Here is a 56,704-nt window from a genome sequence, read left to right as displayed (position 1 = left end):
TAAAATAAGAGTAATCGATGGGCGTTAGTTCGAGATGTTTCCTGAGAATTTTTATAAGCACACAGATTTTGAGACCATGCTTTTTCCATTTCCCGATCTGTAAAAGGTATTGCCATTAAGGTATTTTTACTTCGCTGAAATACAAATTTACTTAGATATATTATGTCAAAATAGCCCCACCCATCAATCGCTCATACCGATATTTCAATTCTTCTTTCATCAAATACCAGCGCTCTAAAGTAACATCCATCTCTATTATTTTTTCTGCTGCTTGCCGCGCTAAAAGCAAAACTTCTTCATCCTCAACCAAACTCGCTAAGGTAAAATCTGGCACTCCTGATTGACGAGTTCCCAGTACTTGCCCTGGCCCACGAAAACGCATATCCATCTCAGAAATGAAAAAACCATCCTGAGATTGTTCCAATACCTTCAACCGTTGTTGAGCATCAGGACTTCTAGAACTGCTCATCAATAAACAGTAAGATTGAGCCGCGCCACGACCGACACGCCCGCGCAGTTGATGCAGTTGTGATAAGCCAAATCGCTCCGCATTTTCAATGAGCATCACTGTAGCATTAGATACATCTACGCCCACCTCAACAACGGTAGTAGAAACCAAAACCTGTGTTTGGTTATCGCGGAATTTGGTTATTGCTTCATCCTTATCTGCTGAACTCATACGACCGTGCAGCAGCCCGACTTGAAAATCGGGAAAAACGCTTTCTTGTAACTTTTGATGCTCCTCAGTTGCCGATCGCAGATCCAGTTTTTCTGATTCTTCTACCAAAGGCAAAACCACATAAACTTGTCTACCTTGGGCAATTTCTCGGCGGATGAGGTCGTAAGCATGGTTGCGTTGCTGACCTGACAATACTGTTGTCTGAATCTTTTGTCGTCCTGGCGGTAACTCATCAATCTGGCTCACATCCAAATCCCCGTGTATCGTCAGTGCTAAGGTTCTGGGAATCGGAGTAGCTGTCATAGTTAACACATGGGGTTGCTCACCTTTTTGCTGCAAACGCGCCCGTTGTTCTACCCCAAAACGATGCTGCTCATCAATCACCACTAACCCAAGTTGATGAAAATTTACGGGGTCTTGAATTAAGGCATGGGTTCCCACTAACAGAGGTAATTCACCAGTTCCTAACTGAGAATGTATTTGTCTTCGTTTAACAGTTTTAGTAGAACCTGTCAGTAATTCCACTGGTAAATGTAAGAGGTTAAACCAACTAACTAACTTGCGATAATGTTGTTCTGCCAAAACTTCTGTGGGAGCCATCAGCGCCGCTTGATAGCCAGATTGAATTGCTGCGAGGATAGCTAGCACGGCAACAACTGTTTTACCAGAACCGACATCACCTTGTACCAAACGATTCATTGGTACAGGTTTTTGCAAGTCGTTGAGGATATCGTTGAGAACTCGTTGTTGTGCGCCAGTGAGTTGAAAAGGCAGTATTTCGTGGAATTTTTCTACAAGTTGACCGCGTGGAACTAGTATGGCGCTGGTTTGAATCGCCCTTGCTTGCTGCTGACGTTGCAGTAACCCAAGTTGTAGGTAGAAAAATTCGTCAAAAACTAGGCGACGACGGGCAACTTGTAAGGCGGCGCTATCACTGGGAAAGTGGATGTTAGCGATCGCATCTTTCAATTCCATCAAACCATACTTTTGTCGTAAACCACTTGGCAAAGGGTCTTTCAAGTTGGCAGCAGCAGGTAAAGCAGCTATTACCGCCTGTCGTACTGTATTTGCCACCACCCCTTCTGTCAGTCCATAAATTGGCACTACCCGCCCAATATTTAGCGACTCAATCGAATCTCCTGGATTTGCCAAAACCTCTAGTTCTGGATTATCAAGCGTCAAGCCGTATTTACTTTCTTTCACCAACCCACACGCCGCTAAAATACTACCAACTGGATAACGGCGTTTTAAACTTTCTTGCCAAGCGCGACTGCTAAAACGTGTACCTGCGTAAAAACGACCAATTTTGATTTGACCACTGTTATCTTTTACTACCAGTTCTAAAATTGATAATTTTTGATTTTTAGGGCTAGTAAAGCAGTTACAACGCTTCACTGTAGCCACTATTGTCACCGTCTCACCCGCTTGTAACTCGCGGATATTCACCTGACGCGCATAATCAATATGGTCACGAGGATAGTAAAAAAGCAAATCGCGGACGGTATGTAAACCAAGCCGTGCCAAATTATCAGCTTTTTTGAAACCTATTTCTGGTAAATCGCTGAGTTTTTGCTCAATGTTCGGTGCAAGCCTCCGACTCACCTCAGTGATAATTTTAGATTTTGGGTCGCGCCTTTGGTGCGCTGGAAGCGCAACTTGGATTTTGGATTGATAAGTTCTCCCTTGCTCCCCTGCTCCTCTGCTCCTCTGCTCCCCCTGCTCCCCTTCCTCTTCTTTCTGTAATTGGGAGAGATATCTACGAGTCTCTGCTACTAAATGTTGTCTTTCTTCCAGTGCTAGATGTGGATAACTAGCAAATTGCACCGCTAGTCCTTGCCAACGACGGCGTTCAGTTTGGGGTAAGCCTGCTGGGAATTTGCCCAAAGTTAGGCTAAGAAATTCACTAAAGCGGTATTCTCTGCCCATCAAGTCTGTAAAGCCGCGTTCAGCTTCTATTCCCAAGGCTTTGTGCAATCTTATCCAATCTGGTTTTTCATTAGTCATTGGTCATTAGTCATTAGTCATTAGTCATTAGTCATGGTCATTGGTCATTTGACTCTGGACAAAGGACAAAGGACAAATGACTAATCCTCAAACCAACTAGCACGCCATGCAGCTTCAGCTTCAGCGATCGCTCTTTCTCGATGTTTCTTTTGATACTCTCGTCCTAGCTTGTTTAGCTGAACTAAAATACTGCGGATTTGCCTGCGCTCAGAGGAGAGTGCCACATCAGCAAATTCAATTTCTCCTAGTCGCAGGTTAATAGCCATAACTTGCGTCAGTCCAGAATCTTCTGATTGCTGCTCATTTTCAATTTCAATTACTAAGTTTAATAAGTTGGGTGGCCCTGGCATTACCTCACCAGACGCTTCTGATGCAGCCGCAGCCGCAGCTGCTAAAATCGGTTCTGGTAATTTTTTAGGTAATACGCCAGATTTTTGTATTAAAACATTAGCATCATGCGACAGTTTTTTCAGTATCTCTTGCGTAACCTCTTCTAAGTTCTGTTGCCATTTTACTAGTTCTATAGGATTAGAAGTGTCGGCGCTGAAAGACTGAGAATTAGAGGTATCCATAAGTCCAGAAGATAAAGAGGATGTTACTCCCTCATGCCCCTCATCCCCCTCATCTACCCCAACTTCCTCACTTTGAATACAAGCAAGCAATTTCTCCCCTGCCACTTGCCCCAACTTGCGGATGGCTTGTTGCAATTGCTGACGCTGATTCAATGACAAATTCAGAAAATTTTCAGGATAGCCCTGAGTACAAAGGTGGTAACTCGCCAGAATCAACTGTTTTCGTACAGCTAGCCCCAAGGTGTTTAGATAACTAGCATAAGCGTTTTGTAATTCTACTGCGATCGCCCGAATCGCTTCTTTTATTCCTGCAATATCCCGTTCAATTCGCTCGATTGCTCTTGCCATATCTTTTCGTTCTTGCCCATGTGAACTATTACATAGTACAAATGTACGAATTTATTTTAGGATAACTTTCCAGAGGATTTTATATTTTAAATTAAATACGATATTTCGCGTCTTTACTAATAAAATACAGGTCAGGCTATTTGCTTGACCTGTCCTTTAAGCAGTTAGGAGTTAAGAATTATGAGTTATAAATTATCTTATAGAGACGCGATTAATCGCGTCTCTACTCCTAACTCTTGTACAGACGCAATTAATCGCGTCTCTAATATTACTTAGTACCCATTTGTGCTGCGACTTCATCAGCAAAGCTAATTTCTTGCTTTTCAATGCCTTCGCCCAGTATATAGCGGACAAAGCGGGTCACTTGAATCTCTTCGCCTAATTGCCCCTTCACTTGCTTCACCAAGTCTTCCACAGAAATACTCTGATCCCGAATGTAAGGTTGATCGAGCAAAGTCAATTCTTTCAGGCGTTTTTCAATCCGTCCCTGAACAATCTTTTCTTTGATGTTATCTGGCTTGTTTGCCAAATCATCCTTGCCCATTTCAATATCTTTTTCCTTTTGGGCAACTTCGGCAGGGATTTGGTCTACGCTCACATACTCGACATTTGGACAAGCCGCAACTTGCATTGCAGTATTCCGTGCCAAGCTTTGGAACTCTTGATTGGTAGCCACTGACTCACTTTGAGAAGCCAGTTCTACCAATACACCAACTCTACCGCCAGTGTGAATATAGCTGTCTACTACACCTTGTGTGCCTTCTGCTAGGGCAAAATTGATAAAGCGACGCACTTGGATGTTTTCACCGAGCGTAGCAATAGTTTGCTTGATGAATTCTTCTACAGTTGCACTTTCATTTTCAATATACTGTTGAGCCAACAAAGACTCAACACTATTAGCAGTCGCTGCTTGCTTTGCTAGGTTTTTAACTAAAGCTTTAAAAGCCTCGTTACGAGCAACAAAATCGGTTTGGCAGTTGACTTCTATGAGTACACCTACCCGACCACCGGGCTGAATGTAAGTTTCTACTAGCCCTTCTGCCGCAACGCGATCGCTTTTTGCGCCCGCCTTAGAGATGCCCTTTTTCCGTAGCCAGTCTATGGCTTCTTCTACGTTACCATCAGTCTCTATCAGCGCCTTTTTGCAGTCCATCATGCCGGCACCAGTTTTTTGGCGTAGCTCTTGGACGAGTTTTGCAGATATTTCCGCCATGTTGCCTCAATTCCTAACTTGACCTCGAGTTGTAATCGCTCACGGGTGTTGAGTATTTCTATCTTACTCAGGGCTGGGGTAGAAAAAATAATGAAGTTATGTGAGGTATGAGTTTTTTCGCCTCTACCTTAACCTACGATTTGCCGCAGGCTAGGGCGGCTTGCTGCTACTCTTCAGCCACCGCCCTCCTTCGGACAATTCACCCCTGCTTTACTTATTCCTCTGTTGCTTCCTCGTCGGGAATTACGGCGTCAGTATATTCGGTTTCTTCGTAGTCATCGTCATACTCACTGCCGTCGTAATCTTCGTAATCATCTTCAGCCTCAAGCTGACCGTGACGACCTTCATAAATGGCATCCGCCAATTTTCCAACTATTAGCTTAATTGACCTGATAGCATCGTCGTTTGCTGGAATGGGGATATCTACTACATCTGGGTCACAGTTTGTATCCAGCATGGACACAATAGGAATACTTAGCTTTTGGCATTCTTGAACTGCGTTATATTCCCGGCGTTGGTCTACAATCACCACGATATCGGGTACTTTCCGCATTGTTTTAATGCCGCCCAAGTATTTTTGGAGCTTCGTCATTTCCCGACGTAGCATTGATGCTTCTTTTTTCGGTAATAAATCTAGTGCGCCAGTTTCTTCACGGCGTTCTAAATCTTTCAGACGGTCTACCCGTGTTTTGATGGTTGCCCAGTTGGTCAACATTCCGCCCAACCAGCGTTGGTTAATATAGTGGGAACCACAACGGGTAGCTTCTTGGGCAATAATTCCAGCTGCTTGGCGCTTGGTGCCGACAAAAAGAAATTTCTTCCCTTGTTCTGCGTGCGATCGCATGTAGTTGTAAGCATTATCCATCAACTGGGCAGTTTGCACCAAGTCGATGATATGCACACCATTGCGGGAAGTATAAATGTAAGGAGACATTTTTGGGTTCCAACGCCGGGTCTGATGCCCAAAGTGAACCCCTGACTCCATCATTTGAGCCAATGAAACTACTGGCATATATTTTCTAACTCCGATTCGGGTTAAACCTCCATCCAAGTGCATTTCCCAACTGGGAAACACCCGAATTCTCAGATGTGCGAGATTAGTTAACTTTACTAGGTTAGCATATTCTGAATAGTTCTAGTTGGTTGACCAAGTGAGTCCAAGAAAATAGCGCTGCCTACTCAACAATTTGGCAGAACTATTAATGAGGATTATTACTCATCAATAAATTGGAAAAAGGTGGTCGTAGGTTTCTGCTACTGGTTGACCATCAGCACTGGGGTAGAAGATTTCTGATTCGACACTAACAGGTACAGTAGCCGTCATGGTTGTAAAATCAGTGCTACGAGATTATTGTAGAACAACTCTACTTCTGGCTAACTTGGGATGTGCAATCTTTTCAAAATATAACTAGATAACTCACAAAATCCTTCGCCTTCGGCAGCGTTAGTAATATAAGCAGGGTGATATTTCAATTGATTCACATATTCCAGCACGTTTGCCACGCCTACAGAAACAGGAAAATAACGCCGATCAAATAAGCTTTCATCATTGGGGCTATCGCCAACAGTGACAATTTGTTCTGGTGAGTACTGGGGCAAATATTCGCGCAATACTTGCAATAATCCTACAGCTTTATCTTGCCCTTGAGGTTTAATGTGACACTGCACGTTGCTATAGGTAAATCCCCAACCCATTTGTTGACAAAGATTCTCTAAGGTTTGTAGTTCCTCTTGATGCAAACCAGCTACATCAAAAGTCCAATCGGTGATGCGAAAGCGATTATCAGCAGATTCTTGGATTTGGGGAAATTTAGTTTGTAAATTCTCAAAAGTCGTAGCCAAGTGCTGGCGATGTTTAACTAAATCGAGAATGGGTGTTAAGACTACTGGTTTCTGGTTTCCAGGCGGAAAGTACAAACCACCATTTTCTGCCATAGCACCTGCCACTGGCATAATCGCACTCAATCCACTCACCCACCCAGCAGAACGTCCTGTGACAATCATTACCTTAATGTCAGCTGCCGCTAAATCCTCTAGAGCTTGCAGCAGTGCAGGAGTAAATTTTCCTCGTCTAGTCAAAGTGCCATCCATATCTGTGGCTATCAGACGAATATTGCTAAAGCTTGTAGATGAAAACTCAGACAGGGCAGGGATACTCTGGTGTCTGGACATAGGTGGTTTGTAAAAGGCTGTAAAAAATATTAATCATACAGCAAGATGACATTGAAGATTTGGGCATCCTAAACATCAGGAGTTAAGTTTTTCAGTTTCCAACCATGTCCACTTCGATATTTCTTGCCCAAACCCCAGGAAAGCCTAAAAAAGCATCCCAGGAAGTGCCAGCAAGTAATCCTCAAATACCAGTATTATTTCTGGCAACTTTTGGAGGGCTGGCTTTAGCGGTGATTGCTTTGATTGTGTATAGTAAGCTCCAGAAGGATAAGCTGGAGAAAAAACTTAAGTTTGAACAATTTCGTGCGCGAGAATTAGAGAAAAAATTTAAGCTGGCGCTGGAAACGATTCGCAAAATGGAAACTAATCCCGATTTGGTCAACTCACGGGACTTTAACCTGGATTATCTGCGAATGCGGATGGCAGAAGAGGTGTTTCATTTTGCAATCCTTAATCAAGTAAAGATTCAGATCAAAGAAAAAGTTACTCAAGCCCTGCGTCCAAATCAAGCACAACTCGGATCAGTTGGAATTGCTAATAGCGCTGGACGGCAAGTAGATGAAGTTTTTGATGTAGAGTATGAAACTGGTACTCCACCGAACACTGCTAAAAAAGTACTATTTCGGATTCAAATCCGGTTAATGAAGTTACCAACGCAGGCGACTTCTGCAACTATTAGTCAAATTATTGACTGTATAGAAACTTACCTAAGCCCCATAGAAAATGATGATAGTTGGCAACCAACAATTCAAGGTCGGATTGCTACTATGCATTGGGATCAGAAGGCTAAACCTACGCCTCTACTGGTGCTAGAACAATCAAATGAAGGCGTGAATGTGACTTTTCGTACTAGTCGTCAACCAAATGCTCCAACTCCGCCAAACCAACCTGGAATGAAAAAATCAGGCTCGGCTAGATAATAAATTATGGTTGTTATTAGTCATTGGTCATTGGTCATTAGTCATTTACAAAGGACAAATGACTAATGACTAAAATCATGGCTGAATAACTACATTGGGGGAATTGCGGGTTAAAAGACCATCTTCCATTTCTACGATGCGATCGGCTATATCTAAAATGCGGTTATCGTGTGTCACTAATAAGATAGTAGTTCCTTGATTTTTGGCTAAACTCTGCATTATTTCTACGACATCGCGTCCTGATTGTTTGTCTAATGCTGCTGTCGGTTCGTCTGCTAGCACCAGTGGGGGACGATTCACTAAGGCGCGAGCGATCGCAATTCTTTGTTTCTGTCCACCAGAAAGATTATCTGGGTAGTAATCAACTCGTTCTTCTAGACCAACAGACCCCAGCATGGCTTTTGATTTAGCTACTGCTTCTGTTTTAGAAATATTATCATTCAATTCTACAGCCATTTGCACATTTTGCTTTGCTGTCAAGAACCCTAGCAAATTGTGAGCTTGGAAAATATAACCAATGTTGCGCCGCATCTGCACCAGTTTGTTTTGATTGACGCCAAAGAGTTCTTCACCTAAAAATTTTAAACTTCCTTCTTGTACAGACCGCAAACCACCAATTAAACTCAGTAATGTTGTTTTACCTGAACCTGATGGCCCGGTCATAATTACAATTTCACCTGGATAAATTTCTAGATTGATGTCAAATAATATCTGTTTTCTCAGTGACCCTTTGCCATAGTAGTGGTTGAGATTTTTAATGGCAATTACAGGTTCTTTTTCTATCATATTCTTATTAGTTACAAGTTAACAGTTTTGAAACGTAACTGTAGCGCTTATCAAAAATCAAGCTTTCTTAATTATTGATTATAAACTATAGTTATCAATAATTTATTTTAATTAATATTGACTTAATTAAAATATATCTGCTGGATCGGCAGAACTTAATTTGCGGACTGCGATCGCACCAGAAATAATGCACATTAACATAGTCAATATCAACACCATTACTGCCCGATCAAAGCTCATAAAAACTGGTAAAAGTGTTGCATTTCGGGCGCTATTATACATAAATAAAGTAAAAATTATTCCAGGAAAGTATCCTAAAACTGCTAACAACAAAGCCTCTTGAAGAATGACTGTCAATAAATAGTTTTGTGTGTAGCCTATTGCCTTGAGAGTAGCGTACTCAGCTAAATGATCTGCAACTTCTGTATAAAGGATTTGATAAACAATCACAGTCCCTACAATGAAACCCATGACAGTCCCTAATGTGAAAATAAATCCAATTGCTGTACTATTTGCCCAATAATTCCGCTCAAAATCAATAAATTCTTGCTTAGTTAAAACATTTACCTCTTTAGGTAAATACTTTCGTAGCTGTTGGGCAACAACATTAGTATCTGCTCCTGGCTTTAATCTAATCAGTCCGATATCAATTAATCCTGGTTGACGATTGCTGAATATTCGCAGAAAGTTAATATCACTTGTAATTAAATTTCCATCTGCACCAAATGATGCACCTAATGTAAATAGTCCTTCTACTTTAATTCGCCGCCTTCGTACTTCTGCTGTTACAGTCTTTCCTTGTTCATAATTAGTAACAATTGGGCCATATTCTAGCCGAGAAGAACGATCAAATAAAACTACATCAGGTAATTTAAGTTTATCTAAATTCTCTTGAACACCAGGTAAATTAACTAGGTTACTTTCTGGGTTCATTCCAAATATTAAGATACTACGAGGACGGCCTGTTACAGGATTTTTCCAGATTGTAAAGTCCAAATATATCGGATATACTGATTGGACTGCGGGTAATTCTAAAGCTTTATATAAACGTCGTTGAGAAAAACCCCTCATCGCCAGGATAGCGCTAGATTGACTGTTAATTAAAACAATATCGCCTTGCAAGCTGTTATGGAATCGAACGTTACTATAGTAAAGAGCATCCCGGAAGCCAAGTTGCATAAACATCAAAATATCAGCAAAAGCAATTCCTGCTAAAGCTACAGCTAGGCGAGTTTTTTCTCTTGTCAGTTGTAGCCACGACAGAGGTATTTTTTGACTCATCTTATAGATATCCAAGCATAGTTAAAATAATTCGTAATACTCGCCATTCGCGTAGCGTCTCGTAGAGAAGGCGAGAAGCAAGCTACGTAATTCGTAATGACGATGGAATCGAATTTATAGAATGCTGAAAATTCATTAGGCAGCTTAATTCAGAGTATTTAAATCCAAAATATCAAATCATAAACTGATATTAATGCTCACCTATAACTTAATTATTTACTAATTTCGACAACTACCTTAGCGTAAGTTAAACCAGAAACTTTCTGGCTATCTTCTGGAGTTAGAGCAATTTTCACTTCTACGACTCTGGCATCCACATCTGCTGCTGGATCTGTATTCAGTACATCTTTTTTACCAATTTTTCTACCAATTTCAGTAACAGTTCCTTTTAATTCGCCGCTAAATGCTTCATTGTCGCTGGTGATAGTGGCATTTTGACCAATACGCACTTTACCAATAGTATCTTCAGGGACTTCAGCAATCACAAACATTTGGCTAGTTTGACCAATTTCAGCAATGCCATTTGCACCGATCGCTTCGCCTGATTTGGTGTAAACTTTTAAAATCTCTCCAGCGATTGGTGCTTGAACGTAGCTTAACTTTAGTTCTGCTTCGGCTTTTCTAATATTTGCGATCGCATTACTAACTTGGGCTTGCGCTACTTGCACATCGGTAGGACTAACGTCTAAAATTCTGCTCAGTTTGGCCTTTTCTTCATCGATTTGTCTTTGCAAAGTTGCTACGGTTTTATCACGGTTAACTTTGGCTTCGATTAGCTGCTGTTGCAAAGTTGCTAAATTTTGTATTTGGGTAGCTCTGGCTTCGGCAAGTTGCTGTCGTAGAGTTGCTAATGTTTGCTTTAGCGTAGCTTGACTTTCGGCCACCTGTTGATTAGAAGTTACTGCACTCAAGCGTCTTCTATCCCGCTCTTGCTGAGAAATAGCACCTTCTTTGTATAAATAATCATACCGTCCGGCATCGACTTGAGCATTGCGCTGTTCAGCTTGAGTACGTGTAAGCGTTGCTCTGAGAGCATCTCTTTGCCCACTGAGTTCAGCTTCTAAGCGATTCACGGTTGCTTGTTGGACAAGTTTATCACCACTTAACTGGGCTGCAACCCGTGCGATCGTTGCTTGCCCTCCATTCCTTTCCCCAATTAACTGCGCTTGTAGGCGAGCAATAACTGCTCTTTGGGCTTGAATATCTCTTGGAGATCCAGCTTTGACTTGCGCTAGATTCGCACGGGCTTCTTGCACTTTGGCTTTTGCCTCTTGTAGTCCGGCTATTTGGGTATCGCGGTTATCTAAAATTGCCACAATTTGGCCTTGCTTTACCTGTTCACCCTCTCTCACCAGAAGTTGCTGAATTCGTGACGATGGTGCTAATCCTGATGATGGGGCGGACAATTTAACAACTTCGCCTCGCGGTTCCAAACGCCCTACAGCACTAATGCTATTGCTAGATGGCATTACGGGAGCAGATGTAGTTAATTTTCTTAACTGCTCGATTTTAGCTGTACCTAGTATCCCAGCAGCGATTACTATTGGTACGGCTACAGCGATGCCCCACCAAATCTTAGGTTGTTCTTGATTAAATGCCTGCTCACTTGGCTTTGGCTTTTCAGTCACCCTTGACATAGTATGTTGCCCATTTACCTGAATTGTGCTGATGGAAGTAAAAATAAAAGGGGTTTTTAATCAACAGCCAGCCGCTTAGGACAAACAATAGTAGTTTAAAGCTGGGTATCGCTTAAAATCCATTGCGTGATGAATGCTCAACACTATGGCTTTATAAAATGGTGTTTTCTATAGTGCTTCTCGTTTGTATGCAATACATTTTGGTCTCACTTCCATTCCTCTCTCCTAAAAGGAGAGAGGCTCTGAGGCTTACTCCCCAACGCTAGCTCTTAAGAGACGCTGTTCTTGTTAAGTCTGTGTTGATACTGAGAAACGCTATAGTAGCTGACTATTCAATAACTCTGAGTATTATTGAGGCATGAGTGCAATGGACGTTAGCAAAATTCACAAGCAGTATGAATCTAGATGTAGAGACGCAATGTATCGTATCTCTACACAAAATCCCAAATTGGTATGATGCGGTATACTGCTACATCCACTACGGCTATAGTTAGTCACAAAATTGAAAAGAAACGTCAAAAATAGATTGTTGCCTTTGCTGGATACAATCTTGGTACAAAAGTTAGTCTTCCTTAAGTGAATCAAGGATTAATTAACTAAAAAATATCTGTCAACTTGAGCATTTCTAACATTAGAGTTTCCTTAACTTTCTGGTCAATGACTTAGCTCTCTCTAGTTGCTTGCACTACCTACCAAGACAACAAACCATTTTGTGATATTTGCTTCAAAGACCTTACTATTCTCCCTGTTGTTGTTTTGGAACTCCATTAAACTCTCGTTGAATAAATTCTACATTTATCCATTACGTGAAAACGTAACAGAGCCTACAGATGAGGGAGATGAGGAGGATAAGGGGATGATTAAGTAGGGAGATCGAATAAAACTGTGGTCATGTAATTTTCTGCCCAAGCTGAACCAAAGGCTTTTTCTAGTACACGGCGGGTTTTATCGTTTTGCTGCTGTTTGGTGCAGTAGTTGTGTTGTCCGGCGAGATTTTGTGTAACTTGTTCAGATGAAACTGGATGTGAAGCGATCGCTTGGGTGCAGTGAATATCTAAAAATTCTCGCACCCGCGAGATAAATATTGTTTCTTCTTCTGGGGAACTGGGGCGCACAAAGATGCAAAAATCCGAAAAAATATCTCCCCATTCAGGTAATTCACGGGGTTGGGAAAAGTTAAGCACTGTTAGCTGTGTCAGCGCAGAAGTATAAGATTCTGGTAAGGTTCGCCCTAATTGGATGGGAGAAAGGTCTGCGATCGCTGCACTAATTTGCCCTCTACCCCCAACTAAATCGCAACCAAACATCGGCAGGTTGTATTCTGGACGGGGAAACATGACGCAGTGCAAAATATCCAGCATGTTTCCGATTTTTGCCAGTTCCAAGTGCATTTTTCGGAACTGTGGCGTTTGATAGCAACGGTTTTCAATCGTCAGTTTTTCCCCTTCTAGTCTACCTTCCACATACCCCAAGTCATCAGGCAAATGGTATGGCGATATATCCAAGTGCTGATGCCAAGCTGCCTCAATACAATCAGCTAGCTGACGAATTAGGGGATGTTGTTGCTCACGCAGCGAGGGTATAGAAGTAAATGACATATTCTAGTTGGGAATGCGATCTAGTGGCCAGTCTACAACCTGTTGTGCCATACCTGTTGTGGTCTGCAATATAAGCAAACACTTGCACCCAGCCAACGTAAATTTATAAGACAGATGCTTTTCAGAAGGATTATTTATTTTGTAGTCTAGGTTACAGAAATAATTTTAGATTAGCCCATTCGTTAAGGCTAATAGAAAGCTATGAAACTAGATTCTCGTAGACCAGATTTTGCTATGCAACCAAGAAGGGAGAATCTGGAAGCTTTACAGCAGTTAAGAGCTTCTACTTGGGTGAAGCTTTTGCAACTTCCCAACCCCTTTAGTTTTGACGAAGCACTTTTATTGTGTCCGGTTTCAGCAGATGAGTGGCTAGCCTGGATTCCAGATCATGGAGAGGCAATACTCAATATTAGTCATTTGTCATTGGTTAATAATTTTAGACAAAAGACTATTGCCAGAAATCAGTGACATCGTATCCCAGTTCCTCTAGCATGTGCCGTAGCAGGGGTAAACTGAGTCCAATTACATTGGTGTGACAGCCTTCAATTTTTTCGACGAAGAAACTACCAAAACCTTCAATTGCAAAGGCTCCAGCACACTTCAGGGGTTCACCTGTGGCAACATAAGCTTGAATGGCGCGATCGGTCATTTGGCCAAAGTAAACTTTTGTGACTTGAGACTTGACTATAGTACGGTTTTGAAATGTATCAATTAAGGCATGACCTGTATACAAATCGCCAAAGTTACCTTGCATTATCTGCCAACGAGCGATCGCTTCAGAAGTATCTGGTGGTTTGCCGTAAATTTCACCATTCATGAACAAAACCGAATCACAACCCATAATCAAAGCCGATTCAAACTGTGGGGCTACAGTTTCCGCCTTATATTGGGCAAGAGTTTTAACCAATTCTGCTGGTTCACTTAATTCAATCTGCGACTCATCAAAATCACTTGCTCGAACTATCGGTTCAATACCAACAGTTTGCAGCAAGCGGTGTCGGGCTGGGGAAGCTGAGGCAAGTACAAAAGGTGGAATTTTCATGATATTTCTAACAAACTTCGTAATTGGGAATAGGCATAGGACACTGGCATTACAAAGAGGCTCCAGGGGCGGGGAGTAGGGAGCAGAGGGGATAAATCCTTCTCCCTTGCTCCCTGCTCCCTGCTCCCCTGCTTCTTCCCCACTCCCCACTCCCCAATTAATAAACAGTAAAAGAATTGACAACCTCATCAATCATTCGTTTAACTCTCGGCCAGCGTTTTTCAGGAATTGAGGCGTTGAGGGTAAAAACTTTACCACGGCTAACAGCGACGCTGGCGATGTTGTGTCGTTGCTGTTGATTGGGGAGTTTAACCTCATACTCTAAAAGGTAGTATATTTTACCGTCTACTTCTCGCTGTGCAGCATTGACTAATTCAGCTGAACGACCAGAGTCAGGAGGTGCAAGAGCGGCTTTTCCCAACTTATATCCCACTTCTGTTGGGGTTCCCAATTCTGACAAAGTTTTGCCTTCGGGAACTGGGCTAATCACAACAGAAACATTTTCAGACACCTCAATCAAATCGTGGAAAACTACATCTGGGCCGTTGGCAACTTTAACTTGCAGCCAGCCGTTAGGATATAAAAACTGATAGCCATCATTAGTGTCTACAAAGCTTTTGAGTCCAGATGCTGCCGCTACATCAGAATTACTCAGGCTGAAGCTTAACACCAATAGCAAAATTAATATAATTCGTTTCCACATTTTTACAGATTCCTTTAGGCTGGAGACAACACCAGGCTTGTATCATTTCTCGTTATTATTCTCCCACCAACCGGCACGCTTCGGATGAGGCATTATATGGGGAGGGATAAATGCTTAAATTTGGTTGAAAGGGCAGGAAACAGGAGGCAAGAGAAGCAAATCATGCCTTAATTTGAAGAGAGGATGATTTGGAGCTACCGAACTCTTATAAAGTTGCAACCCTACCCGCCTCGGAATGAATTCCAAGGCTAATAGCGAAAGTCATTTCAAAGATGACTGGAAGATTTTTAACGATTCTGGGAATACTAGACACAGTAAATTTGCATCAAAAACAGCACGAAAATGGCTCTGTGGCGACTTTACTATCATCTTGTTTGGGCGACAAAAGAGCGCCAGCCACTAATTACCCCCGAACGCGAAACCCAACTTTATAGTTACATCATTGGCAAAGCCAATGCACTTGGTAGCATTGTCCATGCTGTGGGCGGAATAGAAAACCACATCCATTTAGTGGCTTCTATACCACCGAAATTTTCTATCTCTGATTTTGTCCAAAATCTTAAAGGCAGTAGCGCTCATCATCTCAATCATCTCTCGCCCTCGCAAGATTTGTTTGGCTGGCAACGCGGATATGGCGTTTTTTCAATGGGAAGCAAACAACTTGAGCAAGCTGTTGTGTATGTAGAGAATCAAAAAACGCATCATTCTAATGGAACTACAATTTCGTCTTTAGAACGGCATAATCATGAAGATGATAGGCCAAAACTCACGCAGCTAAACCAATGAATTCTATTAATCTTCACGTTCATTAAACCATAGTCAGCTTAAGCTGACTTGAGCTATTAGCCTCAGAATTCATTCTGAGGCGGACTTGTTATCAAGCCAAGATTCCGCAATTATTCAAAAACGTAATCTCCAATCTCGCGCCGAAACCATAACCCGCCATCAGCCAAGATTCCGCAATTATTCAAAAATGTAATCTCCAATCTCGCGCCGGAACCATCACCCGCCATAGGTTAGAAACCTACGGCTAATAGCGAAAGTCATCTCAAAGATGACTAAAGAAAAGTTAAAGAAAAAAAAAGTTAGTGAAAGCGGTTTGCAGATGTCTCAGTCCTTGCTGCAACGGCACACAACTGACATCGTTAAGAAAATCAAGTCCGTCTTGTTTTTTCCAATCTGTCAGCAGACTAGAAGTTTGGGCATAGCCCACTCGCTCCTGCCGTTCGTACCATGCCTCAGTCCTTGCAGCGAGGGCACGGTTATAGACCAATCGAGTACAGCCCAATGTTCTCCGAAGCAAGGTTTCTTGCTCAGAAGTTGGATAAAAGCGGTACTTGAAAGATTTCTCTGTCATCCTCACATTGTATCATTTATTCTGTGAAATAGATTATTTTAATATAAAGCCGCCCTACAAGCGCGGGGTTTCTACCCATTTTCCTGATGAAAATGAGAATGCATTTACTGTAGAGAGTAGAAAAACTGAGCGATTAACTGCATAAATCAGGGTAGTTGGAATTAAGCCAGAGATTTGAGAAGCTAGCTACTAGATCACTAAAGTCTTTACAATTCCTTTGTTACCTCAAAAAATATTTCTCGACCTATGACGAATCAAGCTCCTATCCCGGTTATTGTCAACGGTGCTGCTGGTAAAATGGGCCGTGAGGTGATTAAGGCAGTAGCGCAAGCGCCAGACTTAAACCTAGTGGGTGCAATTGACCACAGTTTAGAACATCAAGATAAAGACGCTGGAGAGTTGGCGGGTTTAAGCGAACCCCTGGAAGTACCAATTACCAATCAATTAGAACCGATGTTGGGGTATGTGGCTGGCGACAGACAGTCTCCTCCGGGGGTGATTGTAGACTTTACCCATCCTGATTCAGTTTATGACAATATTCGTAGTGCGATCGCCTACGGTATTCGTCCAGTAGTCGGCACCACTGGATTAAGTCCAGAACAAATTCAAGACTTGGCAGACTTTGCCGACAAAGCTAGCACTGGTTGTCTAATTATTCCTAATTTTTCCATTGGCATGGTGTTATTGCAACAAGCCGCGATCGCAGCCTCTAAATATTTTGACCATGTAGAAATTATCGAACTACATCACAACCAAAAAGCTGATGCTCCTAGTGGTACTGCCATTCAAACGGCGCAGTTATTAGGAGAATTGGGTAAAACTTTTAACCCTGCCCTTGTAGAAGAAACCGAGAAATTACCAGGAGCAAGGGGTAGTATAGCAGATGAAGGGATTAGAATTCATAGCGTGCGCTTGCCTGGATTGATTGCCCATCAAGAAGTTATTTTTGGCGCAGCAGGACAGATTTATACTTTACGACATGATACGAGCGATCGCGCTTGTTATATGCCAGGAGTGCTACTAGCGATTCGCAAAATCTTAGCGCTAAAGTCGTTAGTATATGGATTAGAAAAGATACTTTAAACACACTATTGCTCATTCATTACTCAGCACTCATGTTAGTACCACTGACTCGCCAGAAATTTGAACAAGTTGTCCCCCTAATCGCCACTGGTTTGCAGTACAAGTACTACTGGGGTAAGTTCTCAAATTTTTTGCAACGGCTGTTAATTTCTGTAGTTGCCGTAGTTGTTATATTGCTTGCAATAGTCATTTTTAAGCTTGAGTTTGCTTCAATAGTATTTGTGCTGGGAGTAATTAGCGCTTTTTTTTGGCTGTGGTATCCAGTGTTTCAAGCAAGTATGCGGAATTTGCAATGCCGCCGTTATAAGTATGGCGGCTTTTTCCGTGGTCGAGTGCTAGATTGGTGGATTACAGACCAATTGATGGGTAAAACCGAAACAGTAAACAGCAAAGGCGAATTGGTGATTATAGAAAATCGAGAAAAACAGATTAACCTAGAGGTAGGTGATGAAACAGGATTTAGGATTGAGTTTGTAGCACCATTACGTCCTGCCCACAAAGTTATAACTCGCGGTCAAATTGCAGAAATAGTAGTGATGTCAAATCGTCCAGATTTGAGCATTATTGAAGAATTCAGCGATATATACTTTCCTACCCGTGACCTGTGGGTTAGCGATTATCCTTATTTACGGCGAGACTTCTTTAACGAAGTTGGTCGCCGCTTACGTGAAGACCAACAACAAAAGCCGCGTCGGCGGCGGCCTAGCACAGAAGAGTAAACCAGTCAGCAATCAAGCATATTTACGAACGCGAGAATCCAGGCTTTTGGCTCGGCACTAATTAACAAAAATATCTGGATCTTCAATATTTTAAAATAGTATTTGCCATAGAGAGTCCGATAGAGCCGACGTTCCTAACTCCCGCGATTTCCATCTTGTCCATAGGCTTGCCAAGCTAAGTCTACCAATCCATCAACGATCGCAGCTGCTACAACTGCATTACCTTTGCGGCTATCAATTGTAATGTGAGGCACTAAGGAGTCTTTTAAACGCCCTTTCGCTTCATCAACATCTACAAATCCCACTGGAGTTGCAATTATCAAAGCAGGTCTAATTTCCTCAGCTTCAATTAAATCCACCAGTGCTGTTAGTGCTGTTTGCGCTTGTCCCACCACAAAAATGCCCTCTGGATAACGCTTTGCTAAGGTTTCTATTCCCCATGCTGCCCGAGTTTTTTCTTTTTGAGGACGTGTCAGAGCTTCCATGCTGCAATACAGGGGGTTAGCAAAGGTGTTTTGAATCTCGTAGGCAATACCTACTTGCACCATCGGGACATCTACCACAAGTGTGCTACGCGCGGCTAGGGCTGCTGCTCCTGCTTGCAAGGCACGCTCAGAGAAACGAATCAAAGACTTATACTCAAAGTCAGCTGTAGAGTATATTACCCGACGTACAATCTCATACTCTGCGGGTGAAAAAACATGATTTTCAATTTCACTATCAATGATTGCTAAACTTTGAGCATCAGTTACGTGCCATTCCATTTTTGTTGAGCTTCTCAAATATTAGCTTTCAGCTTATCAGCTTCAGAGAGTGAGTAGTTAGGAGTTATAAGTTAATTAAAAACTCCTAACTACTCACTCATAACTCATTACTGGAAGAAGACCGACTGAAAACAGGAGATAGGTAAGCAACCAACACGCCAATAAGAAACCCAGAGATATTGCGAACTAAAGGTAACCAGTCGCTTGTGCGTGTCACTACTGGCCCAATGCCAAAAGCAAGAAACAAGATTCCCCACAAAGGTGAGAAAATTAAAGCCCATTGCCAAGCGAAAATTTGTCCTTTCTCGCGGGGTTGAGCTGCAAATCCACAAATCACCCCACCAATAATTGAGGTAATCAAGGTGAGAATCCACTGCTCTCGTGGCAGCCCGGGGACAACATTGCAACCACCTTTGAGCAAACAGCCTTTAACCGATTCTAAAGCTTGGAGAATGGCTTGGTCTTCGCCTTGTTCGCGGACAAAGTACAAATTACCGAAGCGGGTTTGTAGTTCTATCCAGAACGTCCGGGGTAAAAGTTCATAAACAGCATCGCCGACGCTAAAACTGAGGATGTTACCGCCACGAGAATCGGCAACTAGTAGAATGCTTTTGTCATCCAAACCCCAATATTTTATAACTGCCCGACCTGGGGTGCGGTCATATTGGGTTAATACTCGCAGTTTCCAGCCCGTATCAGCTTCAAACTGCTCTAAATCTTTGACAAGCTTTTCTTCTTGAAGGACAGGAAGAGATTTTGCTAAGTCTACAACTGGAGTAAAGGTGTCAGGAAGTAACTCAGGATTGTCATAAGCCAGTGCTGGGGGAGAATGCATCACCCAAATTGACCCAGCCAGAAAAAATACTGCAATGGATAGCAGAATTCGTCGCCAAAAACAAGATTGCATGAACGTTTTTATACAAATATCGACGGTAAAAGCGAACAAGTTGTTTTAAAAGAGTAGTGGAAAAGTGATACTTCTTTACACTTGTTTACTTTACTCTAATCTAAGGGATCAAAGCAAAACGTTTTTGGTGAGTGGAAAAGGGGGGATAGGAACTGTAAAATTTTTTAATCCTTGCCAATCCTCTTGTCAAGAATTAAAAATTAAAAATTATTATTTATTAATTATTGTTGAATTTTTAGAGAAGCCGGAGCGGCGGCTTGTCAGATTAATCTTCATCATCAAAATTGTTTTCCCAGCTAGCAGCGTCGTTGTAACCGTCATTAGTGCGGTACACTTCTGCTTTGCTCCGGCGATTTTCTTGCTTGAGTACTTCTCGTTCTCGCAACGTTAGTGGTGGTTTTTCATTGCTTGGCAAGCGATCGCTGGTTCGCCTTGTGGGTTTTTGGCGCGTGAAGTTTCTCCAAGCAGCTTTCGCGCCAACAAAGATGCTGCGTGTACCTACTTGCAGATTTTGAGCCTGAATTCTTGCACTATCAAGGCTTTGATCGACTTGTTTGACAACTTTATTAGCACTTTTTACACCTTCACTGACATCACCAGTTAAGTCAGTGATTTCCAAACCAGTCACACGGATAGCTTCTAGAGTAGGCGGTAACTCCCGCGAGAGTGTATCAAATAGCTTTTCTGCACTACGGGCAGCGCGTGCTAACTCCTGCAAAGCCGGTATTGCCGCCACTAAAACCGCAGTCAAACTTGTGGCGACTAAGAGTAAGGAAAGTCCCAACCAAAACAGGGGTTCAATCACGGTTGTGTCATTTATGAGCGTTCTAATTGCTGGGGAAGAGAATCTGAGTCTTCAACAGATGTTTGCCGCTTCAAGACTTGGCTTTCTCGTTGACTGGCATCTACACCTGCTGCGATCGCTTCCTGTAATCTATCTAAAGTTTCATCCCAGTTTCGTAGTGCGATCGCAGATAGACGATCTGCCTGGATTTGCACACTCGTTGATAAATCCTCTGCCAAGTCTGGGATAGCATTGGCAGATTTTTTCAAAATTTTACGCGTTTCGCGCCCTGTGCGCGGAGCCACTAGCAAACCCGTCAAAGCACCGATAGTAGCTCCCAGCATCAAACCGCCAAAAAATACTCCAGAACGGTTATTAGACATCTTGTTGTTTCTCTCCTTACACCCATTTTAGGTGGGTTTTCTCTCCTTGTAAGACTTGACCGATTTTATTCAGTTAATCTATCGTGACAACATATCAGCCAAAAATGTTGCTTTTATTCATTAAAATATCAAAACCACTAATTACTTAATAATTCAAAATTCACGGCGTCCCCGTCTCATCGTCTCACCGCGTTCCTGTGTCAGCACTAATTATAAATGTTCATGTGAACTTGGCATAACTCATTTTCCAACAGTTCTTTTCGCCGATCTTAACTCTAGCCTACGAAAATAACGTTGCCAGATTTGCTGTCCTAGCAAAAGTAGACTGATAATTTGCCGCACTTGTTGGATTTGCATTTGTAATACTTGATTTTTCTGCCGTAAGTTATAAATACTCTCTTGACTGAGATAAATATTTTCCGGTGCTTTATTCAGTGCTGCATGGGTACAAATTTCATAGGCGGTTAAGCTATCTGCTATGTATGCTAACTGCTGCTTGAGTTGCCACACTCGCCAAGCCACATATAGTAGTATCAGCGAAATGAGGGTGTTAATGAGGATAACTAAAATTACCATTCTTTATATTCACCAATATCAGCTTTGAGGAATTTTTCTATATACTTAACTTGGTTCTTTTTTCATGACTAAAAAACTAAAAAATAAAAATTATGTCATAAAGTACAGCCAGGATTATGCAATAAAAAGCTGTTAGATGATGCTCTGAGTGTTATTGAAAGGTTTTACTAGGTGAAATTTAGTCTAACAAAGGCTGATGGGTAAAAAATTACCAATTCGCCAATTTTGTAACCACCAGATGCCCACAGTTCGCAAAACCACAGCTACAATTGCCTTAGATTCACAACTCGGTTTGCGAAATCAACCCGTATGCTCAATAAGCGCCAGCATTACTACGTTCCCCTCCTTAACCTGATAATCCTAGATCATTTGCGACCTTTGTGAAATATAAGCACAATGGTATAGCCCCTTCAAGACACGGTAAGAGAACTACACTACACTCTTTACCGGAGGCTCCCCAGCATCACCTTTATTATTGTGCTTTTACCTCTACCAGTTATCCAGCTTGACAATTCAGATCATGTGGAAAAGCTAACGATTGACCTAACCCCCTAGTCCCCTTCCCGTGTCGGGAAAGGGGAAAATTCAAAGTCTCTCTCCTTGTAGGAGAGAGATTTAGAGAGAGGTTTTCCAGTCTGTAGCGTGAACTTAACTAACATTTTGCCTGGAAATACCTCACTTGAGGTTCACCAAGCAGAAATTGCTGGGTGTGCGATGGGGAAAGGAGAGAGTCTATTAATATCCTCTTCGCTTAAAAAGGCTTGCTCTAATTCCTTGCTTGTTAAAAAGGGTTAAGGAAAATCAAGCCTTAACCCAAGCGTATTGCCTTTAACCTCCTTTTTGTTGAAGGCTTCCACCTTGTATTTCAGTAATCCGTCACTGATAATGATTATTTTTTCTATACATCCAGTAGGAGTTTAGGATGTCAAAAAAATTACCATCAACTAATTCCTTTCGAGCTATTCTTGTTGCCTTGACGATTGGATTTGTTGGGTGTGGAAATCAAACTGCAAGAACTGCATTCACTCAGACTACCACTCAGGTAGATGAGAATCTTCCCAGAGTCGTTGCAACTACAAGTGTATTATGTGACTTAACTAGACAAGTTGCCGGAAATACAATTAACCTCACCTGCTTAATTGACCCTAGTGCCAATCCCCAATTTTATAAACCAAAGCCGGAAGATCGTAGAGCCATTGAGCAAGCTAATCTTATTCTCTATAATGGCTATAATTTAGAACCAAATCTGATCGAATTAATTAAAGTGACTAAAAACACTGCACCGAAAATAGCTGTTGGTCAACTTGCGGTGTCTAAGCCACAAAAATTTCAGAAAGGCGATAAGAATGTAACTAATTCTCATCTTTGGCACAATACCAAGAATACTATCAGGATGGTGGAAGTAATTAATAGTAACCTGGGAAAATTAGAATCTAGTGAAGCAGAGGCTTATACCAGCAATACTAAAAAAATCACAAATGAACTCACTCAACTAGATAGCTGGATTAAGTCAAGAATTGCCAGTATTCCTACCAAAGAACGTAAGTTAGTTACAACTTCTGATGCACTGAGTTATTACGCCAAAGCATACGGTATTCCATTAGCAGGGGTATTACAAGGTATTAGTACTGGCGAAAATCTGACAGATGCAAGAGTAAAAAATTTGGTTACAAATATTAAACGGGCTAAAGTATCAACAATTTTTACTGAGGCGGCAATTAATTCTAATTTGCTTCAATCTGTAGCCAGACAAGCTGAAGTAAAAATTTCTGATAGAAAGTTGTATGCCGAGGGGCTTGGTGAACCCGGAAGCGAGGCGGAAACTTATCAGAAAATGATGATTGCCAATACACGAACAATTGTAGAAGGGTTAGGAGGAACGTATTTAATGTTTGAAGCAAAAGCTGCTAAGTAGTTATATAGGGGTTCTCGGCTGAGTAGGTACAGAACCCCAACCCTTTTTGCAAGCGAATAGCTTGCTCTGGTTAATCTGATAAACCGAGTTTTTTGGGTAACAGAAAATTCGGTCTATCAGCCTATTTTTTTTAGACTAGAATGCAAATGCTATTTGTCTTTTAATCTGATATCAATAACAGTTGCATTGAAATTATAGTTAAAGCCTTCCAACTCAAATGGCATTCCAATTTTAACTTTACTGTTACCGAGAACGGGGCCATTATCAGTAAGTTGAGCTTTGCCATCTAAAGTCATAAGCAAATCTGTGCTAAAATTGTTAGTCTTTGGATCTGGTAATTCTTTAACACTGCCATCAGGTTGGGAAACATTTATTGTTCTAGGTAGCTGTTGAATGGATTTAATCTCAATCTCTCCGTGGGGTTGATTGCGGATAATCACATTAGTTTTACCGCCTTTTTTTAATCCGTTATTGAATAATTGTTCAGGGTCACGGACATTCAAACCACGAACTACTAAGTCTACTTCTATGGGTACTGTTTTTGCACCGACTTGGGCAACAGAACCAGAAGTGCCAGGAAAGATAAAGATGCCAAATATAACTAGCAAAATTACTAGCGCAGCACCTAAATCTAAGAGGTTGATTTTGCCGAACAAGCGACCTTTTGAATCTAAAATAGCCATAAAAAGTTTTCCGAGGTAATAGCGAAGTAATTGATTGTAGAAGAAGGTTTTCGATGGGAATATTAGTTTTCCCTATTTGGTAATAAAGGAAAAGCGGCTGGGCGTTGCGGTTATGCGACAGTTTATCACGAGTTCGTAAGTTCGCAGTGGAAGCAGCTAACCCTTAAACTTTTGCTCGTTAAGATTGACACACACAGAAAGTAATATCTAGTGTTTAAGCCTATCTCTAAAGGGAGTCTCTAACCCCCGTAATTCAGTAGATTTTCTTAAACATTAGCTGTATAACAACTCCTTTGGTCTTGATTTAAGAATGCAACTTAGAATACTCTAAATCCGTCTCATAATTTGTCCCATCATTTTATGTTCTCCCAAAATAATCTTCAGAGCGTATTATGTTCAACTGGAAAAGTTTTGTTACAAATTACCGTGTGTGGCGGCGTCGCTGGTTTTATCCTTTAATTTCAGTGATAGTTGCTTTGAGTCTGTGCTTGAGTACACCTCTACCTGGAAGAACTTTAGATTTCTTGCCTCTTCTACTCCAAGGAGTTCAGGCATTTCAGCTTTCTAATATATCCCCTCGTCAGGAAGTTGATCTGGGTAAGCAGATTAATAAAGAATTAGTAGGCAGTGAAGTACGGCTTTACCGCAATCCAGAAGTTAATCGCTATGTGGAACAAGTTGGTCGGCGTTTAGCAGCTAATAGCGATCGCCCCGATCTCCCTTATACTTTTCAAGTAGTTCAGGACAACAGTATTAATGCTTTTGCTACCTTAGGCGGCTATGTATATGTCCATACGGGTTTGCTGAAAACCGCAGACAATGAAGCGGAACTAGCAAGTGTACTCGCCCATGAAATTGGCCACATTGGCGGCAAACACGTAGTTAAACAGATGCAGCAAAAAGCGCTCGAAAGTGGTCTATTAACAGCTGCTGGCTTAGACCGGAATACGGCAGTGCAAATTGGTGTACAGTTAGCGCGAGACTTGCCACGCAGTCGTAGCAATGAATTTGAGGCCGATCAAAGAGGATTACGAACTTTGACACGGACTGGTTACGCCCAGTCTGCAATGGTTTCCTTTATGCAAAAGCTGCTGAAACAGGGTGGTTCTGCTCCGACATTTTTAAGTACGCACCCCGGAACGAGCGATCGCATTGATGCCCTCAGACGTGCAATTAAATCTCAACCTAGTAAGGAAAATTATGGCTTGGATAAGGCTAGTTATAAAGCTAATATTCGACCATTAGTGGGGTCTTGAGGGTATTAAGCATTGGGCATTGCTTATTCCCCTTGTCTCCCTCATCCTTTTCATCTCGAATATTGCTCAATTCTTATTGCGGCGATCGACTTTGATTTTAGCTGGATCAACTCTGATCACTACATCTTGTAAGGGCAGGGTACGGAGATAGTCTTTAAAAATATTAACTTGGTAAACCAGGTTATTTGTGACATCTAGTCCAGTCAACCAGCCACTCTTAGGATGATAAGCGCCAGTATCTATATCTAGCCATCCCTGCCCTTGTGCCAGTTTGCCAGGAGAAACACCCGGCAGAGTAAAGGTAATGGTGTGACCGATGATAATGAGCTTATCTGGAAAGTAGGGTTTTTCAATGCTGTGAAATTCCTCTCGTATCCAGCACAGTTCATCGGCAGTTTGTTCTGTCACTAACTTGGATGGATCAACACCAGCATGAGTTAACCAAATATCCCCTAAGTCGAGATATGTAGGCAAACTCTTGAACCAATCCAGATGGTCATCAGGAATTGAAGCCTCGTGGTAACTGGCTACGGTAGCTTGCCCCCCACTGTACAGCCATGCTTGCATCGTCGGGGAGGAAGTTCTGTCATTGGTCAGAATGTTTAATAACATCTGCTCATGATTTCCCAGCAAACATGAATAGTTATGTCGCTTGACAAAATTCACCACTTGTGAGCTATGAGGCCCACGATCAATTAAGTCTCCCAGGAAATAGATTTGATCGTCTGACTTGGGGGCGATCGCCTCCAACAATGTCATCAAACCTTCATAGTGACCATGTACATCCCCAATTACAATTCGTCTGGGGCGAGTTTCGTTCATTTTCTCTTAGCTTCAATAGTTTGGCTAATACTTCTGCTACAGTTTAAGCTGTCTGGTTTCCGTAGTAGAAGGTAGAAATACTGAATAAGTTTTATTTTAATTTAATTATTCCCCTATAAATAAAATTAATTTATTACAATGCATCGTCTTGAGTGCTAAGAAAGAAAATCAGCAAATTTCATTCGCGTTGTTAGCTTAAAATTGAAGCTGTTGCTTCTATTTCAACAATGTCTAAGGATTTTTCTGCTGATATTAGTTCGCGCATCTGCAAGCACATGAATGACGATCATGCTGATGCCATAGTTGTTTATGCTAAGGCTTTTGGTGGTGTAACAAATGCGAAGGCAGCACAAATGCTGTCAATTGATGCACAAGGTATGGATTTGACAGCGCAAGTGGATGGGGAAACTGTGCCAATTCGCATCCAGTTTGATCATGTTTTAGCAGATGCGGAAGATGCCCATCAAACTCTAATTGCGATGGTGAAGCAGGCGCGGGTGAAAGCAAATTAGAAATTGGCCTAATTGTATAACTAATGCTTGGCTTTCTTTAGACACACTTAGCTGTCAAGGATATTGGCTGCTGCGGCATAAACCTTGGGTTGAATAATTTCAAACTTCCAATCTGAAGAATAATCAGGCAACTCATAGCCAACACTCTTAACATGAGCCAACATTAACTCATCCCGTTGATGCCAAACTGTAAATATTTTCTCTCTGCCATCATAGAGTGTTTCTAAGTCGATTTGATAAACCTCATTTACTCGCTTTAGTTTCAAGCCCAACAAATTTAACAATCGGCTGAGTATTTTTATTGCCGAAACTTGCTCTTTTTCCCCTATTAAGTTAATCCCAAGCGCTCTTTTAATATGCTTACTATGCTGAAACACAATATTTTTCAGCAATATCAAATCTGGATTACTCTCGGTAAATTTTCGTTCTGATTCGAGAAAATGAAGCATTCCTAAAGCTCTCATCGCCTCAACTTTGAGCGTGTAAGTTTTTAAATCTGGCAGAAAAACTTTCCCTTCACCCCAAGATAATTGCTGATGCCATTCTTGCTGATCTCTGACGTGAAAATACTCACTTTCGTGAGTTAAATAATAATGAATTAACAGTTGACGATAATATCCGTGGTCATCCTGCAATTTTAGCCAAGGAGTAACTTCTACACCATACCTTTGTCTGAGAACATATTTATTAATTTGGTTGCGTTCTCCATCAGTCAGAGAATGCTTTACTAATAGCTGCTCATATTCTACATAATCGATATTTTTAGCATTAGCTACAGCAGTTGCTACCGATAGTTGATTTTGCTGCTTAATCTCTTTAATTTTGCGTTTAATATCTTTAGCTTTTTGACGGCTTTGCGCCCAATCTTTTTGAACTTTGACAATTTCTAAAATTAATCTTCTACGGGTAGCTAAATCATCAGCGTCAGTTGCCAAAAACGCAAGGCGTAAATCTCGAATAATATTATTGTGAACAGCATTACTCCGCATCTGAATTTGATGCCCATCAGCAATTAAACCATCTTGCATCGATTGACGGTAGAGGCGAATAGAAGCATTTACCCGTGCAGATAACTTGGCCCAAGTTCGCAAATGAATCGGGTCATGAACTAAAGGTAAATCCACATCTATTTTATGTAATGGACTAAGTAAAGCTAAGTTTTCTTTTTGATTTTCTTGATACCAATCAGATAGCAAGCGATAATTTGTACTACCACTACCAATTAAGCCAATACCTCGTTTAGCACACCAGACAACACGCGGCACATCATCCCGCACTCTCGCTAATGCTTGTCTTGCTTCCGAGTCAGGAATTACCCCTTGAAAAATGCCATAAACTCGGTCGAAATGTTGGACATCAATACTAATTCCCGTACCAAGGCTAGGGGTAACAAAAACGCCGTCATATTCAGAGATTTTTTGATTGATTGCTGCGATAAAATCAACCGCTTCATGTCCAGGTGTATTTGTAGTGTGGCTACTAACTACCAAAGTTTTAGGAAATTGCCTTCGTAATTTTTGTAAGCGTTCTTTGAGATAACGTTCAATTGTTTCACAACTGTAACGCCCAGCGCGACTATCGGTAGTAACATAACATTTACGTCCAGCAAGTAAATCTAATTCCAGTTGGTGAATTAGGGGTGTTGGGTTCGGCGAATCATAAAAAGTTACGTCCCAACCATGCTGAGGTTTCCACTGGTTAAGAACTACCCAAGGTGTTAATTTAATTCCTGCTAATCCCTGTAAATATTCAAGTGATACATCTGATAAATCAGCATCTTGGGCAATTACTAACCCTCCAGTTGTTAAAACTGTGGAAATTAGTTGCTGGAATAATTTTAATATCTTTACACGCTTATGTTTACAAGTATTACTATTTAATAGATGCCACAAAGACTGCTCTACTTCATCCAGAATTACTATTGCTCCCCGCCAATTTTCAGGGTTAAGTTTCCAAATCGAATCAACACACAATCCAAGAGATTGCTGAGGTGAGAGTGAGCGGAGGATGGGAGGAGCAGGGGTAAGTGTTTTATCAATCCTTTTATCCCCATCTTCTTTATGTGTTCCCCATTGAATACCAATTTTTTCACACAAAAATCTTCCTAGTAAAATTCTATGAGTAATTAATAAAACAGTTTGATTTCTAATTTTGGCTTGCTGAACAACGGCTTGAAGTGCTGTAGTTTTACCTGTTCCTTTTGCTGATTTGACTCCTACTAATCCAGAAGTGGGAAAAGGGATTTCACCTATATAAGGGCGATTGAAGGTGAGCGCAGCAGGAATAGTTAACTCAGTATGGGGTTTAGTTTGAGCAAGATAAATTTCTAAATCAACACTTTGGCGATAAACTTTTTCAAAACTACTTGCTCCTTTCGCTACGATAAACTCATCAACCCCTTTTTCGATTCCTGGAAGTTCAATGACTTTAACAGTGCATTTTTCTTGCTGGAATAAACAACCAAGTTGAGAAATGGCATTATTTACAGCAGCAATTGTTTTAGGTTGAGTTTCAAAATCAAAGCAAATATAAAAGCTACGCTTTGTCATTGCAAAGGCTGCTAAGTCAGGAACTAGCTGACGACGGGTAACTTTGCCAAATTCATCTTTAACAACCCGATAACCACTGGTAATTCCGGGAATGGCAATAGCTGCATATCCTTGCGTCAACAGTGTGGCTGCTTTCTTCACACCCTCGCAGAGAATGAGGGGAATGTTATATTGCATCACCCATGGCCAAAAGCCTCTAGCCTCACCATCAGCAGTAATAGTGATATCGTCAGGCATGACCAGATTGTAACGTCCAGCAACTTGCTGCCACACTTGCAGCGTTACCCGCAAACAAAACACCCGCGTTGGTGTGCTGGGGGGATGCTCGTATTTGATGGACTTACCATTGTGATTCTGTCGGGGTTGTTTTGGCTTAAAGCATCCCCATTCCATCATTTGCCAATTATTTAAAGGGTCTAGCCCCGAACACCACCAACCACCTTCAGCGATATGAGCATAACGCTGCAACCATCCAGCTTTCACCATTCCTGTATTGGTGCGAGGGAGTAGCTCAGAAATCAATAGGTACTCATAAGCAGTTATGCCTTGGAGTGACCTAAAATTGAGTTGCACTAGGTGTAAGTCTATACCACTACTCTTGACTAATTCTTCAAGGTGTTGGGGGTGTAAATAGTGCAGATGCATAGGGAAAGGCGCGAAGGGAAGTCAATGAGATTAAAACATTAACATGCATCTGCTTTTTTTCTCTAAGAGGGATTGCGAGGCTTTTGTGATGCTTTTTTTACTTCGTTGCGGGAGACACATCGGTTAAGACTTTAGTAGGTTATTCTGCCTATTAGATCCCCAAAGTAATAATTTTGTATTGTGATATTTGTTCGCTATTAATTTTTATTTATCAGTAAATTTCTGCGTTAAGGAATGCGATCGCTAAAGGAGTTGCAGCAGCGATCGCTATAGGGTAACATCTTGCAAGACAAGCTTTGTCAAGAATCGTAGACGCACACTGGCTTGTAGCTATGTGCTATGGTTCGGGTTTGCCAATACCTGTAAAAAAATCTCGCATAATCGCTTCAACCAAGTTAAAAACGCGAAGCGCAGTTTTGCGGTTTGTCTCTACCCAATAGGCGAGGTCTTCCCGAAATTCTGGATGAAATACAACATCTCGAACTTTATTTTCTTAGGGTTGGGTTTCATCCTTATTCTTCTTCGCCAATTCCCAACTTCTGATGTAATTCGTTAATATTTTGAGGTTTTAAAGTTCTAGCTTTTGCTCTTTCCAAAGCAGTTAACAAACGGACTGCATTTTTAGGTGAACGAAGTAAATGAGATGTTTCTAGTAAACTCTCTAGTTCATCAACAGCAATTAAGGCGACGTTTTCGCCTTCTTGTCGGTTAATAATTATTACTTTTCTATCTGCAACTACTTGATTACAGAGTTCGGCTAGGTTGTTACGAGCATCAGTCAAGTTTGTCTGCTTGGACATGGTGGGAGATTTCCTAATGCTGTAGGCTTTACAGAACATAATAGCTTGACTGGTTGGAGGCGCGTAGGCGTAGCCCGCCGCAGGCATCGTTCTTTCAGCAATGTAATAAAAGTAACTAAAATTATCTGTAAAGTCATATCTAATTCAAAACTAACAAAAAAGCCTATTCTGAAAGATAGGGGCTATGAGTTACACTGCTCAGTAAAGCTGAGTTTTTACAGTTGACTACTGTTGTGTAGAAATTGATAACTTGATTCATTGACTTATATGGGTGTTTTATTAAAAACTATATTGAACTGAACTGACTACAGTTGTACTGAGTAATACTACTAAAAAATCGTTTGGCTGATGTTTCAGCCAAACGATTGAAGTTAATCTCAAAATTAAAAATCGCTAACCCGCTAAACTAAGCCCCGACAGTTTCTTTCGCGGCGTACAATACCTCAGCATTGATTTCTTTGAAACCACGATCGCAATTAAATTTATTGGTGCTGCACTAGATTTATATTCTGTTACGTGAAATCATTGCTGGATAGGACGTAAAACTTCTAATTCACTAGGATGAGTTAAAACTTTGCCTAATGGCTCACTGAAATAAACAACTTGATAATTAGGTGCAAGTTCTGTTTGCAATTCCTTCCAAAGACTAATTCCTTCTTCTTCAAAAGCCGCTTCAGCCTCTGCACTCAAATCTGGTGAGTTAGCAGGATCTTGCCAATTTAATGTTGCATTGTAAGCAGATGCCCATTTTCTCAGATGGCTAATGGTTTCTTGACTGAGGGGCAGTTTTGCTGGATCGATATTACCAACTTTATCAGCATCTGCCCACCATAAAGGGTCGCACCCATAATCAGCCATTAGTTTTATCTTTACTGTCATAGCTATTCAGGTGAAATTAGGGTAAAGAGGCGGGATTAGCTCCGACTATATAACCATTATCGCCCACACTCACTGCTATGTATTGTGTTTGTCCATTAAAAATTACTTCATAGATTTCCCGGCGAGGTTCTATCGTTCCTTGATAACCAAGAAACTTTCCTCTTGTCACAGCAGCCATAACAGCATCAGGGATTTCATTCTGAGAAATTCCACGTCTTGCAAAGTCATCTTGATGTTTATTTAAGATGTGTGCTAGTCCACTTCCTTTTATACCAGCTTTTCCCTGCTCTAAAAATACGATTTTGCCATCGGCTTGCTTGGCAATCTGCACAATCTTTTCTGGACTGTGATTAATACCAGCCTGACATAGTGCCGCAAACAATGCCGCTTTGTCATCATTCATATTTAATTTAGTTATTTTAAATAGTTATTAGGAGAAATATATAAAAATTAATATTAAATCTATGATATCTCATAATTTAATTTTTATCACTAAAGCAAAAAAAATGGGGGTAAAGAGTATACATAACTCCTCACCCCTCAACTTTATTGATTAACCGCTAATCTAAGCCCCGACAGTTTCTTTCGCAGCGTACAATACCTCAGCATTGATTTCCTTGAAACCACGATCGCAGACAAAATTTAGCAATGAGTTTGATTTTTTCTGCTTTAAACTGTCTGTCTTGTATCATGTTCAATGCTTCCCCAGGTTTCAGGTAGAGGGTTGACCCAGGAAATAGGCACAGAAACAACATCTAGAGTTTCACTGTCTTTAAAGATTTCTAAAATATATCCTGGCTCTTGCTGAGTTTTAGTAGGACGCAGATGATCCAACACAACCCCTCTATCGCCAACTTTTACAGGACTATTAGGAACATTGTGCTTCAGTTCTACCCACTGAAATAAAATAGCTGTTGTCATCGTTTAAGTCTCCTGTGATTTATCAGGATATAGTGTTATAAATCTAACAAATTCTGTTTCTTCATCTTGTTGCCAGATAGTAATTACCTTAATTAATTGACCATTAGGCCCAGTCCACTCACTTTTAACCTCAAACTGAGTACCCCAATCACTAGGGATAACTTTTGCAATTTCAGAACCTTCTACAGCATTTATTATATCGTTCTTAAGAAGTTCCCAGTTATCAAGATTATATCCTGCTAAAGCTAGATATCTTGATTTATCACTTTTAGGTTGATAAACAAGTAGGTATTTAGTGATTTTTTCATCTTGAATTACTAAACCTGATGGTATTTTCATTATATTTAATTTGGTTATTTTAAATAGTTATTGAGAGAAATATATAAAAATTAATATTACATCGATGATATCTCATAATTTAATTTTTATCACTAAAGCAAAAAAAATGGGGGTAAAGAGTATACATAACTCCTCACCCCTCAATAAATATTCTCAATTAAACTCTAATCTAAGCCCCGACCGCTTCCTTGGCAGCGTACAACACCTCAGCGTTGATTTCTTTGAAACCGCGATCGCGGGCAAATTTCTCAGTATTACGCTTCACTTTACCGCGCACAAATCCCGGAATCTTATTCAATTCTGCTTGACCATCTTTTGTCCAATTCAAATCAGAATCAGCAGAAATTCCTCTAGTAATTACTTCCTTGGTATCATGACCACCGAAGATTTCTAACAGGTGATCTTCCATTCCCAAAGTGAAGGAATTGTAGATCAAATCTGTAATCTGATTAGTGCCTTCGTAACCCATAAATGGTTTGTAACCAATGGGGAAGTTTTGGACGTGGATTGGTGCTGCAATTACACCGCAGGGAATATCCAAACGTTTACCAACGTGGCGTTCCATTTGGGTACCGAAAATGGCAGAGGGTTCGACACGAGCGATCGCATCCCCAATTTCACCATGATCTTCGGAAATTAGCACTTCATCGCAATACTCGCTAACCTGTTCGCGGAACCAATCTGCATCATATTTGCAATAGGTTCCAGCCCAAACAACATGAATCCCCATTTCTCGCGCCAGAATCTTGGTAATGGCGGCCGCGTGCGTATTGTCACCAAATACCACAGCTTTTTTGCCAGTCAAGTTTTGACAGTCAATTGAACGGGAGAACCAAGCAGCCTGAGATACATGCAGGGTTTGCTCATTGATAAAGTTTTCGTAATCAACTTCTGCACCTTGAGCGTTAATAACCTGCTGAATCTTGCGAATACAACGGGCAGTTTCTACTACACCCATTGGAGTAATGTCTATATAAGGTGTGCCAAATTGTTCTTCCAGGTAACGCGCTGTGGTCAAACCGAGTTCACGGTAAGGCACCAGGTTAAACCAGGCTTGGGACATCTTTTTCAAGTCATTCACCGAAGCACCTTCAGGAATTAAGGTATTTACCTCAATTCCCAAGTCAGCCATCAACCGTTTGAGTTCGGTGCAGTCGTGATTATTGTGGAAACCAAGGGTGGTAGTACCGATAATATTAACCGAGGGTTTCGCAGTTTTGCCCTGTGCCAATTCGCCCCGCTTCCGGGCTTTTTCAATGTAGTATTGGACGATTTGATCCAGAGTGCGCTCGGCGGCTTGCAGTTCGTTGTAGCGGTAGTGGTTCACATCCGCCAGCATTACGTCTCCTTTTGCTTCCAACTGCGCCCGTTCGACAAAGTTGTGCAAATCCTCTTGCAAGATGCTGGAGGTGCAGGTGGGAGTTAACACAATCAAATCTGGGTGTTCCTCAGCATCCTTGCGGACGATGTTATCAACCACCTTCTCTTGGGAGCCGCGTGCCAAAACGTTGCGATCGACGACACTGGTTGTTACCGGAGTAAAATCCCTCTCCCGCGATAGCATGGAGCGCATGACGTTAAAGTAGTCATCGCCAATAGGGGCATGCATGATCGCATGGACATTTTTAAAAGAACTAGCGATTCGCAGAGTGCCGATGTGGGCTGGGCCTGCATACATCCAGTAAGCCAATTTCATGTTTGTGTTCTCCCTTTTCAATAGAAATAACATGGAGTCCGATAAGAGTGGACTATAAGTGCCTGATTATTATTAAATCGTTTCTGATTGTCTCAAAAGTTGTATCCCTGATGAAGTGAAGACTTGTAAGGATTTGACCTGTGGTGTATAGGCGTAGGCATCGCTCAAAGCTTGTTCCTGACTTGAATCTAGCTTCTGAATTTAACAATATTACTGTTGCTTTTTTAAAATAAATCTTAATTTTTCGGTAAATTTGTTTTCATGTGGGGCGGTGTATTATACCAATTCTGTATGAAGATGCGCTAAATCAGATTTAAGTACAAGAAAGAAGAAAGAAAAACGAACCGCATTCGCGCAGCGTCTCGTTAGAGAAGGACGCAAAGGACGCAAAGAAAGCAAGAATTTGAAAGGGTTTGACGCAGCTTTACAAAGAAATGGTATAACCTTCCTTAAACAAGGAAAAAAGGGGGAATAACACTAGTAGTCTGTCAAGAAATAATTGACGGATAGATTCCCTGTAGAGACGGCGATTTATCGCGTCTCCCTAACCGTTAAAATGAATTAGACGAGACCACTAGTACAGCGCGGCGGAAATAAACATACCATTTCAAATGGCGTAAAAGCTTGGAATACGATTCTTTTAACTTTTGACTTTTGATTTTTGACTTTTGACTTCCGCCTTGCGTACTAGAGAGGTGTTAATTACTGCCGAAAAATTTCTACTTTTTCTAACACTACGTCTTGATTTGGACGATCTCTAGTTGTAGGTACATTGGCGATGCGGTTGACTATATCCATACCTTCGACAACTTTACCAAAAACACTGTGTTTGCGGTCAAGATGAGGCGTTGGCCCTTCTGTAATGAACCATTGCGAACCATTAGTACCGCGTCCTGCATTTGCCATTGAGAGGATACCCGCACTAGAGTGTTTCAATTCAGGATGAAACTCATCTTCAAATTGATATCCTGGCCCACCAGTACCCCATCGGTTGGCCATATCTGGATAACGAGCCAGGGGATCGCCACACTGAATCATAAAATCAGGGATGACTCGGTGAAAGCGAATTCCATCGTAAGCAGGAGTCCCTTTCTGAGATTGACCGGTCTTAGGGTCTTTCCAGTCGATTGTGCCCGTTGCTAAACCTACAAAATTTTTGACGGTGTTGGGGGTTTTGTCTTCCTCCAAAAGAACTATAATTTTACCCAAGGAAGTAATTAAACGAGCGTGCAATGTGCCATCACCGGGAATATTAATTTCTGGAAAATCCATGAGCTATCCTATGAATGAAAACTGCTAGTATTTGACCTACGATAAGCTTATCAGCATTCAAGTTACAGGTTTACAGATTACGAAAGAACTGAACCAAGGAAACTTTAGAAAACGAATATTTTACTCTGGTAAATTAATTGCTGGATTACGGCTAAAAAATCCTCTAGGGATTAGCTTAAAGCCAACTCGGTGAACAGGCATCACAGGCCAATCTTCCGATCGCGGCACATGAGTTAGGCCCATTGTGTACCACAGCACGATATCTTCACCCGTCAAGGATTCATCGTCTGCAATATATTTAGGTAAACCCTGTCCTGGTTGAGTTTGGTTGGGATAATCGCCGCCAGCATAGAGTTCAGCAGGTTTATATTTTGTTACCCAGACGTGATGAGTCGCAAATTCTGCCTTTTGACGGATGTTTGAGCCTTCCACAGGGAAAAATACGGAGTTTCCACCAGGCATCAGCATATATCCAGGTGCAGCCCCCAGCGTATTTTTCTTATCTGCACTAACAATCATCCATTCCCGACTGCTTTTCATATCCAAATCGCGGACAGCAGCTGTTTCTTTTGTGAGTGGGGTTTCTGTAATTGCGATCGCATTTCCTAAAGGATTTTTCTCATCCATCGGTAAAGCTTTCACATTCATTTCCATCACAGAATTAGCTTGCCCATCGACATCTAAATCTAGGCGATAGTTGAAAAAGTGCTGGTGATTTACTCCGAAGATATTCTTAGCAATTAGCCGACCATAGGAATCATCCTTAGATTGCTTTTGGGCAGCCGTTCCCTGCGCTAGTACGATACCCGTTAATTCATTTTGGACTTCCAAAGTCCCATCTTGGTGAAAAATCCAATTAATGCTGTAATCATAGTTGTCAACGGCCGCAGTCATGGACATCACTAATTCTCGATTCCGACGGACATCATTACGCTGAGTACTGTAATCATAGTGTTTCCACAGCATTCCGTTGTCGCGTTCATAGATACCGATAACCCCTGGTATTTTATAAGGTTCTCCCTGCTCATTAGCAAATACAGCATCCAGCAAAAGACCGTTTTCAGGAATTTCTTTACCTAACTGCATCGTATTTGCTAGCAAACCAAAGTTGTATTCTCCAACATCAAATGCATTCCTAAACGACCAAGTGGGATTTGGATCGCCGTAAGGAACTACCATCTCTGATAAGCTAGCGCGGTATAAAACTGGTCGAATATTTTCCCCGTCTTTGTGCGTCACTTGGTACAGCATTAATCCATTACGAGGATGCATTAAATAGCGAAACTTCCAACCTTGCCAGCTAATTTCATTGTTATTAATTCGGAAACTTGCACCATTTGGTTGCAGAATCTTTAATGCTTTAGGCGCTGAAAGTAATTTGCCCAAAGACTTTACATCATAGTTCCAGTTTTCTTTAGAGAAAGGTACGTTTCCCTTGTCAACGAAACTGGCGATTTTTGCTGCGTTTAAATTGACCGTTGCTAAGACTCCTTCAATGGGACTACCGTAATAGTTCCAGCCTTTGCCTTTGTAGTAAGATAAGGCTCGACACAGACGATTACCTACTGCTTCTTCCTGTTTACTTAAGATTCCTGGTGCCCAACAACTAATTGTGACTTGATCAAAATCGGTAATTCCTCGCCTTTGCATCGCTTTTTGCCATCGGGAATCGGCTTTAACTACCTGAGTTGCCAGTTCATATTCTGGATTGACAATCGCAGGTTGAACAGAGGATATTTCTTTCCAAGAACTTAAGGTTTTGCTTGTTAGATCAACAATTCCCTCATAAGTTTTATTTTGCGAACGTTCATAGATTACCAAAAAAGCTTTTCGCCCAAAAGCTTTACCGGGTGTAAATTTCAGAACTTCTTCTTTATGTGGTTCTTGTAAGGCAATAAGTGGAAAAGCTACCATTTCACTCAAAGATTTTTCTCTTTTAATCACTGAAACGGCTGTGCTAATTTCTGCCTCGGTTAGGGAAGTCAGAGGATGGGAAATCGAAGGCTGTTGAGCCGTCAATCTTCCCATGAATCCCAATGAGATAGAAATGACGACAGTGATAGTAATAGCTATCCAAAAAAAACGTAGCCGCTTAATCATCCCTTTACATTCTTTAAACAAACGTATAGTTATTTATTTCTAAGCAATAGCTCAGAAACCGATAGATTAAGAAATTAATTTGCTAACAGTATCCCCAATTATAAAATCCATCAGTCTAATCAATTGTTAGCTTTACATGCAAACCTGGGAATACTGTATACAGGTATTCATGGAAAATTGGAGTACACTGTCATGCAGCAAGCAAATTCAAGCGTCGCATATATTCTTTGGTGTTTGTGCTTCTTTGGTATCTGTGGTGGGCAAAGATTCTACACCGGACAGATTGGTAGTGGTTTAATATATTTCTTTAAGAGTTGCTTCTTGAAGCAACGAAGATAGGCTACGCTGAGGTCAACAATGATCCAAATACTGGAGCTATCCGTTATCACTTTGATGTATAAGGTTTAAAAGTAAATATTCATATATTTTCATATTTAGGACTTACGCATCAAGTACGAAATCCAGGGGCAATACCCTGCGGGAAGCCGCTTTGTGTCTACATGAATTGCCCCTACGAGAAATCAAGGCTATTATTCTCTGTTCATAACTGATCAATTATGATCTGTTAGCAATTACGCAGAAACTAAACGACGTAGAGATTCAGCACGGCGTTTAGCAATAGGGTTATTTGGAGCCAATTTTAGTGCTTCTTCGTAACTTTGTAACGCCTGAGCCGTTAACTTTTTTTTCTCGTAAGCGTGACCGAGATTATTCAACCCTGTTACGTAGTCTGGTTTAGCTTTTAGGGCTTCTTTATACTGACGAATTGCTAGGTCATATTGCTCTTGGATAAAGTAAATATAACCAAGCCCGTTGTAAATAGGGGCAATATTTTCTTCTCCCTCTTCTTGGGCAGCTTTGATAGCTTTTTGAAACAGCAGTATCGCTTGGGAATACATTTTTTTGTCTGAATAAATACTGCCTAACTCATAATATTCTTGAGTAGTACCCTTTTCTTTCTCTAACTTCTTCCGCAATCTTCCAAAAGAGCCTTCAATCTTGCGAGTTTTGAAAATCTGGCGAAAAACACTCACGGCTGCAATTGTGAGTATAACCACCAAAACTGAGAGATAAACAACGGCTAGACTGTTATCCATTGCTGCAAATACAAATATTAAAAGTTACTTCTGTAATCTATTATCAGCCTATTGGGCATGATGGAGATAAGGATAATTATCATAACTCTTGTACAGACGCGATTAATCGCGTCTCTATTCCTAACTTACTTACGGTAAGCCCCAATATTGAACACGTTGCTGGAGCCAACCTTCTGCTAAGTAACGAGCGATCGCTTGATTCACATTCCGTCTTAATTCATCGTACTGCAATCCCTTGGGCATGACTACAGACAAGGGTTCAGTAGATAGCTTAATTGGCAGTAGCCGATATTGGGGATATTCTTGCACCCAACCACTCAGAACGCTAGCATCTGCGGCAAAGGCAAAGGCTGCATTAGTTTCTATTTTATCTCGCGCTTCGTCATAAGAATTCACTCCTACCAACTCGGCGTTTGATACAAAGTAACGCACTTTAGCGATGGTGCTGGAGTTATTGAGTACAGCAATTTTTTGTTTTGCAAAATCACTCAATTTCTGCACAGAGGCATCTTTTGTAACTAATACAGTGCTATCCAAATAGTAGGGAACACTGAAATTAACTATGCGACTGCGAGATTCAGTTGCTGTTACCCTAGCGATCGCAAAATCAACTTTCTTGTCTAAGACTACAGACAAGCGATCGCGATTCGCTACTGGTTTTAATTTGACAGCCTCAGCTTTACCAACCAAGTCAAGTGCCAATCGCTGTGCTAAGTCAATTTCTAAGCCTTGCAAATTACCGTTAGCATCTCTAAATCCCAACGGACGCAAGTTATCTTTAACGGCAACAGTTAGATAGCCTCGCTGCTGAATTTCTGGCATTTCGGCAGCAGACGCAGTTAATCCCGTCCCCACTATGGATAAGCAAAAAATCCACAAAATAGTGGCGGATAATACCAGATGTAACCGAGTAATTATTTGCAATCTGTTACATCTGTTATACATCCCTTGCCACCTTTATCCTTTAGCTTGATTTGCCAATTCAGCAACTTTGCCGAAGCTAGCTGGATCGAGGACTGCCAATTGTGCCAACATCTTGCGATTGAGTTGGATATCAGCTTTTTTCAAGTTACCAATCAACTGGCTGTAACTCAAGCCGTGTTGCCTTGAAGCAGCGTTGATGCGAGTGATCCACAGGCGACGAAAATCGCGCTTTTTCTTTTTGCGATCGCGGTAGGCACTCCGTAGCGCCTTCATCACTTGTTGGTTAGCAGTTCTAAACAGAGTTGAGTGGGAACCGCGAAAACCTTTAGCTAGTTTGAGAATTTTATTGCGGCGTTTCCGAGCTACATTACCGCGTTTTACCCGAGTCATAACTTATTTCCTAAAATACTTACAAATATGGGAGCATCAAGCGCACGTTAAGTTCATCGCGTTCATGTACAAGCGCACTCTGACGCATACTACGCTTTTTGTCAGAAGATTTGTGCTCTAAAAGGTGGCTTTTGAACGCTTTACGACGGACGATTTTGCCGGTGCCGGTGGCACGGAATCGCTTCGCTGCGGCTTTACGAGTCTTTAGTTTAGGCATTGTTTAGCTTTAATTCGACACGATCCATTATTATACTAATAAAATTGCTGGAATGGAAATTAAATAAAGGATTTAACCAACTACTAAAGAATATCGTTATTTAAGAAAACTGTTTCTAAATCCCGATAACCACTGACAATACGTGCAACTTCGACACCGCCATCAATGGGACGATAAAATATCAAATAATCTTCTACGGGGAAACTCCGTAAACCATTAGCAAAATTATCGCAACTTTGCCCCATATTAGGAAAATTAGCCAACAGCTTACACTCCTGTATAATTATTTTTGTTGAGTTTTCGAGCCGCACCAGGATTAAAGCGGGTAATGTAGGGGCTAATTTCTTTCAAATCTAATCTAGCTGAAGGCGCTAAAATACACCTACTCATTATTTAGCAGCCTCAGCTTGTTGCATTTGGGCTTCAGCGCGTCGGATATCTTCTTCTATTTCTGCAAATACCTCTTCACCATCAATTCCTTCACCACGTTCGAGTTCTTCAATACCAACTTGGATTTTAGCTTTCAATTCTGCTAGACGCTGATCTCGAAAGCGATCGCGTTCTTCTAGCAATCTCAATGCTTCACCCATCACCTCACTAACTGAGTTGTATTTCCCACTACTAACCTTATCCTTAACCAACTGCTCCAGTTCTGGGGTCAAAGATATATTCACAACTATTACCTCATTCCATTTACTCTATATCCTAACCGACAGGGGTTAAGGGACTTCCAAAAAATAAAATATACACTCACCAATAATGATAATCATTTACGATTATTGATTCTACTTTTTTGGCAAAACGTTTGAATAAATAATGAAACAATACTTTAAATGATATTCTCAGCTGGTTTAATTATTGTGGTTCCTGTGTATTTAGTGTAAACCTATGCGCGACAGAAATCCTTTGACTATGTGGATAGTGGTTGTAGTGGCTGTTAGTGCAACGGCGATAGGCATTCACAATTTGGAATGGTTCTTAAATGTTACTTGTCTAGTAGATACTATGCCCACTGCTAGTAGACATTGCAAGCATCTGCACTAGCTTTAATTAGAGCAAGATTAAAATAATTCGTAATTAATAATACTCGCCTCTGGCGAGTATTATTAATTACGAATGACAAATGACAAATTAGTTAATTCACTGCTGTTTGGGCTTCTTGATAAACTATTTCTTGAAACTGGATCATATCTTTTTGCGGATCGGCGTGGCTGACTTTCACTAATATCTGTTCGCCCAACTTCACAGAACGCTTGAAAACCATTGGCAACTGCAAGCCCAAATCTTCTAACAAAATTAGAGCCAAGTTGCTGTCTTCTCGCAGCCACATCAACACTGTTACCTCCCAAGTTTCCTCTGGATGACGGCGTAAATACTCTAGAGCATAATATCTATTAGTTTGCCGTTCTACCATCGTCACCTCTTGGGTGATGCTGGTGACAGTCATCATTACTTCTTTAAGTTGATCTGCGGAAAATGGTAAAACTTCACCCCGTAAATGGGCTTTAAGTTGGAAGTGGGTAAGCAAATCACTGTAACGACGGATGGGAGAGGTTGCTTGGGTGTAAGTATCCAAACCTAAACCAGCATGGCGCAGAGGCGTAATGCTCATTTCGCTCTTAGGCATACAACGACGCATAGCGCAAGCGCGAACGAATCCGGCGGGAAGTAGCAGCAATTCCTCTTCTGAGGGTAATTCTGGTTGCGGCTGACCGCGAAAGGGCAAAGGTATGTTATGAGCTTTACCATAACGAGCCGCAACTTCGCCGGCAAGAATCATCATTTCTGCTACCACTTGCCGCGACGGGGAATCGTCCAAAATATCAATATTGATCTCATCATCTTTGACTTTGATCATCGCTTCCGGCATGGTGATGCTAATTGCCCCTTGAGCGTAACGCCAAGCTTTGCGCTTCTGTGCCCAAGTTGCGATCGCAGCAATTTCTGGTTCTGCCTGTACCCGTAATTGCAGCATTTCATCTACATCTTCGTAGGTGAGACGATAAGTCGGCTTAATCGAACTGGTATGAATGCTGTAATCTTCTACTCCCCCAGTTGTATCTAAAATAATTCCAAAACTGAGCGCGCAACAAACCCGTCCCTGGATCAGACTCATTGGCCCAGTCGCTAATACCTCTGGGAACATGGGAATCATTCCCGTAGGTAAATAGACTGTACTACCCCGCTTTCTCGCTTCTAAATCTAATTCATCTTCCGGTACTAACCATCGAGTCGGATCGGCGATATGCACCCACAGGCGTTCCCGTCCATCGGGCAGTACTTCCCAACTCAGACCATCGTCGATTTCTGTGGTAGTTTCATCATCAATGGTGTAGACCTTCAGGTGAGTCAGATCAAGGCGGTTTGTATCTGAGTCAATCGGCGGGAAATCCAAACGCTGTTGCGCCACTTCTAATACCTTATTAGGAAATTGGATCGGAATTGAAGAACGACGCAGGAACAAGTTTTCATAAGGACTCCAGCAACCCAAATCCACTAACAGCTGAAAGGCTCCTTGGGGTGTTGTGGGCCGTCCCAGCATGGTCATAGTTTCTAATACTGGAACGCTTGGCGGATAAGCGCGAGCCAAGGAGTCATAATTGACCCCTGTCCGCACGGTGTCAGCAAGCAACGCCGCATATTTTTCGAGTCCTTCTAAGCGTTGGCGATCGTGACGCCCCCACTCTACTGCTTCACCTTTGAGCGCCTGCTCTACACGAGTTAAAAATTCTTGCTGTCCCTTGACTTTTAGCGCCTCTACTTCCATCTGGTGCTTGCGTTCTGCTACCTGAGCAGCAGTTCGCGGCTCGTAGGCGTCTCCTTTTTGCTTGAAATAAAGTTTGTCCTCTGATAACAAGCAATGGGCGGCGTAACAAGGAGGGGCAGTTGATTCAGAAAATAGCAAATTTGCCATTTGGTCTGGGGTGACTGTTTCCCCATCTTCAACCAGTAGTTCCCAAGCCACTTCTAAGCTAGACGGATCTAAATAAGGCTTGATCTGCTCCAGAAAATTGGCAATCTCTGAGGGCTTGTACGTCTGTCCGGTAACTGTATAAGTTATTTGTCTAGGCGCGAGGCTGTGGGATTGACCACGTTCGTCTACCACAAACCAGCGGGTTTTACCGTCTGGACGTTCTACGATGCCCAGACGGCGATCGCCTTGAACCCTAAATTCAACTAGCGTCCCCTTCTCCACAACTCTCGCACTTTAATTTGGTGAACAGTTTAAATAGTTTTAAGTTAGGAGTTAGGAGTTAGGAGTTTTGATTCTTAACTCCTGTACAGACGCGTAGACGCTCGAAGAGCGGCTTCTCGTAAGAGTATAATCACGTCTCTCCTGTACAGACGCGATTAATCGCGTCTCTCCTCTTTTTAGCCTTCCGCATTGATAAATGGCAACAAAGCCACAATCCGCGAACGTTTAATTGCTAATGTCAACTCTCGCTGTTGCTGAGATGTAAGCCCAGTAATCCGACGTGGCAATATTTTACCCCGTTCGGTGACAAACTTACGCAGTAAATCAACATCTTTATAATCGATTGGTTCTCCTGGCTTGATCGGAGAAAGGCGACGACGGAAATAACTCATCTCTACTTAATTTCCTTGTGAACGGTATGTTTGTTGCAGTGGGTGCAGAACTTTTTCAGTTCTAGCCTGTTAGTGGTGTTGCGGCGATTCTTGGTGCTGGTATAACGGGAAACACCAGCAGAACGCTTGTCTGAATTTGTCCGGCACTCAGTACACTCTAGTGTGATAATAATGCGGGCACCTTTACTCTTAGCCATAATCTTACAAACAGTGAAGCCTGAAGAGAATTAACACAAATGACTATCTTCTCACATTCCGCCGCATATTATCAACTAATCTTTTGATTTTTATGTCGAGCGAGTAGCCACGACGCGACGAAACTATGAAAGTTCCACAATAGCGATCGTGTAAAGCCTGCCGCATCTGGGTATCAGAGAAGGCAGTCCCACAATCAATTGCTAGGGGAAGTACTAGCAGTATAGCAGTGGGATTGGCTCTAATATTGCTCAAGGCAATTGATACTAAAAGCGCACCCAAGCCAACGATCGCCTCTCGCTTCACTAGTGAGAGCAAATCTGGAATTCTGCCCACTACTTCTCCATCTTCAACTTCCAATACCTTTAAATCGAACGCCCAACGCCCTAAACTTTGCCCTTGATTGTTGTACACCACCAGCACCCGCAAAATCAACCAAAATATCACAAAAACTAAAATTTGCACAAATTGAATCCCGATATCGCCGCCTCCCAGTAGGGAACTGACTAACCAGACACCAAGGAAATCAAGCCCCAATGCCATAGCTCGTCGCCCAATTTCAGCCCTGGGATAGTGTTTTTGGGGAAGTCGTTCGATAGTCATACAACACAGGTATTTTTATTTAGGGATTGGGAAATAATTGCTCCTGTTTTTAATATTAAGGTGATGACTTGAGTTTGGCGTTTAGGCTAGTTTTGGATGAAGAGAGCGTTTTTGGTAAAGTTTCGTAAATTATTAAAGGTTTGGATCTAAAGAGCCTCAAAAGCTTATTTGAACAGTGGGCCAATCCTAACTACTGAGGATTTTTAGAGAGTGTAGAGGATTGCTCCTGGTGTCATATTGCTTTACATCTAGATCAATGGACAGGTGAACCGAAAGGTTCTACAATCTGACTGATTGCGGTAAATTTACCTATTGCCCAATCCACATAAGCATAGTAAAGATTTTCTAGTGATTACGTTTGATTGCAGAAGCACTAAATTAATATAGGAAAGTCTTTAAGTAAGGGGCAGCAAAAAAATGGATGTAAAGCTGATTCTAGCTGGATTGACAGTTATATTTACGCTTTCGTGCTTATTTTTTGGCACGAAAAATGGATTCTATGATTCAGATAACTATCACGGCAATGGTTCTGCACATTGAGATAAGTCTGTAAACGCTTGGGCAACTTCCCGTAGTGTGAGTTGGTTCAAAGCGTTCAAAACTTGCAAAGGGAAAATAAACAAGAGGCATCCTTGAGCTAGTAATTTTGATGGCTTCTGGTTAGTCCACCTTTCTGAACCTGTGCGGGTTCGGTAGAGGCGTCCTCCCCAATCAAAAATCTGTATTCTCAGGGTGTAGGGGCGCACGATAAAACTTACCCCTAAGTCACAAAACCAAAATTTGTGTAATTTTTGGCTTTTGAGATATGTCCATGATGATAAGGTTTGAGGGGAGGAGAGCATGAGGGATAATCTGTCGGCATCCTCTCGCGTAGATGCTGCGGAAGGGGGTAGTGAATTAGAATGTTTGCCCTATAGTGTTCAGCATTACGATGAGGGTGTGTGTTTGTTGGTGAAGATGGGGCCACACCGCATCTTGTTGGATTGTGGTTTGGCGGATATTTCATCGCTGGCGAAGGGGCTTACTAAGTCGGTACATGGAACTGGTTCGCCCCCACCAGCAGATTTGGTTTTGATTAGTCACGCCCACCCAGATCACGCTAGAGGTTTACTGGCACTGCATAAAGCTTTTCCAAAGTTACCTATTTATGGTAGCGAAGTAACCAGCAAGTTACTGCCGTTGAATTGGCTAGACCAAGATCCTGAGAAAATTTCCAAATTTTGTCATGCCTTACCGTTGCGATCGCCTGTAGAATTCCAAGATGGTTTGGTGGCAGAATTATTTCCCTCCGGGCATCTACCGGGGGCTGTGGCAATTCTCCTTACCTACACCACTAAGCAGCGTACTTACAAGCTACTGTATACAGGAGATTTTTTCCTGTCAAACTCCCGGTTGGTAGAAGGTTTGCGTTTAGAAGAATTGCGAGGGTTAGACTTGGATGTGCTAATTATTGAAGGTAGTTATGGCACATCCCGTCATCCTCACCGCCGCAACCAAGAAAATCAACTAGCAGAACGAATTAACCGCGCCATCGCTGACAATTGTTCTGTAATTCTTCCCACTCCGGCTTTGGGATTGGGTCAAGAATTATTAATGCTGTTACGCTCTCATCACCACTTCACCGGACGAGATTTAGATATCTGGGTAGATGGTGCTGTCGCAACTGGGTGTGATGCTTATCTAGAACTGTTACCCCACCTTCCTCCATCTGTACAGAATTTCGCCCGCCATCAACCTTTATTTTGGGATGAACGAGTGCGTCCCCGCGTGCGTCGTTTACAAGCAGAACATCGTCCCACTGTGGGTAAGTCACCTTGTATTGTCCTCACCGACTCTACAGATGACTTGGGTAAGCACTGCCAACTCGACACTGGCCCTTGGCTGATCCTGTTACCAGAAAAAATTGATATAGAAGTTAATAAAGAATATTTAGCACCCACCACTATTGAAACCTATCTTCTGGCTCAACATAGTGATGGTCCTGGTACTACGCAGCTAATTCATAATTTGCGACCGCAGCACGTCATTTTTGTTCACGGTTCTCCTGCCTACTTGGCAGACCTGACTAGCTTAGAGGAGTTGCAAAACCGTTATCATATCCATTCCCCAGCGGCTGACACTTTAGTAGAATTGCCTATCGGTGATACATTTTTACAACCGGCAGCACCAGAAACTAATTACGAAGGTGAACTGACAGAGTTGGGAACAGTAATCACAATCACCCTAGCAGATGTAATTACAACTGATCCTCGTTGGCGACAATTTGCTGATACTGGTTTAATCGAAGCTCGTTGGCAAGGCGAAGAACTAGTATTGAGGGGATTGTCTCAACGAGAATTGCTCAACCAAAATAGCGATCGCTATACATGGACAGATGTAGACTGTTGCGGTACTTGCCGACATCAAAGAGGGCAGCGATGTTGGAATCCAGCTTCCCCGTTGTATAACTTTAAGGTAACCCTAGAAGGTTACTGTCCTGCTTTTGAAGGTTTGAATGATAGCCAATAGCCATTAATCCGGTGTCTTTTGTCATTTTTAATTAATGACGAATGACGAATGACCCTTACGGGTTCGCCAGTCGCTCATGGGGGAAACCCCCAAGACCGCGCTGACTCACTAATGACTACTGACTATTAACTAATGACTGATTATTCTGGATTAGAGTCTGTGTAACGGTTGTGGATGCGTTCGGCTTCGGGACAATCTTCAGTCATCAAAGGCTCCACATTACCGCGTGGTACTGAAGCTAGTTTTTGCGTTACAGCACCAATGCTCTCGAGGCGAACCATTTCTTCCCAAGAACAAACTTCGTCCTCTTCTTCTGTTTCATAGCGTAGGGTCACTAAATCTCCCTCTATGTCGATGATGCGGGCGCGTTCAATCCAGCGTTGCTGGTCCCGCAAGAAAACACATACCTCGCGCCCATCGCAACAGAGTTGATAAATCTTGCGGTGTAGCATGTACTGTTTCTGCCTTTTTAAACAACGTAGTTAAACCTGTCAAAATCTGGGTTCTACCCAATTACATTACACCTTTAAGAGGTTAATTTCACCGTTCAGAACAAGTACGCTTCATCACCCAATCCCAAAACTTGCATGTAGTTGTCAAATATTGGTAAATTTTGGGTCAGAAATCAATGCTTGCAGCAATGAATTCAATCTCCGTCCGGCTCTTTCTACTCAATGTCTGCTTCATCAAAGTCAAACAATTCGGAACCTGTCCTAACCAGGCTTATATTTGCTGGTGAGTCCTTGTTACTATTATGTAATAAAGAATACTCAAAACCAATCGTTGATTGCGGTTGTTTAACTTGCCTACTTTTAATCATTGGCATTACTGGGAAGTCCGGGGACTTGGTTTTACTTTTACCCATGTGTATATGATCTTAACTCATTCTCTTGCTGACCTTGATGATTTTCAACAACAACACCTAAATAGTTTTGATTTTTGAAGCTTTTTGCCTGATGATAGCTACTTAAAAGGCAACGGAGTAGAGGTGAGAAGCTTCAAGGGCAAAATAAATGGGGGACAAGGGGGAAGGGAAAATTACCCTCTGCTTATTTTGGAGTATCAGCAAGATTTATATGGTAGCGGAAATTCCATAAGTACGTTCGATGAGGAGGCTTCTCGTTTAATTTTGCCTGCCCGAACTGCATCGTATAGGGCTGCGAGGGCTGACAAATCCTCTTCCTTCCAGCATTTAGTGACAAGCACTTGATGGAGTAAACCCTCAGATTCAACACTAAGATATCCAGTTTGGAAAGCAGATTCAACGAGTGTACGAATCATCTTGGTTAGGACAGAGTAAACAAATTGTTACGTCAAGTGTGGAACATTTCCTTCTGATATTAATTGATATGGAGCATGAATATGATGTGATTATCATTACACGTAACTAGTGATTTAGATCACATCAATGGGTCACAATATGATATTTTGGTGCATCTATCTATGTCTGTACGCAGATGACAGTTACACAAAACTTTAGCTTCAGTACTGAGATGACGTATAATTCGACAATATTAAAAGATAAGAAAATTTTTAAGCAAGTATCCCAAAAATATAGTGAAACACAAGCAATCAAGCAAAAAACTGGCGGAAATCTTCATCATTTTGACTTAATTGCACCCAGTCTAAGTTTAAGGACTGGAATTTTTGCGCCAAGCGATCGCAAGCTGGACGTTCGGTAGCGTAATGTCCGGCATCGATTAGAATAAGATTGCGATCGCGGCTTTCTTGAAACTGATGAAACTTACAGTCAGAAGTCAGATAAGCTTGGGCACCACTTTTGACGACGGCTGAAATATAACCAGCCCCTGAACCACCCAAAACAGCAACTCGTGAAATTGTTTGCTGTAAATCAGCACTTGGGGAAAAAATTAAATTAGGGGGAGCAAGTCGGGTTTGAATGGCTGCGAGTAACTCTTGTAATGTTAGAAATGGCTCTAGCAAACCAACACGACCATATCCTAATCCTGCTTGTGTAGGTTGTATAGGAGTAACTTCTTTGAGTTCTAAAATTTGAGCTAAAACGTCAGCAGTACCATCCTGCACTTGATCAAAATTCGTATGGGCGCTGTAAATACCAATATTGTGGGTAAAGGACAACCGTACCATTTCTGCGATCGCTTCACCAGTGCGTAAAGATTTGGGGGGAGTGAAAATCAAGGGATGATGAGCAAATATCAGATTAGCATTCAAAGCGATCGCTTCCTGCATTACTGCCAAAGTCGGTGTCAAACAGACTAAAACCCGTGCTTTTTCCTGCAACACTCCTGGTTCAACCTGCCAGCCGCAATTATCCCAACTTTCACACCAAGCGGGATTTGCCCATGCTTCAAACCAAGTAATTAAGTCAGCAATTTTCATAACTATTTTCTTCAGCAATTTTTAATTTTAATTGCTAATCAGTGTTTCTGTGGTTGAATATTTAATTTTAATGCTAATTGCTGGCGCATTTCTTGGAAAGGTTTGTTCCAGACAGGGCTGGCATTCCAGTTCCACACTGCGACTGGGATAAGTTCTTCTTGGGCAAGACAAGTTAACAGACGATATTCATCTTCTGGTTCACGAGAAAAGGTGAAAGGATTACGGTAGCCTGTGTCACATAGTTTATAAGATGTAACCTGACCGTGATTAATCCGTTGTAAAAGTTCTTTACCTTTGACAAGTAAATAATCCAAAAAAACTGGACTAAAAGGCTCTATATGTGCGCGTTTTTGTGGTTCTTTTTGTACCCACCTTGCCCACTCAAACCCATAGATAAAATCGTGAACATAACGAAAGCGGATTTCTGTTTTACTTCCGAACATCTCTGTCAGTAAAACCATCTTTTCACCAAAAATAGTTAAAAAAGGAACAGCACCCTCATCTGCTATGAGAGCCTGCCTTAGCATACTACTTACCATAAAATCAAAATCCCAGAATATGTTTTCTGGAAAGTTTTGCAACTGAGTACGGACTATGGATTCAAGAGTTTGTTGAAAGGTTATTAGGAGTTCAATTTCGGTATTTTCTTCAGCAATTAAACTCCCCAATTCTGCAAAACTAGTAATTAATGTTTTTTTTGGATTAAGTGATAAGAGATTAATAGACTGTTGAGCAAGGATTTCATCAATCAATTGGAAAGTATGAGTTGGTGTCAATTCTTGCTTCATAGTAATTGAAATAGCCCAGACAGCTTATATTAAATATTAGTTTATATCTAAATAGTTTTTTAAATAATCACAAATAAACTTTACTTTTGAATTTACAAATTGACACAAATTCTTTAGTATAGATGTGATTAATTTTCATGGCAAAGCGATGGCTTCGCCAACGCCAAGGGCGAACGCGGCGAAATTTATTTTATGTATATCACCGCGAGTTTATGAGATTATAGCCAAAGGGTAAGCGGGATAACCAGAGTATTTAAACTCTATAGAAGTCCACCTTAAATAAAATTTGAGAATCAGCTATCCAGAAATATGGATAACCAATTCTCTTAAATGACTGCGCTGGCGGTGTTCCCAAATATAAATTCCCTGCCAAGTTCCTAATACCAAATGACCACGATTAATCGGGATATGTTCAGAAGTGTGAGTGAGTGCGGTACGAATGTGTGCCGGCATATCATCGGGCCCTTCCGCATCGTGAATGTATTTACCTGATTCTGGCACGAGTTTTGCCATAAAGTTAGCTAAATCCACAAGGACATCGGGATCGGCGTTTTCTTGGATGACTAAACTGGCTGAAGTGTGGCGTAAAAATAGAGTACAAAGACCAGTTTCAACTCCCGATTCTGCAACTGTGGCTTCAATTTTTGCAGTAATGTTGTAAAAAGATTTACCAGTAGTGGAAATTTTTAGTAATTTTTGGTAGTGAGTCATTTAGAACACTGTTATTGATGTTGGTAAGAGCTAATTAGCGGTTGAATCTGCTGGATGTTACCATTGTTCCATTATTAATTTATGTTGTTTTCAAGAACTTTATTCGACTCGAAATAATTAATTACAGCATGAGCGATCGCTTCATTACCATCCTTAGCAATTGGTTCAGATTGCTTTGGTAATTGGGGTAACTTATGCAGAAAATCCCAAGTCCCTTGAAAAAACTCAGATGGGGTGATGATTTGATGCTGGTTATAATTTGTTATGCCTTCTATTAGAAAAGTTGCTTCGGCAAAGTCCTCACGGGGAATGGTAACAATAGGTACTCCTAATAGTGCGGCTTCACTAAAAGTACTGTAACCAGGTTTAGAAACGACTCGCTCACAAATAGACATAAAATCTACAGGGCGGTATTTGCGGTCATTAATTTTCACTAAATTAGGTAAATCAGGGGCAGATTGATCAAAGACGATAAATTGCCAATCTGGGAATCGCCGCAGGTTATCGTAGGGAATTTGCTGTAAACCCAAGCCGCCAAAGGTCAACAAAATAGTTTTTTCCACTGGTGCGGTTATTCCCCAAAGAGAACGTAAATCATCAGCAGAGTGACGGGGAGAACCGCCTGTTAAACCGACATCTGTGATATTGTTAAAGGCTGGCATTGGTTCGTGGAAGGGTAGACGAAATAAGCGATCGCACTTTGAGTACCAATCACTGATCCAATCTGCAACTGTGGTAAATTCACCTCCCCAATCTCGGTAGATAAAGTCCCAGCCAAAGTTACTCATCATCCAGCAGGGAATATTTGCACCTTTGGCAAACCCAGGAGCAAGGAAGGGTATATCTGCCAAAATCAGATTAACGCGATTTTGGCGGATAAAATTCACTTCTGAGGCAATGAGCGAATTTTGATGCTTTTTAATATCCAGCAACTTTTCTAAAGTCGCTACTTTATCCATTGTCAAACTATCTGTTTGCACCACACCCAAATCAAATGCACGGGGACGATAGATAAAATCGCCTTCTATGTAGCACTCTAGCAACCAGCGTGGGGCAGTGGTTACCAGAATCAGCAGAATTTCTGGACATAATTTTTGAATTGTCGCAGCCACAGAAGCCATGCGGGTAGCATGTCCAAAGCCGTGATTAGTTATGGCTAAGTATAAGATTGGGCGTTCCATTTTAAAGGTAGGAGTTACTAGTTATCTAATCACTGCTTTAAGTTATGCAAAGCAGCGCAATTAAGTATTTTAGGATTTTCTAGAGATTTAGATATACTCACCAATTTTTCTCCAGCTTAAAGCTTCCATACAAAATAGTAATTTGAAAAATATCTGTATGAAAGAGTGCAGGTTGTAAGTAATTTTCCTTACCTAAGAAAAAATCAATTATATCTGCTTCTACGTCACAGGCATCTTCAGGAAAGAGCAAATTCCATTTTATTTCTCGACAATTGTAAAAAACAAAACGATAGGGCAAACGCTTATCAGGGTTGTATACACAATCAATATATACTTCTTTACCCCATAACACGACTTGTACGTTCGTAATCAAAGAAGTAGAATTTCCTAAAGCGAGTAAAGCGAAGTCATCCATAATGTAACTCTTCATTTGACACATTTAATATAGGGAATTAAAATAATAATTCCCAGAGAGACAACTTATAACTCCTAATTTTTAACTATTTCTGCTAAAACTTTGAATCGCCTCAATCAACTGGTCGATTTCCGATTCTAAAGTAAAGTAATGGACGGTAATGCGTATACAGCTAGGATTGGCAATTGTCCGAGTTAATATTCTTTGTGAGTCTAAAAATTGCACCAACTTGAGATTAGATTGAGGCTGATTATTTGCAAGTTGGAACGAGACGATACCGCTTTCGGGTGGGGAAGTTCGCAGACACTTGATATCAGGTAACGCCACTAAGCGCCGCCAAAGGTAGTCACTGTTTTGGCAAATTTGCTCGTAACGTTCCTGTGAGGTTCCCCATTGCTGATGGATTGCGATCGCTTCCTTTAACCCAACATACAAGGGATAAGCTAATGTAGACACTTCGTATCGTCGTCCATCTGGAAGCCAATCCACAGGCTGAGATTGACTATCCACAACAATGCCATTCAAACCAATAAACGTAGGTTTTAGGCTTTCTCGTGCTTCTGGTCGGACATACAAGCCACCAGCACCCGCAGGGCCACATAACCATTTGTGACCAGTGAAAGCATAAAAATCTACTCCCAATTCAGTTAAATTTAAAGGCAACAAACCAGCAGATTGGGCAGCATCTATCAGTAAGAAAGAATGATTATTCCTGCATACTTCGGCAATTTTATCAAGAGGTAAAACTTGACCAGTATTCCAGAAAACATGACTTAATATTACAAGACGGGTATTAGGGCGTAAGTGCTGGGCAATAACTTTTACAGGGTCGCCCTCATTTAAAGTCGCCTTGAGAGGACAGGTGGTAACTTCCACCGCAAATCTTCGCGCGATTTCTTGTGTTGTGGCAATTACGCCTGGATGTTCGCAGTCTGAAAGCAGTATATGGTCGCCAGCACGCCACTCAATGCCCCACATGGCGATATTACAGCCAACAGTGACATTCTGCGTAAGAGTAATTGTTTCGCTTGGTGCGTGTAACTCCGAAGCGATCGCAACTCTTGCAGCTTGAGTCTGGGGTGCTATCCAGCGATACGCCTCATTACCAAAGGGGCCTATTTGCTGAACATAAGCTTGAGTTTGGGCGATCGCATCCATTGCCCTTTGGGGCATCGGCCCTTGTCCCCCATAATTGAAATAAGTCTTATTCGCTAAAGCCGGAAATTGCTCTCGATGGCTATGCAACCTGGTTTGTGTAGCAGAAGTACTGGTCATACCAATTTTAGATTTTAGATTGTAGATTTTGGATTAGTCAAAAATCATTGATCGTTATTTATTTTTTACTCATCTCCCTCATCCCCCTCATCTCCTCCATTCTCTCACTTCATCATTAATTGTCTGAGTTACTCCCAGACTGTACTAATTCTTGTTAACTTAAAAGAATGCTAATTAATGCTGAACTCCTACTGCAATATCAACGCTGTAAACGTCGGACTTTTCTAGATATCCACGGTGACAAAAGTCAGCGCGATGCTCCCAATGAGTTGCTACGGAAACTACAACAGGACAAAATCGCTCATCAGCTGAGTGCTTTGGCAAAGGTGACTTATCACCAACCAGATTATTCTTATGGAAATTGGGAAGCGGCAGAGGCAGCAACTTTAGAATTGATGCAGCGTGGGGTTGAGTATATCTATAAGGGAGTACTGTTAGCAACTTATTCTGAAGGATATACCTTGCTAAGTCGTCCAGATTTACTCGTCAAACGACCAGGAAAATCCTGCTTTGGTGATTGGATCTATGTTCCGGCTAGTATTGAACTGGGTAAGCGCCCTAAGCAAGAATATCAAGTTGTTGCCGCATTTCACGCCCAGGTATTGGCAACAATACAAGATTTAGCACCAGAAACAGCTTGGCTGATATTGCGTACCAAAGATAGAAATTATTCTGTGGATTTGCTCAAATGGACACCACGGATGCAGCAGATTCTGGAGGAGTTTATTCAAGTTTTAGAGTTACAAAATCCGCCAGAGGTGTTTATTTCTCGGCAAAAGTGCAATCTTTGCCATTGGTATAGTCAATGTTATGCGATCGCTCAATCTGAAAAACATCTCTCATTATTACCAGGGGTAACGCCTCTTCGCTACACTCAACTCCAAGACGTAGCCATCACTACACTAGAATCTCTCGCTAACACCAGTCCCAGCACCTTAGAAAACCTAGTTGGTTTTGACAGGGAAGTAGCGCCTAAACTTATAGTGCAAGCTCAATCTTCACTAGAAAAACGACCATTAATATTACCCTACCCGCTACCAACAGAAGATATTACATTTACAGCACCCGTAGAGCTTTACTTTGATATTGAGGCACAGCCAGACTTAGATTTAAATTATCTCTTGGGGGTTTTGGTCGTTGATAGGCTTGCCAATACAGAACAGTTTTATTCGTTTTTAGCAGATAAACCAGAAGACGAAGAATTAGTTTGGCAGCAATTTTTGGATTTGGTTTGGCAATATCCCGAAGCGCCAATTTACCATTTTTGTGTCTACGAGTTTGATACAGTTAAACGGTTGGCAAGGCTTTACAACACTCCTTCCTCCTTAGTGCGTCCTGTACTGAGCCGATTTGTGGATGTATATGAACAATTAACCCAAAGTGTAGCATTGCCTGTAGAAAGCTATGCCCTGAAAGCGATCGCCCGTTGGTTAGGATTCGAGTGGCGGGAAAAAGAAGCTAGTGGTGCTAAATGTATTTACTGGTATGATCAGTGGCTAGAAACAGGCGATCGCAGCTTACTAGAAATTATCCAAAGCTACAACGAAGATGACTGTCGCGCTACCCTCAGAGTGAAAAACTGGCTGGTAAACTTTTTTCAGGATGAATATGGTTTGCGCCTAGCTTAAGTAATTTCGGATTTTTTAAAGCTTTTCAATTGCTTAGAATACATGTTATTTGTAGCGGTGTGCAGATGTGAACCCTGCTTGCTTCAGTGTGATCTTTTATTTAGAATTTTTCCACTTCAACAAAAAATATATGCACCTAGTTAAAAATATCTTCAAACTTCCACAAATTATTTACTTTTTTATCCCAATTCTACTTATCATTATTTTATTCAATTTTTTACCTATAAATGCTGTTGAAATCAGTAGCATAGAGTTTATCGGAGAAGCTACTTTAGCAAAAGGTTTAACCTTACAAAAAACTGAAATTGGAGGTTTATCTGGAATTACCTATGATGCAAAAAACAACCTTTATTATGCTATTTCCGATGACCGTGGACAAAAAGCTGCCGCCCGTTTCTACACTCTGAAAATAGACTTAAGCAAGGGTTACCTACAAAAGGGTAAAGTTGTTCCTGTCAGCGTTACCACATTATTAAATGAAAATAGGCAAACATTTCGCCCTGGTGAAACTGATACAGAAGGTATTACCTTAACTGATAAAGGAACTGTATTTATTTCTTCTGAAGGCGATGCTGTAAAATTAATTAATCCTTTTATTAAACAGTTCTCATTATCTTCTGGTAGAGAAATTAGCACACTTACCATACCAAACAAATTTTTGCCCGAAAAAAGTGGTAAACAAGGTATTCGCAACAATTTGGCTTTTGAAAGTCTTACCATCACACCCGATAAAAAGCATCTATTCACAGCCACCGAAAATGCTCTAATTCAAGATGGTGTCGCAGCGAAAGCTAACATTGGTACTCCTTGTCGGATTTTGCAATACAACTTGCTCAACAACCAGCCAGAAAAAGAATTCCTTTACCAAACAGAACCAGTTTCTCCCTTTTTGAATGTGACTGGCAA

Annotated in this window: 61 protein-coding genes and 1 pseudogene (2 of these 62 only partly in view); 12 read left to right on the top strand and 50 right to left on the bottom strand. The window is 41.5% G+C overall.

Annotated features, from left to right (window positions below):
* The 6 genes from V7K25_RS18985 to V7K25_RS18960 all read right to left on the bottom strand — a co-directional run.
* Nucleotides 1–116, bottom strand: the beginning of a protein-coding gene (locus tag V7K25_RS18985) for a hypothetical protein (RefSeq protein WP_335160057.1). It extends 349 nt beyond the left edge of the window; 116 of the gene's 465 nt are visible here — the first part of the coding sequence; the start codon lies at nt 114–116; its stop codon lies off the left edge, out of view.
* 44 nt (nt 117–160) lie between these two features.
* Nucleotides 161–2,683: an ATP-dependent DNA helicase RecG gene (gene recG, locus V7K25_RS18980; protein WP_335160056.1), complete on the bottom strand. Its 2,523-nt coding sequence runs from the start codon at nt 2,681–2,683 to the stop codon at nt 161–163.
* An 80-nt stretch (nt 2,684–2,763) separates the two neighbouring features.
* Nucleotides 2,764–3,603 carry a hypothetical protein gene (locus tag V7K25_RS18975; RefSeq protein ID WP_335160055.1) on the bottom strand — a complete coding sequence of 280 codons (840 nt, stop codon included), beginning with the start codon at nt 3,601–3,603 and terminating at the stop codon, nt 2,764–2,766.
* 268 nt (nt 3,604–3,871) lie between these two features.
* Complete coding sequence (tsf, locus tag V7K25_RS18970) at nt 3,872–4,816, bottom strand: translation elongation factor Ts (RefSeq protein WP_335160054.1); 945 nt, start codon at nt 4,814–4,816, stop codon at nt 3,872–3,874.
* A gap of 214 nt (nt 4,817–5,030) precedes the next feature.
* Entirely contained in the window at nt 5,031–5,828 is a 798-nt protein-coding gene (rpsB, locus tag V7K25_RS18965; RefSeq protein ID WP_335160053.1) for a 30S ribosomal protein S2, read from the bottom strand.
* A gap of 362 nt (nt 5,829–6,190) precedes the next feature.
* Nucleotides 6,191–6,988, bottom strand: coding sequence for an HAD family hydrolase (locus tag V7K25_RS18960; protein WP_335160052.1), 798 nt, complete (start codon nt 6,986–6,988; stop codon nt 6,191–6,193).
* Between the two features lie 104 nt (nt 6,989–7,092).
* On the opposite strand from V7K25_RS18960, the gene V7K25_RS18955 reads away from it, so the two are divergent.
* The gene (locus tag V7K25_RS18955; RefSeq protein ID WP_335160051.1) at nt 7,093–7,908 is read left to right on the top strand and encodes a hypothetical protein; all 816 of its coding nucleotides are present in this window, start codon (nt 7,093–7,095) and stop codon (nt 7,906–7,908) included.
* Between the two features lie 75 nt (nt 7,909–7,983).
* On the opposite strand, the gene V7K25_RS18950 is transcribed toward V7K25_RS18955, so the two are convergent.
* The 4 genes from V7K25_RS18950 to V7K25_RS18935 form a co-directional block, all read right to left on the bottom strand.
* Nucleotides 7,984–8,694, bottom strand: a complete 711-nt coding sequence (locus tag V7K25_RS18950; protein ID WP_335160050.1) for a DevA family ABC transporter ATP-binding protein — start codon at nt 8,692–8,694, stop codon at nt 7,984–7,986.
* A 126-nt stretch (nt 8,695–8,820) separates the two neighbouring features.
* The gene (gene devC, locus V7K25_RS18945) at nt 8,821–9,975 is read right to left on the bottom strand and encodes an ABC transporter permease DevC (RefSeq protein WP_335160049.1); all 1,155 of its coding nucleotides are present in this window, start codon (nt 9,973–9,975) and stop codon (nt 8,821–8,823) included.
* Nucleotides 9,976–10,187: 212 nt separating this feature from the next.
* Nucleotides 10,188–11,612, bottom strand: coding sequence for an HlyD family efflux transporter periplasmic adaptor subunit (locus V7K25_RS18940; RefSeq protein ID WP_335160048.1), 1,425 nt, complete (start codon nt 11,610–11,612; stop codon nt 10,188–10,190).
* A gap of 860 nt (nt 11,613–12,472) precedes the next feature.
* Entirely contained in the window at nt 12,473–13,210 is a 738-nt protein-coding gene (locus V7K25_RS18935; protein WP_335160047.1) for a phycocyanobilin:ferredoxin oxidoreductase, read from the bottom strand.
* Nucleotides 13,211–13,411: 201 nt separating this feature from the next.
* On the opposite strand from V7K25_RS18935, the gene V7K25_RS18930 reads away from it, so the two are divergent.
* Nucleotides 13,412–13,678 carry a hypothetical protein gene (locus tag V7K25_RS18930; RefSeq protein WP_335160046.1) on the top strand — a complete coding sequence of 89 codons (267 nt, stop codon included), beginning with the start codon at nt 13,412–13,414 and terminating at the stop codon, nt 13,676–13,678.
* Here V7K25_RS18930 and V7K25_RS18925 read toward each other — a convergent pair.
* Nucleotides 13,659–14,252, bottom strand: coding sequence for a Maf family protein (locus tag V7K25_RS18925; RefSeq protein WP_335160045.1), 594 nt, complete (start codon nt 14,250–14,252; stop codon nt 13,659–13,661). The genes V7K25_RS18930 and V7K25_RS18925 overlap by 20 nt on opposite strands.
* A 157-nt stretch (nt 14,253–14,409) precedes the next feature.
* Nucleotides 14,410–14,955 carry a photosystem II reaction center PsbP gene (gene psbP / locus V7K25_RS18920; RefSeq protein ID WP_335160044.1) on the bottom strand — a complete coding sequence of 182 codons (546 nt, stop codon included), beginning with the start codon at nt 14,953–14,955 and terminating at the stop codon, nt 14,410–14,412.
* Nucleotides 14,956–15,297: 342 nt separating this feature from the next.
* On the opposite strand from psbP, the gene tnpA reads away from it, so the two are divergent.
* On the top strand, nt 15,298–15,741 hold the full coding sequence (gene tnpA / locus V7K25_RS18915; RefSeq protein ID WP_335160043.1) for an IS200/IS605 family transposase: 444 nt from the start codon (nt 15,298–15,300) through the stop codon (nt 15,739–15,741).
* 283 nt (nt 15,742–16,024) lie between these two features.
* On the opposite strand, the gene V7K25_RS18910 is transcribed toward tnpA, so the two are convergent.
* The gene (locus V7K25_RS18910) at nt 16,025–16,312 is read right to left on the bottom strand and encodes a transposase (RefSeq protein WP_335160042.1); all 288 of its coding nucleotides are present in this window, start codon (nt 16,310–16,312) and stop codon (nt 16,025–16,027) included.
* Nucleotides 16,313–16,558: 246 nt separating this feature from the next.
* Here V7K25_RS18910 and dapB point away from each other — a divergent pair, with 246 nt between their 5' ends.
* Nucleotides 16,559–17,395, top strand: a complete 837-nt coding sequence (gene dapB, locus V7K25_RS18905) for a 4-hydroxy-tetrahydrodipicolinate reductase (RefSeq protein WP_190943690.1) — start codon at nt 16,559–16,561, stop codon at nt 17,393–17,395.
* A 32-nt stretch (nt 17,396–17,427) separates the two neighbouring features.
* Nucleotides 17,428–18,114: a phosphate ABC transporter permease gene (locus tag V7K25_RS18900; RefSeq protein WP_335160041.1), complete on the top strand. Its 687-nt coding sequence runs from the start codon at nt 17,428–17,430 to the stop codon at nt 18,112–18,114.
* Nucleotides 18,115–18,248: 134 nt separating this feature from the next.
* On the opposite strand, the gene V7K25_RS18895 is transcribed toward V7K25_RS18900, so the two are convergent.
* From V7K25_RS18895 to V7K25_RS18875, 5 genes are all read right to left on the bottom strand, one after another.
* On the bottom strand, nt 18,249–18,878 hold the full coding sequence (locus V7K25_RS18895; protein WP_335160040.1) for a precorrin-8X methylmutase: 630 nt from the start codon (nt 18,876–18,878) through the stop codon (nt 18,249–18,251).
* A 97-nt stretch (nt 18,879–18,975) separates the two neighbouring features.
* A complete protein-coding gene (locus tag V7K25_RS18890; RefSeq protein WP_335160039.1) occupies nt 18,976–19,785 on the bottom strand; it encodes a TPM domain-containing protein in 810 nt (269 codons plus the stop codon).
* Nucleotides 19,786–20,050: 265 nt separating this feature from the next.
* Nucleotides 20,051–20,590 carry a DUF948 domain-containing protein gene (locus tag V7K25_RS18885; protein WP_335160038.1) on the bottom strand — a complete coding sequence of 180 codons (540 nt, stop codon included), beginning with the start codon at nt 20,588–20,590 and terminating at the stop codon, nt 20,051–20,053.
* Between the two features lie 11 nt (nt 20,591–20,601).
* On the bottom strand, nt 20,602–20,952 hold the full coding sequence (locus V7K25_RS18880) for a YtxH domain-containing protein (RefSeq protein ID WP_335160037.1): 351 nt from the start codon (nt 20,950–20,952) through the stop codon (nt 20,602–20,604).
* A gap of 240 nt (nt 20,953–21,192) precedes the next feature.
* Nucleotides 21,193–21,528, bottom strand: coding sequence for a hypothetical protein (locus V7K25_RS18875; protein ID WP_335160036.1), 336 nt, complete (start codon nt 21,526–21,528; stop codon nt 21,193–21,195).
* A 922-nt stretch (nt 21,529–22,450) separates the two neighbouring features.
* Here V7K25_RS18875 and V7K25_RS18870 point away from each other — a divergent pair.
* Complete coding sequence (locus tag V7K25_RS18870; RefSeq protein ID WP_335160035.1) at nt 22,451–23,443, top strand: metal ABC transporter solute-binding protein, Zn/Mn family; 993 nt, start codon at nt 22,451–22,453, stop codon at nt 23,441–23,443.
* A 149-nt stretch (nt 23,444–23,592) separates the two neighbouring features.
* On the opposite strand, the gene V7K25_RS18865 is transcribed toward V7K25_RS18870, so the two are convergent.
* A complete protein-coding gene (locus V7K25_RS18865; protein WP_335160034.1) occupies nt 23,593–24,126 on the bottom strand; it encodes a DUF4330 domain-containing protein in 534 nt (177 codons plus the stop codon).
* A gap of 392 nt (nt 24,127–24,518) precedes the next feature.
* Here V7K25_RS18865 and V7K25_RS18860 point away from each other — a divergent pair, with 392 nt between their 5' ends.
* Nucleotides 24,519–25,382, top strand: coding sequence for a M48 family metallopeptidase (locus V7K25_RS18860; RefSeq protein ID WP_335160033.1), 864 nt, complete (start codon nt 24,519–24,521; stop codon nt 25,380–25,382).
* Nucleotides 25,383–25,448: 66 nt separating this feature from the next.
* On the opposite strand, the gene V7K25_RS18855 is transcribed toward V7K25_RS18860, so the two are convergent.
* Entirely contained in the window at nt 25,449–26,204 is a 756-nt protein-coding gene (locus V7K25_RS18855) for a metallophosphoesterase family protein (protein WP_335160032.1), read from the bottom strand.
* Between the two features lie 227 nt (nt 26,205–26,431).
* Between V7K25_RS18855 and V7K25_RS18850 the strand changes: the two genes are divergently transcribed.
* Complete coding sequence (locus V7K25_RS18850; RefSeq protein ID WP_335160031.1) at nt 26,432–26,716, top strand: DUF2470 domain-containing protein; 285 nt, start codon at nt 26,432–26,434, stop codon at nt 26,714–26,716.
* A 47-nt stretch (nt 26,717–26,763) separates the two neighbouring features.
* Here the strand turns inward: V7K25_RS18850 and V7K25_RS18845 are convergent, their stop codons facing one another.
* The 10 genes and pseudogenes from V7K25_RS18845 to V7K25_RS18800 all read right to left on the bottom strand — a co-directional run bounded on the left by V7K25_RS18845 (nt 26,764) and on the right by V7K25_RS18800 (nt 37,917).
* The gene (locus V7K25_RS18845) at nt 26,764–29,910 is read right to left on the bottom strand and encodes a plasmid replication protein, CyRepA1 family (RefSeq protein ID WP_335160030.1); all 3,147 of its coding nucleotides are present in this window, start codon (nt 29,908–29,910) and stop codon (nt 26,764–26,766) included.
* 337 nt (nt 29,911–30,247) lie between these two features.
* Nucleotides 30,248–30,367, bottom strand: a pseudogene (locus V7K25_RS18840) (type II toxin-antitoxin system YoeB family toxin); the annotation flags it as partial.
* Nucleotides 30,368–30,422: 55 nt separating this feature from the next.
* Entirely contained in the window at nt 30,423–30,710 is a 288-nt protein-coding gene (locus V7K25_RS18835) for a type II toxin-antitoxin system Phd/YefM family antitoxin (RefSeq protein ID WP_335160029.1), read from the bottom strand.
* Nucleotides 30,711–31,232: 522 nt separating this feature from the next.
* The gene (locus V7K25_RS18830; protein WP_335160028.1) at nt 31,233–31,589 is read right to left on the bottom strand and encodes a hypothetical protein; all 357 of its coding nucleotides are present in this window, start codon (nt 31,587–31,589) and stop codon (nt 31,233–31,235) included.
* 16 nt (nt 31,590–31,605) lie between these two features.
* Nucleotides 31,606–31,992 (bottom strand): hypothetical protein, encoded by a 387-nt coding sequence (locus V7K25_RS18825; RefSeq protein ID WP_335160027.1) that lies wholly within the window; start codon nt 31,990–31,992, stop codon nt 31,606–31,608.
* Nucleotides 31,993–32,258: 266 nt separating this feature from the next.
* Nucleotides 32,259–32,510, bottom strand: coding sequence for a hypothetical protein (locus V7K25_RS18820; protein WP_335160026.1), 252 nt, complete (start codon nt 32,508–32,510; stop codon nt 32,259–32,261).
* Between the two features lie 3 nt (nt 32,511–32,513).
* Nucleotides 32,514–32,849: a DUF6883 domain-containing protein gene (locus V7K25_RS18815; RefSeq protein ID WP_335160025.1), complete on the bottom strand. Its 336-nt coding sequence runs from the start codon at nt 32,847–32,849 to the stop codon at nt 32,514–32,516.
* 169 nt (nt 32,850–33,018) lie between these two features.
* Nucleotides 33,019–34,545, bottom strand: a complete 1,527-nt coding sequence (bchB, locus tag V7K25_RS18810; RefSeq protein WP_335160024.1) for a ferredoxin:protochlorophyllide reductase (ATP-dependent) subunit B — start codon at nt 34,543–34,545, stop codon at nt 33,019–33,021.
* Between the two features lie 702 nt (nt 34,546–35,247).
* The gene (locus V7K25_RS18805; protein WP_335160023.1) at nt 35,248–35,817 is read right to left on the bottom strand and encodes a peptidylprolyl isomerase; all 570 of its coding nucleotides are present in this window, start codon (nt 35,815–35,817) and stop codon (nt 35,248–35,250) included.
* 120 nt (nt 35,818–35,937) lie between these two features.
* On the bottom strand, nt 35,938–37,917 hold the full coding sequence (locus V7K25_RS18800; RefSeq protein ID WP_335160022.1) for a primary-amine oxidase: 1,980 nt from the start codon (nt 37,915–37,917) through the stop codon (nt 35,938–35,940).
* Between the two features lie 192 nt (nt 37,918–38,109).
* Here V7K25_RS18800 and V7K25_RS18795 point away from each other — a divergent pair, with 192 nt between their 5' ends.
* Nucleotides 38,110–38,256, top strand: coding sequence for an NINE protein (locus V7K25_RS18795; protein WP_442948100.1), 147 nt, complete (start codon nt 38,110–38,112; stop codon nt 38,254–38,256).
* Nucleotides 38,257–38,489: 233 nt separating this feature from the next.
* On the opposite strand, the gene V7K25_RS18790 is transcribed toward V7K25_RS18795, so the two are convergent.
* The 12 genes from V7K25_RS18790 to V7K25_RS18735 all read right to left on the bottom strand — a co-directional run bounded on the left by V7K25_RS18790 (nt 38,490) and on the right by V7K25_RS18735 (nt 45,773).
* The gene (locus tag V7K25_RS18790) at nt 38,490–39,014 is read right to left on the bottom strand and encodes a tetratricopeptide repeat protein (RefSeq protein ID WP_335160020.1); all 525 of its coding nucleotides are present in this window, start codon (nt 39,012–39,014) and stop codon (nt 38,490–38,492) included.
* A 129-nt stretch (nt 39,015–39,143) separates the two neighbouring features.
* Nucleotides 39,144–39,959 carry a transporter substrate-binding domain-containing protein gene (locus tag V7K25_RS18785; RefSeq protein ID WP_335160019.1) on the bottom strand — a complete coding sequence of 272 codons (816 nt, stop codon included), beginning with the start codon at nt 39,957–39,959 and terminating at the stop codon, nt 39,144–39,146.
* 12 nt (nt 39,960–39,971) lie between these two features.
* On the bottom strand, nt 39,972–40,328 hold the full coding sequence (gene rplT / locus V7K25_RS18780) for a 50S ribosomal protein L20 (RefSeq protein WP_069069781.1): 357 nt from the start codon (nt 40,326–40,328) through the stop codon (nt 39,972–39,974).
* Between the two features lie 19 nt (nt 40,329–40,347).
* The gene (gene rpmI / locus V7K25_RS18775) at nt 40,348–40,545 is read right to left on the bottom strand and encodes a 50S ribosomal protein L35 (RefSeq protein ID WP_109007939.1); all 198 of its coding nucleotides are present in this window, start codon (nt 40,543–40,545) and stop codon (nt 40,348–40,350) included.
* Between the two features lie 83 nt (nt 40,546–40,628).
* Nucleotides 40,629–40,808 (bottom strand): type II toxin-antitoxin system RelE/ParE family toxin, encoded by a 180-nt coding sequence (locus V7K25_RS18770; protein ID WP_335160018.1) that lies wholly within the window; start codon nt 40,806–40,808, stop codon nt 40,629–40,631.
* Nucleotides 40,809–40,812: 4 nt separating this feature from the next.
* On the bottom strand, nt 40,813–40,935 hold the full coding sequence (locus tag V7K25_RS18765; RefSeq protein ID WP_335160017.1) for a type II toxin-antitoxin system RelE/ParE family toxin: 123 nt from the start codon (nt 40,933–40,935) through the stop codon (nt 40,813–40,815).
* Nucleotides 40,935–41,219, bottom strand: a complete 285-nt coding sequence (locus V7K25_RS18760; RefSeq protein ID WP_335160016.1) for a type II toxin-antitoxin system ParD family antitoxin — start codon at nt 41,217–41,219, stop codon at nt 40,935–40,937. The genes V7K25_RS18765 and V7K25_RS18760 overlap by 1 nt, the downstream gene beginning before the upstream one ends.
* A 461-nt stretch (nt 41,220–41,680) precedes the next feature.
* Nucleotides 41,681–43,741 (bottom strand): ribonuclease catalytic domain-containing protein, encoded by a 2,061-nt coding sequence (locus tag V7K25_RS18755; protein WP_335160015.1) that lies wholly within the window; start codon nt 43,739–43,741, stop codon nt 41,681–41,683.
* A gap of 176 nt (nt 43,742–43,917) precedes the next feature.
* Nucleotides 43,918–44,133, bottom strand: a complete 216-nt coding sequence (gene rpsR, locus V7K25_RS18750; protein WP_012411240.1) for a 30S ribosomal protein S18 — start codon at nt 44,131–44,133, stop codon at nt 43,918–43,920.
* Nucleotides 44,134–44,135: 2 nt separating this feature from the next.
* Nucleotides 44,136–44,330, bottom strand: coding sequence for a 50S ribosomal protein L33 (gene rpmG / locus V7K25_RS18745; RefSeq protein ID WP_012411241.1), 195 nt, complete (start codon nt 44,328–44,330; stop codon nt 44,136–44,138).
* A gap of 43 nt (nt 44,331–44,373) precedes the next feature.
* Nucleotides 44,374–44,931, bottom strand: a complete 558-nt coding sequence (locus V7K25_RS18740) for an RDD family protein (protein WP_335160014.1) — start codon at nt 44,929–44,931, stop codon at nt 44,374–44,376.
* 515 nt (nt 44,932–45,446) lie between these two features.
* Complete coding sequence (locus V7K25_RS18735; RefSeq protein WP_335160013.1) at nt 45,447–45,773, bottom strand: hypothetical protein; 327 nt, start codon at nt 45,771–45,773, stop codon at nt 45,447–45,449.
* On the opposite strand from V7K25_RS18735, the gene V7K25_RS18730 reads away from it, so the two are divergent.
* Nucleotides 45,772–47,439, top strand: coding sequence for an MBL fold metallo-hydrolase (locus tag V7K25_RS18730; protein ID WP_335160012.1), 1,668 nt, complete (start codon nt 45,772–45,774; stop codon nt 47,437–47,439). The two genes, V7K25_RS18735 and V7K25_RS18730, sit on opposite strands and share 2 nt — an antisense overlap.
* 140 nt (nt 47,440–47,579) lie before the next feature.
* On the opposite strand, the gene V7K25_RS18725 is transcribed toward V7K25_RS18730, so the two are convergent.
* From V7K25_RS18725 to V7K25_RS18690, 8 genes are all read right to left on the bottom strand, one after another.
* A complete protein-coding gene (locus V7K25_RS18725) occupies nt 47,580–47,891 on the bottom strand; it encodes a DUF6679 family protein (RefSeq protein WP_012408115.1) in 312 nt (103 codons plus the stop codon).
* A 610-nt stretch (nt 47,892–48,501) separates the two neighbouring features.
* A complete protein-coding gene (locus V7K25_RS18720) occupies nt 48,502–48,720 on the bottom strand; it encodes a hypothetical protein (protein WP_229454773.1) in 219 nt (72 codons plus the stop codon).
* Nucleotides 48,721–49,011: 291 nt separating this feature from the next.
* On the bottom strand, nt 49,012–49,800 hold the full coding sequence (locus V7K25_RS18715) for a Nif3-like dinuclear metal center hexameric protein (RefSeq protein ID WP_335160011.1): 789 nt from the start codon (nt 49,798–49,800) through the stop codon (nt 49,012–49,014).
* Between the two features lie 38 nt (nt 49,801–49,838).
* Complete coding sequence (locus V7K25_RS18710; RefSeq protein ID WP_335160010.1) at nt 49,839–50,588, bottom strand: hypothetical protein; 750 nt, start codon at nt 50,586–50,588, stop codon at nt 49,839–49,841.
* Nucleotides 50,589–50,885: 297 nt separating this feature from the next.
* Nucleotides 50,886–51,299 (bottom strand): secondary thiamine-phosphate synthase enzyme YjbQ, encoded by a 414-nt coding sequence (locus V7K25_RS18705; RefSeq protein WP_322648712.1) that lies wholly within the window; start codon nt 51,297–51,299, stop codon nt 50,886–50,888.
* A gap of 74 nt (nt 51,300–51,373) precedes the next feature.
* Complete coding sequence (locus V7K25_RS18700) at nt 51,374–52,480, bottom strand: glycosyl transferase (protein WP_335160009.1); 1,107 nt, start codon at nt 52,478–52,480, stop codon at nt 51,374–51,376.
* 97 nt (nt 52,481–52,577) lie between these two features.
* On the bottom strand, nt 52,578–52,895 hold the full coding sequence (locus tag V7K25_RS18695) for a hypothetical protein (protein WP_335160008.1): 318 nt from the start codon (nt 52,893–52,895) through the stop codon (nt 52,578–52,580).
* An 81-nt stretch (nt 52,896–52,976) separates the two neighbouring features.
* A complete protein-coding gene (locus V7K25_RS18690) occupies nt 52,977–54,170 on the bottom strand; it encodes an aminotransferase class V-fold PLP-dependent enzyme (RefSeq protein WP_335160007.1) in 1,194 nt (397 codons plus the stop codon).
* A 167-nt stretch (nt 54,171–54,337) separates the two neighbouring features.
* On the opposite strand from V7K25_RS18690, the gene V7K25_RS18685 reads away from it, so the two are divergent.
* Nucleotides 54,338–55,798: a TM0106 family RecB-like putative nuclease gene (locus V7K25_RS18685; RefSeq protein ID WP_335160006.1), complete on the top strand. Its 1,461-nt coding sequence runs from the start codon at nt 54,338–54,340 to the stop codon at nt 55,796–55,798.
* A 130-nt stretch (nt 55,799–55,928) separates the two neighbouring features.
* Nucleotides 55,929–56,704 carry the 5' portion of an esterase-like activity of phytase family protein gene (locus tag V7K25_RS18680; protein WP_335160005.1) on the top strand. It continues 409 nt past the right edge of the window, so 776 of the gene's 1,185 nt are visible here — the first part of the coding sequence; the start codon lies at nt 55,929–55,931; the stop codon falls past the right edge of the window.

The sequence above is a fragment of the Nostoc sp. genome (genome assembly GCF_036919495.1).
Classification (GTDB): Bacteria; Cyanobacteriota; Cyanobacteriia; order Cyanobacteriales; family Nostocaceae; genus Nostoc.
Note: the sequence above shows the minus strand (reverse complement) of the source record. Positions and strands in the feature narration are given on the sequence as shown.

Excerpts from the sequence above, each read along its gene's own strand:
- rpmG (WP_012411241.1), bottom strand. The coding sequence starts at position 44,330 with ATGGCTAAGAGTAAAGGTGCCCGCATTATTATCACACTAGAGTGTACT.
- V7K25_RS18895 (WP_335160040.1), bottom strand. The coding sequence starts at position 18,878 with ATGGAATGGCACGTAACTGATGCTCAAAGTTTAGCAATCATTGATAGT.
- V7K25_RS18865 (WP_335160034.1), bottom strand. The coding sequence starts at position 24,126 with ATGGCTATTTTAGATTCAAAAGGTCGCTTGTTCGGCAAAATCAACCTC.
- V7K25_RS18930 (WP_335160046.1), top strand. The coding sequence starts at position 13,412 with ATGAAACTAGATTCTCGTAGACCAGATTTTGCTATGCAACCAAGAAGG.
- V7K25_RS18950 (WP_335160050.1), bottom strand. The coding sequence starts at position 8,694 with ATGATAGAAAAAGAACCTGTAATTGCCATTAAAAATCTCAACCACTAC.
- V7K25_RS18740 (WP_335160014.1), bottom strand. The coding sequence starts at position 44,931 with ATGACTATCGAACGACTTCCCCAAAAACACTATCCCAGGGCTGAAATT.
- V7K25_RS18940 (WP_335160048.1), bottom strand. The coding sequence starts at position 11,612 with ATGTCAAGGGTGACTGAAAAGCCAAAGCCAAGTGAGCAGGCATTTAAT.
- V7K25_RS18735 (WP_335160013.1), bottom strand. The coding sequence starts at position 45,773 with ATGCTCTCCTCCCCTCAAACCTTATCATCATGGACATATCTCAAAAGC.
- bchB (WP_335160024.1), bottom strand. The coding sequence starts at position 34,545 with ATGAAATTGGCTTACTGGATGTATGCAGGCCCAGCCCACATCGGCACT.
- V7K25_RS18765 (WP_335160017.1), bottom strand. The coding sequence starts at position 40,935 with ATGAGTAGGTGTATTTTAGCGCCTTCAGCTAGATTAGATTTGAAAGAA.
- V7K25_RS18710 (WP_335160010.1), bottom strand. The coding sequence starts at position 50,588 with ATGAAGCAAGAATTGACACCAACTCATACTTTCCAATTGATTGATGAA.
- V7K25_RS18955 (WP_335160051.1), top strand. The coding sequence starts at position 7,093 with ATGTCCACTTCGATATTTCTTGCCCAAACCCCAGGAAAGCCTAAAAAA.
- V7K25_RS18845 (WP_335160030.1), bottom strand. The coding sequence starts at position 29,910 with ATGCATCTGCACTATTTACACCCCCAACACCTTGAAGAATTAGTCAAG.
- V7K25_RS18890 (WP_335160039.1), bottom strand. The coding sequence starts at position 19,785 with ATGCAATCTTGTTTTTGGCGACGAATTCTGCTATCCATTGCAGTATTT.
- V7K25_RS18695 (WP_335160008.1), bottom strand. The coding sequence starts at position 52,895 with ATGGATGACTTCGCTTTACTCGCTTTAGGAAATTCTACTTCTTTGATT.
- V7K25_RS18860 (WP_335160033.1), top strand. The coding sequence starts at position 24,519 with ATGTTCAACTGGAAAAGTTTTGTTACAAATTACCGTGTGTGGCGGCGT.
- rpmI (WP_109007939.1), bottom strand. The coding sequence starts at position 40,545 with ATGCCTAAACTAAAGACTCGTAAAGCCGCAGCGAAGCGATTCCGTGCC.
- tnpA (WP_335160043.1), top strand. The coding sequence starts at position 15,298 with ATGGCTCTGTGGCGACTTTACTATCATCTTGTTTGGGCGACAAAAGAG.
- V7K25_RS18705 (WP_322648712.1), bottom strand. The coding sequence starts at position 51,299 with ATGACTCACTACCAAAAATTACTAAAAATTTCCACTACTGGTAAATCT.
- V7K25_RS18935 (WP_335160047.1), bottom strand. The coding sequence starts at position 13,210 with ATGTCATTTACTTCTATACCCTCGCTGCGTGAGCAACAACATCCCCTA.
- V7K25_RS18825 (WP_335160027.1), bottom strand. The coding sequence starts at position 31,992 with ATGAATGATGACAAAGCGGCATTGTTTGCGGCACTATGTCAGGCTGGT.
- V7K25_RS18785 (WP_335160019.1), bottom strand. The coding sequence starts at position 39,959 with ATGTATAACAGATGTAACAGATTGCAAATAATTACTCGGTTACATCTG.
- V7K25_RS18815 (WP_335160025.1), bottom strand. The coding sequence starts at position 32,849 with ATGAAAATACCATCAGGTTTAGTAATTCAAGATGAAAAAATCACTAAA.
- V7K25_RS18715 (WP_335160011.1), bottom strand. The coding sequence starts at position 49,800 with ATGAAAATTGCTGACTTAATTACTTGGTTTGAAGCATGGGCAAATCCC.
- V7K25_RS18925 (WP_335160045.1), bottom strand. The coding sequence starts at position 14,252 with ATGAAAATTCCACCTTTTGTACTTGCCTCAGCTTCCCCAGCCCGACAC.
- V7K25_RS18975 (WP_335160055.1), bottom strand. The coding sequence starts at position 3,603 with ATGGCAAGAGCAATCGAGCGAATTGAACGGGATATTGCAGGAATAAAA.
- V7K25_RS18910 (WP_335160042.1), bottom strand. The coding sequence starts at position 16,312 with ATGACAGAGAAATCTTTCAAGTACCGCTTTTATCCAACTTCTGAGCAA.
- V7K25_RS18960 (WP_335160052.1), bottom strand. The coding sequence starts at position 6,988 with ATGTCCAGACACCAGAGTATCCCTGCCCTGTCTGAGTTTTCATCTACA.
- V7K25_RS18720 (WP_229454773.1), bottom strand. The coding sequence starts at position 48,720 with ATGATTCGTACACTCGTTGAATCTGCTTTCCAAACTGGATATCTTAGT.
- V7K25_RS18700 (WP_335160009.1), bottom strand. The coding sequence starts at position 52,480 with ATGGAACGCCCAATCTTATACTTAGCCATAACTAATCACGGCTTTGGA.
- V7K25_RS18880 (WP_335160037.1), bottom strand. The coding sequence starts at position 20,952 with ATGTCTAATAACCGTTCTGGAGTATTTTTTGGCGGTTTGATGCTGGGA.
- V7K25_RS18850 (WP_335160031.1), top strand. The coding sequence starts at position 26,432 with ATGTCTAAGGATTTTTCTGCTGATATTAGTTCGCGCATCTGCAAGCAC.
- recG (WP_335160056.1), bottom strand. The coding sequence starts at position 2,683 with ATGACTAATGAAAAACCAGATTGGATAAGATTGCACAAAGCCTTGGGA.
- V7K25_RS18830 (WP_335160028.1), bottom strand. The coding sequence starts at position 31,589 with ATGACAGTAAAGATAAAACTAATGGCTGATTATGGGTGCGACCCTTTA.
- V7K25_RS18795 (WP_442948100.1), top strand. The coding sequence starts at position 38,110 with ATGCAGCAAGCAAATTCAAGCGTCGCATATATTCTTTGGTGTTTGTGC.
- V7K25_RS18870 (WP_335160035.1), top strand. The coding sequence starts at position 22,451 with ATGTCAAAAAAATTACCATCAACTAATTCCTTTCGAGCTATTCTTGTT.
- V7K25_RS18875 (WP_335160036.1), bottom strand. The coding sequence starts at position 21,528 with ATGGTAATTTTAGTTATCCTCATTAACACCCTCATTTCGCTGATACTA.
- V7K25_RS18820 (WP_335160026.1), bottom strand. The coding sequence starts at position 32,510 with ATGACAACAGCTATTTTATTTCAGTGGGTAGAACTGAAGCACAATGTT.
- V7K25_RS18725 (WP_012408115.1), bottom strand. The coding sequence starts at position 47,891 with ATGCTACACCGCAAGATTTATCAACTCTGTTGCGATGGGCGCGAGGTA.
- devC (WP_335160049.1), bottom strand. The coding sequence starts at position 9,975 with ATGAGTCAAAAAATACCTCTGTCGTGGCTACAACTGACAAGAGAAAAA.
- V7K25_RS18730 (WP_335160012.1), top strand. The coding sequence starts at position 45,772 with ATGAGGGATAATCTGTCGGCATCCTCTCGCGTAGATGCTGCGGAAGGG.
- V7K25_RS18835 (WP_335160029.1), bottom strand. The coding sequence starts at position 30,710 with ATGTCCAAGCAGACAAACTTGACTGATGCTCGTAACAACCTAGCCGAA.
- V7K25_RS18790 (WP_335160020.1), bottom strand. The coding sequence starts at position 39,014 with ATGGATAACAGTCTAGCCGTTGTTTATCTCTCAGTTTTGGTGGTTATA.
- V7K25_RS18855 (WP_335160032.1), bottom strand. The coding sequence starts at position 26,204 with ATGAACGAAACTCGCCCCAGACGAATTGTAATTGGGGATGTACATGGT.
- V7K25_RS18685 (WP_335160006.1), top strand. The coding sequence starts at position 54,338 with ATGCTAATTAATGCTGAACTCCTACTGCAATATCAACGCTGTAAACGT.
- V7K25_RS18900 (WP_335160041.1), top strand. The coding sequence starts at position 17,428 with ATGTTAGTACCACTGACTCGCCAGAAATTTGAACAAGTTGTCCCCCTA.
- V7K25_RS18800 (WP_335160022.1), bottom strand. The coding sequence starts at position 37,917 with ATGATTAAGCGGCTACGTTTTTTTTGGATAGCTATTACTATCACTGTC.
- V7K25_RS18805 (WP_335160023.1), bottom strand. The coding sequence starts at position 35,817 with ATGGATTTTCCAGAAATTAATATTCCCGGTGATGGCACATTGCACGCT.
- V7K25_RS18690 (WP_335160007.1), bottom strand. The coding sequence starts at position 54,170 with ATGACCAGTACTTCTGCTACACAAACCAGGTTGCATAGCCATCGAGAG.
- rpsR (WP_012411240.1), bottom strand. The coding sequence starts at position 44,133 with ATGAGTTATTTCCGTCGTCGCCTTTCTCCGATCAAGCCAGGAGAACCA.
- rpsB (WP_335160053.1), bottom strand. The coding sequence starts at position 5,828 with ATGCCAGTAGTTTCATTGGCTCAAATGATGGAGTCAGGGGTTCACTTT.
- psbP (WP_335160044.1), bottom strand. The coding sequence starts at position 14,955 with ATGTGGAAACGAATTATATTAATTTTGCTATTGGTGTTAAGCTTCAGC.
- tsf (WP_335160054.1), bottom strand. The coding sequence starts at position 4,816 with ATGGCGGAAATATCTGCAAAACTCGTCCAAGAGCTACGCCAAAAAACT.
- dapB (WP_190943690.1), top strand. The coding sequence starts at position 16,559 with ATGACGAATCAAGCTCCTATCCCGGTTATTGTCAACGGTGCTGCTGGT.
- rplT (WP_069069781.1), bottom strand. The coding sequence starts at position 40,328 with ATGACTCGGGTAAAACGCGGTAATGTAGCTCGGAAACGCCGCAATAAA.